The following is a 53,329-nucleotide window of genomic DNA, read 5'->3' as shown; positions in this document are numbered from 1 at the left end:
CTGTACTACCTGATTCCGCCGCTCTGCCTCGCCGCTGCCGGCTGGTGGCTCGCCCGCTCCGGGCCGGTGTCTTCGATGCGCGAGGGCGCCGTCACTGGCGGGCTGGTCCTCGCCGGGTATCTGCCCTGCGTCGCCGTCGCGACACTCCTGCTCGCGTTCTCGGCGACTGTCAACCTCGTCGTGGCGTCGGGGACTATCACCGCCCGGCCGGTGCTCTGGCGGGCGCTGGTCTTCGGCACCGGCTACGCCGTCGTCTTCGGCGGGCTGGGCGGCGTCGTGGCCGCGAAAATCAGGGCGTCGTAGGTGGCTACTCGCCGACGGCGACGGCCGTGTCGGACTGGAGCCAGGCTGTCTCGTTCGTCCGGTCGTAGATGACGACGTCCCCGTCGCCCGTCTCGATGGCCCCGTACCGCTCGTCGTCCGTCGTGTCGGTCTCAGATTTCATGTGTTCTCCGGGCCGTTCCGGCCCGATACCACACTGTTCGAGCAAATTAGTGGATAAATGTTTCGTACTAAGTCAGAAAGGGAAATGAATGGGTGGTAATTCACTCTAGGTCCTAGTATGTCGGTACGTAGGTACCCATCTATACCGAGTTCTTCTTTCGCCATCGCGTTCGGAGGCACTGCCGCCCGCACGCCGGCAGCGACCGTCCGGGACATGGCCATTTCTATGTACGAGCGCCTGGTACCACCGGGTATGACACGGAACCCTGCACCGGTAGCGCCGCCGGTCGTTCTCACCGTCGCGGGGAGCGACTCCGGCGGTGGCGCAGGCATCCAGGCCGACCTCAAGACGATGGAGGCCGGGGGTGCCTTCGGTACCAGCGTCGTCACGAGCGTCACCGCACAGAACACGACCGGGGTCGAGAGCACGCACGTCCTCCCCGTCGAGGAGATCGAGGCCCAGGCCGAGGCCGTCCTCTCGGACTTCGACGTCGCCGCCGTCAAGACGGGGATGCTCGCGACCGGCGAGGTCATCGACCTCGTCCGCGAGAAGGTCGCCGCGACCGACGCGCCCGCCGTCGTCGACCCGGTGATGGTCGCCACGTCCGGCGACCGCCTGCTCGAACCCGAGGCGGAGGCCGCCTACGAGGACCTCGTCGCCGCGTCGACGCTGGTCACGCCCAACACCGACGAGGCAGAGGTGCTGACGGACATCGAGGTGACCGACAGCGCCAGCGCACAGCAGGCCGGCGAGGCACTCGTCGAGATGGGTGCCGACGCCGCGCTCGTCAAGGGCGGACACGTCCCCGGCGACGACGTGGTGGACGTACTCGTCACCGCGGACAGCGTCGAGAGCGTCCGCCATCCGCGGGTCGACACAGAGGCAACCCACGGGTCCGGGTGTACGCTCTCCTCGGCCATCGCGACCCGACTGGCTCACGGCGACGACCTTTCGACCGCGGTCCGGACCGGAATCGACCTGCTGGCCCGCGCCGTCCGGTACAACCTCGACGTGGGCGAGGGGCCGGGGGCGGTCCACCACATGGTCGCCGTCCGGGACCGCGCGGAGCACCAGCCCACCGTCGAGCGGGTCGCCGAACTCGTCGACCAGTTCGTCACACGCGACGTCTCACCGCTGGTCCCCGACGTGGGGATGAACGTCGTCGGTGCGACCCCCTACGCCGAGGTCCCGACGGAGTGCGCCGCGGTCGAGGGCAAGATTACGCGGACGCTCGACGGCGTGGCACCCAACCGCGGCGTCCGCTTCGGCGCGTCGACGACCGTCGCGCGCACGCTGCTGGCGGCCCGCGAGTTCGACGCCGAACTCCAGTTCGCGGTCAACTGCCGGCTGGACGCCGACACCGAGGGCGCGCTCGACGCTCTCGACGGTGCCGTCGCCGAGTGCGAAGCCACCGACGGGGCCGACGCCCCGACCGAGCAGGCGATTCGCGAGGCGCTCGACGCGTCCGGCGACCGACCCGTCGCAGTCGTGGACCGCGGCGGCACGGGACGGGTCGGGACGGTTACGCTGCTCGCGGCGGACTCGGCGGCGCTCGCCGACCGGACCATCACGCTACTCGACGCGGCGAGCGAGGAGTGAGGCGAGTCCGAGCGCGGCCAGGGCCACGAGGACGCCGAAGCCGGGCCCGCCCGCCCCCGGTGTACCGTTGCTGCCGTCGGTCGTTCCGTCACCGCCGACGCTCACCGTCGTCGAGACGTTCCCGGCGGTGAACTCGTAGGTCCCCGCTTCGTCCAGCGTCGCCGTCGCGGTGACCGTCGTCGCCGCGTTGCCCGCCAGTCGCACGCGCTCGCTTTCCAGTTCGGACTCTCCCCGTCGGATGGTGACCGTCGCGGCCCCCGGGCGGGCGAACTGATTCTCGACAGTCGCGGTGAGCCGGACCGTCCCGCCCGCCTCGACCGTCGTCCGGTTCGCGGAGAGGCCGGTGACCGAGAGCGCCGCCGGTTCGCGCACCCGCACCGTCAGCGCGTCCTCGCCGGTGGAGAGCCGGTACGTGCCGGGCCCCGGGAAGGCGACGCCGACGGTCTCTGTCGCGTTCGCTCCCGCGTCGAGGTCCCCCGAGCGGGCCGCGACAGGGTCGCCCTCGCGGGTCACCAGCAGGTCGTAGGTCCCGGCCGTGCCGCCGACGTTCGCCACGCCGACGTCTGCGACGAGGCGCTCGCCCCGGACGAGTTCGACGTCGCCGACCGTCCCGTTGCGGTACGGCCCGGCGACGCGGAGACCATCGCTGCCGGACTCGGGGAAGGTGTAGCTGAACCGTGCGGGGAGTGACCCGAAGGCCCGCTGGTGTTCGCGTCCCGACCAGACCGACGGCCCCGCCGTCGTCGCCGTGTACCGCCGGGCGATGTCCCGGGCCCCGTCGCCGCCCGCAGACCCGACGAGGGCCAGGAACTCGTCCTGCGTCACCGCGTCGGCGTCGCGGTTGATGCCCTGGAACACCGACTGGAAGGTCTCCCGGCTGTCGGTCGCCAGTCGCAGTCGTCTGTCGAGGGTGCCGACGACGAGTCCGCCCTTCAGGTACTCTGCGCCGTCGTGCCAGGATGCAGGGTCAGCGAGGGTCACGTCGTCGTAGCGCCAGCTTGCGCCGCGGCCGAGGTACCGCTGGAACGCCTCGAAGTCGATTCTGTCCTGTTCGAGCGTCGCGAGCGCGGCGTAGTACTCCGCGCCGCCCTCGTAGAACCACGCCGTGGCGTCGGTGTTCCGGAAGGACTGCCGGGTGTGGACGTATTCGTGCACCCAGACGTTGTCCGGGCGGTCCACGGTCTCGTTTGCGACGACGTAGAAGTCCCGGTCCCCGGTCTGGATGCCCCGCACCGCCCAGGGGACGCTACGTGGCGCGGCAATCATCAGCACCGACTCGTCGCGGTCACCGACCCGGAGCCGGTCGGCGGCGTCGGTCACCGAGGCGAAGACGTCCGCGCGCTCCTCGTCCAGCGTCGCGGCGTCGGGGACGACCAGCCGGAAGGTCTGGCCGTGAGCGTCCCGCCGGACCGACTCGTGGGGGCCGAGAAAGACCATCGAGGAGCCGACGACGCCCGGACCGCCCGTCCCGCTGGTCCACTCCGTGGCAGGGTTCTCCGTCCCGTCTCGATAACTGTACCCGATACTCGGCGAGGGTCGCTGCCGGAACAGCGCCCACTCCCCGGCGTCGACGAAGGTGAACCGCCCGCCGGTCCCGATGGGGCCGACTCGCCGCTCGGTCCTGTTGACCGCCACCGAGAACGTCAGCGTCGGCGTCCGCGTCGACTGCTCGGCTTCGCGCCAGACGTAGGTGCCGTCTGGCTGCCGCTCGAACCCGTCGGCGACGGGCTTGCTGGCCTCGGGGAACAGCGAGGTGTTGAGCCTGACGACGTTCTCCGGGACCTCGAACCGCCACTGGACCTCGACGTGGCCTGGCCGGTCGGGAGTCAGCCGGTACTCCGTTCGAATCTCGATTGTCGGACCGTCGGATTCGACCTGTTCCGTCCCGGCGTCGATCGCTGACGACCGGTCGGCCGGCTGTGTCGCCGCGCCGACACCGACGGCGGCGAGCGTCCCGACGAGAAGCACGCAGACCAGCAGACTCCGCAGGTCCCGGCGCGTCATCTGCCCCTACTTTCGAGGGCGCGCAGATAACTGCTGGGGCCACGACGACGGCCGGGCGACGACGACGGCCGGGCCGCGCTCGTGATTCAGTCCGCGCGCTCGGGCAGTTCGGCCGCTATCTCGTCGAAGACACCGCTGACCCGGTCGCGAATCTCGGCACGAATCTCGCGGACTTCCTCCATCGGCTCCCCGTCGGGGTCGGGCAGGTCCCAGTCGCGCACGTCGGTGTCCGCGTCGAGGTCCAGCGTCGAGCAGCCCATCGTCGCCACAACGTCACACGCGTTCAGTTCCGCGGTCGATATCTCGCGGGGCGTCCGGTCCGAGAGGTCGATGTCCAGTTCGGCCATCGCCGCGACGACCACGTCGTGGACCTCGTCGGCGGGGTGGGTGCCGCCGGTGAGGATTTCCACCTCGTCTTCCAGGCCGCGCTCGGCCCGTTCCTGCTCGGCGAAGGCGGTCGACATCTGCGAGCGGCCGGCGTTCTGGACGCAGACGAAGGCGACGCGCATCAGGCCACCCCCCGCGTCTCGTCCATCGCGGTGAGCACGGCAGACGCGCGTTCGGTCGCGGCGTAGTAGCGCCACCGCCCCTCCTTCTCGCGGGTCGCCAGGCCGGCGTCGACGAGGTCCGTCAGCGCGTGGCTCACAGCGCTCTCGCTGACGTCCACCAGCGGTTCGAGTTCGCAGACGCACAGGCTCCCGTCGGCCGTGTCGAGCAGGCGGGCCAGGCGGTAGCGCGTCTCGTCGCCCAGCGTCGACAGCGCCGCCCGGTCCCGGGCCAGGCCGTCGGTGAAGGCGTCGTCGCGAAGCCGGTCGAGTTCGTCCAGTCTGTCCTGTACGTCGCTGTCGCAGCACTCCCCCAGTTCTTCGGTCAGGAGGCGCTGGAGCCGTTGGCGCGTCTCGCTCATCGACAGACGATTGAACGACTGTTCATATGTTCGTTTCGGTGGTCGGTGTGTCACGACGACACTCGCTCGCCAGTCGACTGAAAACAGGGGGACGAAACGGGAGTGTCTCTCAGAACGGGACGATTGCCGGCAGCAGCTGGTCGCCCAGGCGGGCGAGGTCGGAGAGGCCGCCGCCGAGGAACCGCTCGTCGATTTCACCGTCGCGGTTCTGGTCTTCCGGAATCCACATCTGGTTCTCGTCGCTGTCGTCACCCTCACCGAGTTCGTCGCTGCCGTTCGCCGGCGTGGGGTGCGTCGGCGGGGTGTCGTCGCCGTCGGTGGACTCGTCGTTACACGGCGAGTCGGCACCGACGACGCAGATACCCATCTGTCCGTCGGAGGAGGAGTCGTTCGTCTGTATCGCGGTCCCGCCGGCGGCGGCAGCGCCGCCGACAGCCACCAGCGACACGGCGAGGGCCATCAGGAGCGGTAATGCTTTCCGTACCATTGCACCCGTCGCTACAGGCCCCATTAAAAAGTGCCCTGTCGTGACTCAACCAGCGATTGTAGTCGACCACTTCCGCCCCGCACCCACAGCGTTTTAGCCGGGCACGCACGCAGGGGGAGGTATGACTGCCGAGGGTATCGTCGGGGAGTTCTTCGCGCTGAAGGAGGAGACCGACGCTGACGTGCTGACGATGCAGTGCGGGGACTTCTACGAGTTCTTCGGCGACGACGCGGAACTGGTCGCCGACGAACTCGACCTGAAGGTGAGCCAGAAGTCCTCCCACGGCTCCTCGTACCCGATGGCCGGCGTGCCCGTCGACGACCTTACGCCCTACGTCTCCGCGCTGGTCGAGCGGGGCTACCGCGTCGCCGTCGCCGACCAGTACGAGACCGACGACGGCCACGCCCGCGATATCACCCGCGTCGTCTCGCCGGGAACCCTGCTGGAGACGACCGACGCCGAGGCCCAGTACATGGCCGCCGTCGTCCACGACGGGGACGCCTACGGTCTCGCCTTCGCCGACGTGACGACCGGCCAGTTCCACGTCACCGAACTCGCCGGCCCGGACGCCCGCGACCGCCTGCTCTCGGACCTCTACCGCTTCGCCCCGGTCGAGATTCTGCCCGGTCCCGACGTGCGGACCGACGACGAACTGCTCGACCGCCTGCGCGAGCGGACCGACGCGATGCTGACGCTGCACACCACCGAGGCGTTCGCACCGGGCCGGGCCCGCCACCGCGTCCGCGAGCAGTTCGGCAAAGAGACGCTGGAGAGCGTCGGCATCGAGGGGAAGGAGGCTGCCGTCCGCGCCGCCGGCGCGGTGCTGTCCTACGTCGAGGAGACCGGCGCGGGCGTGCTGGCGTCGATGACCCGGCTGCAGGCCCACGGCTCCGGCAACCACGTCGAACTCGACGCGACGACGCAGCGCAATCTCGAACTCACCGAGACGATGCAGGGCGCCCGGTCGGGGTCGCTGCTGGATACCGTCGACCACACCGTCACGAGCGCGGGGTCGCGGTTGCTCCGGGAGTGGCTCCAGCGCCCCCGCCAGTCGCGGGGCGAACTGGAACGGCGCCAGTCCGCGGTGGCAGCGCTGACCGAGGCGGCGATGGCCCGCGAGGAACTCCGGGACCTGCTCGGGGGTGCGTACGACCTCGAACGGCTCGCTTCGCGGGCGGCCTCGGGTAGTGCCGACGCACGGGACCTCCGGGCGGCCGCGGAGACGATGGCGCTGCTTCCCGAGGCGGCACAGCTCGTTTCCGAGACCGACCGCCTCGCCGATTCCGCACTTGCCGACGTGCTCGACCGGCCGGACCACGACGCGGTGGCCGACCTCGCCGCCGAACTCGACGAGGCGCTCGTGGCGGACCCGCCGGGGACGGTCACGCAAGGCGGACTCATCAGCGAGGGCTACGACGATGACCTGGACGAGATAATCGGGGACCACGAGGCGGCCCTGGAGTGGCTGGAGACGCTGCCGGACCGCGAGAAGCGCCGGACCGGCATCACGCACCTCTCGGTCGACCGCAACAAGACCGACGGCTACTACATCCAGGTCGGCCAGAGCGAGACCGACGCCGTCCCCGAGGAGTACGAGCAGATAAAGACGCTGAAAAACTCCGAGCGCTACACGACGCCGGAACTCGACGAGCGCGAGCGGGACGTGTTGCGTCTGGAGGAGCGCCGCCACGACCTGGAGCGGGCACTGTTCGAGGAGTTGCGCGACCGGGTCGCTGCCCGGGCAGAACTGCTGCAGTCGGTCGGGCGCGCGCTCGCAGAGGCAGACACGCTCTCCGCGCTCGCCGCCCACGCCGTGCGCAACGACTGGACGCGGCCGGAACTCACCGACGGGCAGGACCTCGACATCGAGGCCGGCCGGCACCCGGTCGTCGAGCAGACGACCGACTTCGTGCCCAACGACCTCCGGATGGGCGGGACGGCTTCGCCGCCGGACCAGACGCGTGCCGACCGGCAGTTCCTCATCGTGACCGGCCCGAACATGAGCGGGAAGTCGACGTACATGCGCCAGGCGGCGCTCATCACGCTGCTGGCGCAGGTCGGGAGCTTCGTCCCCGCCCGCCGCGCCCGCGTCGGCCTGGTCGACGGCATCTACACGCGCGTCGGCGCGCTCGACGAGCTCGCGCAGGGCCGGTCGACGTTCATGGTCGAGATGCAGGAACTCTCGAACATCCTCCACTCCGCGACAGAGGACTCGCTGGTCATCCTCGACGAGGTGGGGCGGGGGACGGCCACCTACGACGGCATCTCCATCGCCTGGGCGGCGACGGAGTACATCGTCAACCGGATTCGGGCCAAGACGCTCTTTGCGACGCACTACCACGAACTGACGACGCTGGGCGAGGAACTCCCGAGCGTCGAGAACGTCCACGTCGCGGCCGACGAGTCCGACGGCGAGGTGACGTTCCTCCGGACCATCCGCGACGGGCCGACGGACCGCTCCTACGGCATCCACGTCGCCGACCTCGCCGGCGTCCCCGACCCGGTCGTCGACCGCTCCCGGGACGTGCTCGAACGTCTGCGGGAGGACAAGGCAATCGAGGTCCGTGGCGGCGACGGCGGGAGCGACGGCACGACGCAGGTCCGGTTCGACCTCGGCTCCGGCGAGTTCACGACGGACAGCGACGGGGGCGACGAGCGCGTCGCCACCGACGGGAGCGCGGACCCGCCGCTGGACCCGGAAACGGCGGCGGTCCTCGACGAACTCCGGGACCTCGACGTCAACGAGACGCCGCCGGTCGAACTCATGGCGACGGTCCAGGAGTGGCAGGAACAGGTCGCCGACGAGTGACCCGGGGTAGCCCCGGTCGACCCCGCGCCAAGTGCACCAGCCGACCCGGTTCGAGGCAAAATCGACCGTGACCAGTGCGAAAATACTTCCCAGTCAATACGTGTGAAACGCTGACATGCGGTTCAACCCCCCACTGCCGTTGTTCACCTCGTCCAGCATGGGGAGCAAGGAGGAGATAGAGGTTCACCGCGAGTGCCGCGACTGCGGCGAGAATCTGGGCACCGACATCGAGGAGTGCCCGCGGTGTGGTGGGACGCCCGTCGTCTACGAGTTCAGCGAGTGACAGAGAGGCTTGCTGGCCCGTACTACCGCCACGCATCTGGGTGGTGTGGTGGACGGTGGGACCGTCCCGTTCGGAGGCCGTCGGTTCGTCGCCCCCTGTCTCCAGTCGCATCGCGCGGGCCGGACGGCGGCGCTGACGCCACCACCCTGTCGCCGTCGCGGCTGCCGAACTCCAGCAACCTTTTTCCAGTACCCCCGAATCAGCCCACCTGATGGACGTGTCGACCGTCGGACTCGCGCTGCTGGCGGCCGCTGGCTGGGGTGCCGGGTCGCCACTGTCGAAACTCGGGATGGAGGCGGGCGGCGAACCGTACCAGGTGGCGCTCACCGTCGTCACCATCAGCGCCACCACGTACTGGCTCGCCGTCGTCGGCCGCGGTGCGGACGTGTTCGCGAACGCGACGTGGGTCGTCGCCCTGTTCGTGGTGACCGGGCTCGTCGCCACCGCCGTGGCGCGGGTGCTGGCCTTCGGCGGCGTCAAGCGCCTCGGCTCCAGCATCAACAGTGCCGGCATCAACACCCGCCCCGTCTGGGCGTCGGTCCTGGCCGTCGTCGTCCTCGGCGAGACGGTGACGCCGCAGATGGGGCTGGGCATCCTCGTCGTCGTCGCGGGTCTCATCACCCTGGCGTTCTCCGAGGGCGGCGACATCTCGGGGTGGGACCTCCACCAGCTCGCCTTCCCGCTCACGGCCGCCGTCGCCTTCGGTGCGGGCAGCGTCGCCCGCCGCTTCGCGTTCACCAATTCGGCCATTACCCCGCTCGAAGGGGCGGCGCTGAACGAGACGGCCGGCCTCGTCGGCCTTTTCGGGTTCCTGGTCGTCCGCAATCCGGGCGTCGACGACGTCCGGGACGCGCTCGCGGCACCCCGCCGGGCCTACGCGTACTTCGCGGGGTCGGCGCTGTTGAACGCCTTCGCGCTGCTCGCGCTCTTCGAGGCGCTGTCGCGCGGGCGCGTCGTCATCGTGGACCCCCTCTCGTCGCCGACGTCGCTGTTTGCCATCCTCTTTACGTTCATCTTCCTCCGTCGCGTCGAGCGCGTCACTCGCCGGCTCGTCCTCGGCGCGGTTCTGGTCATCATGGGGGTGGTCCTCATCACCGGCCCGGACCTGCTTCCCCTGTAGCGCTCGCGGGGACCCGTGGAGCGAACGGCCCGTTCTCGGGACGTTGACACTGCCGAGTCGCTAAAGTTTGTGCAGCTACAAGTTTAGAACGTAGCCGTGAACGACCCCGGACAGACCACCAGCCGCGAACGTGAACGCGACTCAGTTCACCTTCGGAAGCCCAACCCATGATTGAGACCCTCCGCAGCGTCTTCGACCGCACCCCGTGGTTCGTCTCCGAGCACGACCACGTCGTGGAGATGGAGTGCCCGAACCACGACCACGTCGTCGCGACGGAGTCGACCGTCCCGGAGTGGACCGACGATAAACTGGCAGCGTACCTCTGTGACCGCTGCAACCGCCAACACCTGTTCCGGTGGGGAGCGCTGACACCGGAGTACGTCGGCGACGCGTCGGGCTATCCCGGATAACGGCGAACTCCGGCCCGCAGGCCCCTCTCGCCGGGCCAGTCCAGTTACTTACCCTCGTTCGAGCCCTGGCAGGCGTCCGTCGCGCGTCTGACTGACATTCTTACCGGGCCTCGCTGTACCCGGCGTATGGACAGTCAGACCACCGGCACCACCGCGATTACCGACGAGGACCGCATCATCGGTTCCACGGGCGAGGCCGCCGACAGCCTGAAGTCCGCAATCGACCGCAGGTGGGAGCGGATGCGCGAGGACGGACACAGGTAATCTACCCGCCCGGTCCCGGGACGCCAGCGGCGACGCGGCCTCGGCGTCGTCGCCGACGCAGTCACCATGTTGTCGTTCGACAGTCGGGAGTGGCTACGGATTGTTGGCGGTTCTCTGCGGGGTTCCTGTCGCGAGTGGACAGTAGGTCCGGGTTGTGTGGCGTCTGCTGCTGGTAACCACTCCGGTCCCGACTCTCCCCCGTGCCTACCGCTGCCGTCTGCGAGATACTGGCTCTATAACAAAACAGGTCTGCTCCTTCCCGTCCGGTGGAGGAAGACTCTATGACAGACCCAATGATACGAATCGGTCACTGCAGTCCCGACGCACCGAACGTCGACATCCAGGTCGACGGCGAGACGGCGTTCGAGGACGTCGGCTTCCGCGACCTCTCGGACTACACCAGCCTCGCCCCGGGCGAGCACATGGTGCGCATCAAGCCGGCCGGGAGCACAGACACGGTCATCGAACTGAACGCCTCGCTCGACGAGGACACCCGGTATACGGCGCTGGCGACGGGGATGCTCGACGACATCGAAGCCACCGTCTTCGTGGACGACCCCGGAGACGTCCCCACTGGCAAGGCACACGTCAGGTTCATCCACGCGTCGCCGGACGCCCCGCGCGTCGGCATCAGCGTCCGGGACGGCCCGGACCTGTTCAAACGCCAGCAGTTCCGGAGCGCGAGCGACTACGAGCAGGTCGACGCCGGCAGCTACGACCTCGACGTGATTCCGACCGGCAACCGCGAGCCGGCGCTGTCGCTGGACGGCATCGAGTTCAGCGGCGGGGCCGCCTACAGCGCCATCGCCGTCGGACTGGTCGAGGACGGTTCCCTCGACGCGTTGCTGGTCGAGGACACCGTCGCGGAACTGGCGGCCGACGACTGACGAACGCGCGCGAATTTTTTTGCGTGGACATTTGAGGGTGCCCGTGCAACGGTGGGGCAATGACGAACATCCGGGAACTCGACGCGAAGACCGTCGAGCGCATCGCCGCGGGGGAGGTGGTCGAGCGGCCCGCCAGCGTCGTCAAGGAACTGGTCGAGAACAGTCTGGACGCCGACGCCGGCCGGGTGCAGGTCGCCGTCACCGCCGGCGGGACCGACGGTATCCGGGTCACCGACGACGGCATCGGCATGACCGAGGCGGAACTCCGCCGCGCCGTCGAGAAACACACGACGAGCAAGATAGCCGACATCGCCGACCTGGAGGGGGGCGTCGGCACGCTCGGGTTCCGGGGCGAGGCGCTGCACGCCATCGGGGCCGTCTCGCGGCTCACCGTCACCTCCCGGCCGCGCGACGGCGGTTCGGGGACGGAACTCACCGTCGAGGGCGGCGAGGTGACCGACGTGAGCCCCGCGGGCTGTCCGACCGGGACCACCGTCGAGGTGGAGGACCTGTTCTACAACGTCCCCGCCCGCCGGAAGTACCTCAAGCAGGAGTCGACGGAGTTCGCCCACGTCAATACCGTCGTCACGAACTACGCCCTCGCGAATCCGGACGTGGCCGTCTCGCTGTCTCACGACGGGCGGGAGACGTTCGCCACCACCGGCCAGGGCGACCGGCAGGCGACCGTGATGTCGGTCTACGGCCGCGAGGTCGCACGGTCGATGCTCCCCGTCGACACTGACGCCACCCCCGACGGTCCGCTCGACGGCGTCTCGGGGCTGGTCAGCCACCCGGAGACGAACCGCGCCTCGCGCGATTACCTCTCGACGTTCGTCAACGGCCGCTACGTCACCGCGTCGACGGTCCGAGAGGCCGTCGTCGAGGCCTACGGCTCGCAACTCGCCAGCGACCGCTACCCCTTCGCCGTCGTGGACCTCGCAGTCGACCCCGGCACCGTCGACGTGAACGTCCACCCCCGGAAACTCGACGTGCGCTTCGCCGACGACGAGGCGGTCCGCGACCAGATTCGGACGACCATCGAGGAGACGCTGCTCGCTGAGGGGTTGATTCGCTCCTCGGCACCCCGCGGGCGGTCCGCCGCCGACGAGGCGACGATTCGGCCCGGAGACGACGGGAGCGGGGACGGCGGAGGCGGGGCCGACGCTCCCAGCGATACTGCCGATGCTGACACCGCGCGGTCCGACACCGACACGCGCCGGTCCAGTCAGTCCTCGTCCTCCTCCTCCTCCTCCTCGCGCTCGTCGACTGGCGCGTCGGCCGGTCGTTCGAGTGGCACATCGGACGCCCGCGGGAGCGGTTCGACTGGAGCGGCGGCGTCGGTCGACGACGGCCGACGGAATCGACGCCAGCGCGCCGCGGGGGACGGGCGGAAGTTCGACGGGGCCCACGACCAGGCGCGCCTCGGCGACGCCGACGGCGACCCGGACGAGCGGACGTTCGACAGCCTCCCGCCGATGCGCGTGCTCGGGCAGTTCAGGGATACCTACATCGTGGCCGAGACCGGGGACGGGCTGGTGCTGGTCGACCAGCACGCCGCCGACGAGCGCATCAACTACGAGCGCCTCCGCGGGGAGTTCGAGGGCGAGACGACGACGCAGGCGCTTGCGGACCCGGTCCGGCTGGAACTGACCGCCCGCGAGGCCGAACTGTTCGAGAGCCACGGTGACGCGCTCGCACGTCTCGGGTTCCAGGCACAGCGCGTCGACGACCGGACCGTCGAGGTGCGCTCGGTCCCGTCGCTGGTCGCCGAGACGGCCGGGCCGGACATCGTGCGGGACGTGCTCGGCGAGTTCGTCGGCGGCGACGCGGCGGCCGCGGAGACGGTCGACGCCGCGGTGGACGAACTGCTCGCCGACATGGCCTGTTACCCCTCGATTACCGGCAACACGTCGCTGACGGAGGGGTCGGTGGTGGACCTGCTGGACAGGCTGGACGACTGCGAGAATCCCTACGCCTGCCCGCACGGCCGCCCGGTGGTGGTGGAACTGGACGACGAGGAACTGGAGAACCGGTTCGAGCGGGACTATCCGGGGCACGGCGGGTGAGCGGAACGAGGGGATTGGCAACGGCACTGCGGCGGCCGGGAAGCGCGTGGTCGCTATGCGACCCGCGCAACCCGGGGAAAGGCAGGCCTGCCACGAGCATCCGGCGGCGGAGCCGCCGGTTCACCGTCAGAGCTTCGATCTGACGTGCCCTCGTTCGTTCCCTGCGGTCACTCACGAGAACCCTCCGAGCGCTCTACCGAGCGCGAGGAGCCTCCACGCGAGCGAAGCGAGACGCGACCACCGGGAGCGGCTCGGAGATGTGAACGGCGGCTTTGCCGCCGTGAGCCGGCGCGAGTGCGAGACCCGACGCAACAAAAAGTGGGACGTAGCAAAAAGTGGAGACTTAAGCCCCTCCCTGCTGATTGCCAGCGTATGACAGAACTCGTGACGTTTGGCGAGACGCCCCTCCAGTTCTCGCCGCCGGGGAAAGAGCGCCTCGAAACGGCCCGCGAGACGACAGTTTACGCGGACGGCATCGAGAGCAACGCGGCCGTCGCGGCGAGTCAACTCGGGACGGCGAGCACGTGGATATCCAAACTCCCCGCGACGGCTCCCAGCCGCCGGGTCGTGGGTGAACTCGAACGCCACGGCATCGAGACGTCCATCACCTGGGCCGGCGAGGGTGAGGGCCGCCAGGGACTGGTCTTCCGGGAGGCGGGGCACCCGCCGCGAGACCCGCAGCGGTGGCACGACCGCGACGGGACTGCGGCGGCAACTGCGGAGCCCAGCGACGTGCCGATGGACGTCGTCCAGGGGGCCGACGTCGTCTTCTCGGGGCTGAGTACGGCGGGCCTGTCTCGCAACGCCGAAGCGACGGTCCAGGCGATGCTGCGGGCGGCCCATGGCAGCGGTCCGACGACGGCGGTAACCGTCGATTACCAGCCGGGACTGCGGCCGCCGGAGTCGCTGCGGGAGACGCTGCTGACGCTGCTCGAACACGTCGAGGTGCTCATCGGGGACGAGGCACACGTCAGGACGGTGTTCGACCGGTCCGGGAAGCCCCGCGAGCTGGCCAACTCGATTGCGGCCGAGTACGAACTGGATACCGTAGTCATAACGAGCAACACCAGCAGCGCGGTCGCGCTCGAAGACACGCCGGGGACGAACGTCGTTCACGAGCGCGAGGCGGCCGAACTGGAGCCGGTCGACGAGTCCGGACAGCGCGGGGCGTTCTCGGGCGGGTTCCTGGCGCGGCTCTGTGATGGCGCGGACCTCCCGGAGGCGCTGAGCTACGGGGTGGCTGCGGCGACGCTGGCCCGGACCATCCCCGGACCGTTCATGACAGCTAACCGGGCGGAAATCGAGCGGACTGTCGACGAGGCAGTCGACTCGTCCAGGTAAGGTGCCGTTAGAGATTTAAGACCGCTTCCCGAGGTGTCGCATATGTCACGGTTACTGGTATCTGTCGCGACGACAGTACTCGTCGTTGCCGCGCTCGCGCCCGGTGCAATCGGGGGCGTCGCCGCCCAGGAGGACGTCGCACTGACGGTCACCGTCGTCGACTCCGATGGTGAACGCCTCGGCGGCATTACTGTCAACGCGACGTGGGGCGACGGGATGTCGACCACGGACACGACACTCCCGAACGGCCAGGCCGGCTTTGCTGTCCCCGAGGGGGCCGACGTCCAGATTCAGATAGAGGACGACACCTACCTGCGGAACTTCCCGTACACTGTCGAGAACGTCACGGAGGAGTCTGTCGAGGTCTCGGTCGCGCGGTCGGGAACGGCGACTATCGCGGTCGAGGACGCGAACGGACCGGTCGAGAACGCGAGGGTCTGGCTCTTCCGCGGGCCTCGCTACGTCGACACCAGGCAGACGGGAGCCGACGGGATGTCGACGACGGACCCCGTCGAGCAGGGGGCATACGGGCTGCAAGTCCTGAAGGCCGGCTACGTGACCAACACCACGGACATCACCGTCGGTCCCGGGACGAACAACAAGACCGTCCAGATTCGCCGTGACAGCGTCCCGGTGGAGTTCAGAGTGACCGACGACACGTTCGCCACGCCGCGTCCCATCGAGAACGCCACTGTCAACATCCAGGGCGGTGCCTCGCTGCCGACGCTCACCAACGGGTTCGCGTCGACGAGCGTTCCGGTCAACCGGGACTACACCGTCACGGTGAGCAAGGACGGCTACGACAGCGTGACGCGGTCGCTCGAAGTCGACGAGGAGGCGGCGTCGCTGAACGTCTCCATCCGGCGGACCGAGGCAATCAGCGTCACCGCGGTCAACGACCGCGTCGTCGTCGGCGAGTCGACGTCGGTGACCGTCACCGACGAGTACGGCGAGCGGGTCTCCGGGGCCACCGTCAGCGTCAACGGGTCGACGGTCGGCGAGACCAACGCGAACGGCCAGGCAACCGTCCCCATCGAGTCGACCGGTAGCACGAGCATCACCGTGGAGACGAACGGACTCAGCGCGTCGACGGTCGTCGAGGGGGTCCAGCCGGCGCAGGAGGCCACGCCGACGGTGACCGCGACTGTGACGGCGACCGAAACGACCGCAACCCCGACGCCGGGTGAAGACGGTCCCGGGTTCGGCATCGCGGCCGCGCTGGTCGCCCTCGCCGGGACGCTGCTGCTCGCCCGTCGTCGGTAACTGAGTGCGGGAGACTTAACCGCGACCGACCGCTTTTCACTGGTATGACCGTTCTCGCCGACATCCACGACGAACACGGTGCAACGTACGTCGAGCGCGGCGGGCGCGAGGTGGTCGACCACTACGGCAAGCCAGCGCGCGTCCACCGGGCCGTCCGCAAGGGCGTCGGCTTCCTCGAATACGCCTACGGCGTCCTGACGGTCGAGGGCGACGACCGCGTCGAGTACGTGGACAACGCCGTCTCCAACCGCGTCCCGCAGACCGACGGCGAGGGCGTGTACGCACTCCTGCTGGACCCCCAGGGCCACATCGAGACGGACATGTACGTCTACAACGCCGGCGAGCGCCTCCTCGTGTTCACGCCGCCGGGCGAGGCCGAGGGCCTCGCCGCGGAGTGGCGCGAGAAGACCTTCATCCAGGACGTGGACATCGACGTCGCGACCACCGACTTCGGCGTCTTCGGCGTCCACGGTCCCAAGGCGACGGAGAAGATAGCCAGCGTCTTCAACGAGCAGACGCCCGACCAGCACCTCTCCTTTGTCCGCGGGTCGATGGGCGACGCCGGCGTGACCGTCGTCCGTACCGACGCGCCGGCCGGCGAGGAGGGCTACGAGGTTATCTGCGCCGCGGCGGCCGCCGAGGACGTGTTCGACACGCTGGAGAACCGCGGGCTCAACGCCGTCCCCTTCGGCTACCGGACCTGGGAGACGCTGACGCTGGAGGCTGGCACCCCCCTGTTCGAGTCGGAACTGGACGGCGAGATTCCCAACGTACTCGGCCTCCGCAACGCCGTCGACTTCGAGAAGGGGTGTTTCGTCGGCCAGGAAGTCGTCTCCCGCGTCGAGAACCGCGGGCAGCCGAGTTCACAGCTGGTCGGGCTCACGACGGAGGCGGTCCCAGAGCGCGGTGCGGCGGTCTTCGCCGGCGACGAGGCCGTCGGCGAGGTCACCCGTGCCGTCGAGAGTCCGGACCTTGGCGAACCCATCGCGCTCGCACTCGTCGACTTCGGGACCGGGGGCGACCTGGCCGTTCGCGTCGACGGCGAGGAGCGCCTTGCGAGTCTCGCGAAGCTGCCGTTCTCCGAGGGGTCCGACCGTTCCGAGCGGATTCCGCAGTATTAGTTCTCGTCTTCCCGTTCCACCCAGGTTTCGTGGACGGTGACCCAGGAGAGACCTGCTGGTGCCTCGGTGTCGGTGTGAAACAGCGCCGTGCTGAGCCGGCCGTTCTCCCCCTCGGGCGTCGTCTGCCACTCCTCGTACCTGGGGACGGCGTACCCGTCTCCCGCGTCGACCATCTCGACGTTCCGGATGTCGATATCGAACTCGCCGGGGTCGTAGGCGTCGTGCGTCTCCCGAACCATCTCTAGCACTGCCTCCTGGCCGATGCGGTCGCCGTCTGGACTGACCATCTCGAAGTCGGACCCGATAGCCGCGGCCATCGGTTCGAAGTCCCCGGTTTCGCCGGTGTACCACGCGACGAAGAACTCGTGGAGCCGTTCGATTTCGTCCCGGCAGTCGGCGAGCGTCAGCGTAGCCATGCGACTACCGTCGCGCCCGCAGTGCTTGAAACTGCGGCCACTGGGACCGCGCATCTGTCCGGAGATTTATGTCCGAAACCGCGACCAGACGCCGTGTGCGCTGAGTTTTGCCTGGCGGCGACGAGCCGGAGCGCGACACACCGCCGCCAGGAGCAGTCGTGTCGCCTGTTCGCCTACCGCGAGAGCATCGCCCGCAGCTGGTCCCGCGAGAACAGCGTCGTCGGCCGGTCCATGTGGACGCCAATTTCCCCTTCGAAGGCGGCCATCCCGGCACGCTGGAGCGGTCTCGGCAGCGAGTAGCCGGCGCGGACGAGCGCGCCCAGTCGGATGTCCGTCCGCAGGTCTCCGCGCCAGGCACGCTCGTAGTCGCCGAGCGTCCCGGGGTCGTCGGGGTCGATTTCGCGGGCCGCGTGGTCGGCGGCGGTCATGCCGTAGCGGATGCCACCGCCGGTGAACGGCTTGGTCTGTGCCGCGGCGTCGCCGACGAGGAACGAGCGCCGACCAGTCACGCGCTTCGGCGGGCCGATTGGGATGAGTCCCGAGCAGCGGCGGGACACGTCGGCCCCGTAGTCCGCCACCAGGTCGTCGAAGCGCGCACGGACGTCCTCGCTGTCGGCGGCCATCCCGAGGCCGTACTCGACGCCGGCCTCGCCGCGCGGGATGCGCCACGCGAAGAAACCCGGGACGGTCAGGTGCACGTCCACGAAGTCCTGGTGGTCGGCCGCTTCGTCGAACCCCAGCACCCCGTGGAGGAGTTCGTCGGGGTCTGGCAGGCCGAGTTCCCGCCGGACGCGCGAGCGCGGCCCGTCACAGCCGGCGACCATCTTCCCGCGGTGCGTCTCGACACCGTCGGGTCCGCGCACCTCGACGCTGACGTGGTCGCGGTGTTCCGCCACCCCGACGACGGTGTGTCCCTCACGCAGGTCCGCGCCAGCCTCGCGCGCGGCGTCGGCGAGCGTCCGGTCGAGACCGACGCGGTCGATGACGTTTGAGACCACCTCGTCCTTGTAGAACTCGTAGGCGCGGGAGTCCGCGCCGCCGAGGTGAAAGCGCGCGCCGTAGACCTCGTTTTGCAGCAAGTCGTCGCGGGCCCCATCGGGCGTGAAATGCCAGATATCCGTGCTCACGTGTCCCGAGCATGCCAGGGGCTCGCCGACCGTCCCCTGCTCGAAGGCGATGACGTCGTGACCCGCCGCGGCCGCACGCCGCGCAAACCGCGAGCCTGCAGGCCCCGCGCCCACGACGACGAAGTCGTGCATACCACGACGTGTCGCGCGCACGGACAAATCCGTCACGGTTAGTGCTCGGTACCTGTGGCCTTTGACCCTGCATATCAAGGGTGGGTTCAATGGTCCGTGTGGAAACCGGGGGGTTGACCCCGTCGATTCCCGAGCCAAAAAAGGAATCTTCAAAAGCACGCCCCATGGAAGTCAACACAATGATGGCTAGCATAGGCGCGTTATTCTCGTTAGAGGGGATCGCATTCGCGCTGTTCGCCATGGTGACCGTGGGGAGCAGCGTCGGCGTCGTGCTCGTCCGAGACATCTGGCACTCGGCGCTGTTGCTGGGAGTCGCACTCCTGAGCGTCGCAGTCCACTACGTGATGTTGCAGGCCGAGTTCATCGCCGCGATGCAGATTCTAGTGTACGTCGGCGGGGTCCTCATCCTCATCACGTTCGCCGTGATGCTCACCCGCGAGGACACCGAGGAGGTGGCCGCATGACGACCAGACCGCGTCCCATCGACTTCGACCGGAGTACCATCCCGGGTCTCGCCGCGTTCGCGCTGTTCGTCGTCATGGCGACGGTGTTCGTGACCGCGGAGTTCGGCGTGGCAGAGGGCTTCCCGGCGGGCGAGAGCATCGTCGCCGGCATCGGAAACGCGCTGCTCGGCATCACCGACGCCGGGCTCGTTCCCGAGAGTTTCCTCGTCGCGCTCATCCTCATCGCCATCGCGCTGGACGCGGCGCTGGACGGCGCGCTGTTGCTGGCAAAACGCGAGGGGGGTGACGAGTAGATGGCCGTCTCGGTCCAGTTCTACCTCCTGCTCTCCGCGCTGGTGTTCTGCATCGGCCTCTTCGGTATCCTCATCCGCCGGAACGCCCTGATGTTCCTGATGAGCGTCGAGTTGATGCTCAACGCGGGCAACATCAACCTCGTCGCCTTCTCCCACTACTACGGCAACCTCTCCGGCCAGGTCTTCAGCCTGTTCACGATGGCGCTGGCCGCCGCGGAGGTCGCCATCGGCATCGGCATCATCCTCGTGCTGTATCGCAACTTCGACGACATCGACGTGACCGAAGCAGCTACAATGAGGTGGTAAACAGATGGCACTACCATTTGACGCGGCACCGGCTATCGCACTGCTCCCGTTCGTCGGGTTCCTGATTGCACTGTTCCTCGGCGACAGGATGCCGAAGGGCGGCGCGCTCGCCGGTATCGCTGCGACGGCCGGCTCGCTCGTCCTCTCGCTGTGGATGGCGCTGGCCCTCTTTACCGGCTCCGAGCCGTATCACGAGACGATCTACGACTTCGTCCTCGGCGCGGAGGGCGTCGCCGGCGTCGACCTCACCTTCGGCCTGCTCATCGACCCGCTGGCCGCGCTCATGTTGGTCATCGTCTCCCTCATCTCGTTCCTCGTCCACGTCTTCTCGCTGGGGTACATGAACGACGAGGGCGAGACGGGCCTGCCCCGGTACTACGCCGGCCTCGGACTCTTTACGTTCTCCATGCTCGCCTTCGTCTACGCCGACAACCTGCTGATGGCCTTTATGTTCTTCGAGCTGGTCGGGCTGTGCTCGTACCTGCTCATCGGCTTCTGGTTCCGCGAGGACGGCCCGCCGAGCGCCGCGAAGAAGGCGTTCCTGGTCACCCGCTTCGGTGACTACTTCTTCCTCATCGGCGTCGTCGCCGTCTTCGCCACCTTCGGGACGGCCTCCTTCGCCGGCGAGCAGTCCTTCGTCACGATGGCCGAACACGCCCTGGACCCCGGGGCAACCGCCGACGTGACGACGTTCTTCGGCCTCGGGCCGCAGGCGTGGTTCACCGTCATCGGCCTGCTCGTGCTCGGCGGCGTGATGGGCAAGTCCGCCCAGTTCCCGCTGCACACGTGGCTGCCGGACGCGATGGAAGGCCCCACTCCCGTCTCGGCACTCATCCACGCGGCGACGATGGTCGCGGCCGGCGTCTACCTCGTCGCGCGCATGTACGGCTTCTACGCGCTCTCGCCGACTGCGCTGGGCATCATCGCGCTCATCGGTGGGTTCACCGCGCTGTTCGCGGCGACGATGGGCGTCGTCAAGCAGGAACTCAAGCAGGTGCTCGCGTACTCCACCATCTCCCAGTACGGGTACATGATGCTCGCGCTGGGTGGCGGTGGCTACGTCGCGGCGGTCTTCCACCTGACCACCCACGCCGTCTTCAAGGCGCTGCTGTTCCTCGGCGCCGGGTCGGTCATCATCGCCATGCACCACAACGAGAACATGTGGGACATGGGCGGCCTGAAGGACAAGATGCGGGTCACCTACCTGACCTTCCTCTCGGGGTCGCTCGCGCTGGCGGGCATTTTCCCCTTCGCCGGCTTCTGGTCGAAGGACGAGGTGCTCTACGAGACCCTCATCCACGGTCTCGGGAACACTCCGCTGTTGCTCGCCGGCTACGCGATGGGACTGCTCGCGGTCTTCTTCACCGGGTTCTACACCTTCCGGATGGTCTTCCTGACCTTCCACGGTGAGGCCCGGAGCGACGTCGCACGCGACCCCGAACCAGTGCGCTGGAACGTGAAGGCGCCACTGGCAGTGCTGGGTATCGGCGCAGCGACGGTCGGGTTCATCAACATGGTGCCGGTGCAGAAACTGACATCTATCAGTGATATTGACTTCCTCCACCAGTGGCTCGACGGGAGTCTGGAGTCGCTCAACGCCCACCACTACGCCGAGGTCCTCGAAGCGGACTTCGCGGCCGGGTACGCAGCCGCGGACCTCTCGCCGCTCGTGCCAGGACTGGTCTCGCTGGGTCTGGCCGTCGCCGGCGTCGGTGCCGCGTACACGCTCTACAGCGGTCCCTCGCCCGCACAGCACACGAAGAAACTCGGTTCGATTCGGACGCTACTCATGAACAACTACTACCAGGACGAGTATCAGGTCTGGCTGGCCAAGGGCGTGACCGTGCCGGTCGCCCGGGCAGCCGACAAGTTCGACCAGGGTATCATCGACGGCGTCGTCAACGGCATCAGTAGCGTCAGCCTGTTCTCGGGCGAGCGCTTCCGGCGCATCCAGACGGGCGTCGTCAGCAACTACGCGACGCTTCTGACCATCGGGCTCACGCTCTTGCTCATCGTCTTCGGGCTCGCAGGGGGGTGGTTCTAGATGGTGATGGTCGAACTGGTTCTGGCGACCACACTGGCCGCCGCCTTCGTGGTCTTCCTCGCCCCCGACCGCTACGCCGGTAAGCTGGCGACGGCGCTCAGCGTCGTCCCGCTGGTCGGCAGCCTCTACATGTGGACGAACTTCGAGGCGTCGGGCAACGCACTGCTGGCCGACGGCGACATCGCCTTCGAGACGGTGTTCACCTGGCTCCAGCTCGGCCAGTACGAGCTCCAGTGGCACGTCGGCCTCGACGGCGTCAGCCTCCCGCTGCTCGTGCTGACCACCGTGCTCACCACGCTCGCGCTCGTCTCGTCGTGGACGCCCATCGACGAGCGCCAGTCGCAGTTCTACGGCCTCATGCTGCTGATGGAGGCGGCGCTCATCGGCGTGTTCACGGCGCTCGATTTCTTCCTCTGGTTCGTCTTCTGGGAGGGCGTGCTCATCCCGATGTACTTCCTCATCGGTGTCTGGGGCGGCCCGCGCCGGAAGTACGCGGCCATCAAGTTCCTCGTCTACACGAACGTCGCGTCGCTGGTGATGTTCATCGGCCTGTTCGCGCTCATCTTCGGGCTCGGTGACTCGCTGACGACGCTCGGACTGCCGGAAATCGCGCAGGCCGTCCGGGGCGGCGAACTCGGCGGCTTCGCGTTCTTCGACGCGGCGGCGCTGAAGACCTTCGCCTTCCTGTTCATGTTCGCCGGGTTTGCGGTGAAGGTGCCCGTCGTTCCCTTCCACACCTGGCTGCCGGACGCCCACGTCGAGGCCCCGACGCCCGTGTCGGTCATCCTGGCCGGCGTCCTGCTGAAGATGGGGACCTACGCGCTGCTCCGGTTCAACTTCACGATGCTCGCGGACGTCGCGGCCGCGAACGCGAACCTCATCGCTGGCTTCGGCGTGCTCTCGGTCATCTACGGCGCGATGCTCGCGCTGGCACAGCGCGACCTGAAGCGCATCGTCGCCTACTCCTCCATCTCCTCGATGGGCTACGTCATCCTGGGCCTGGTCGCGTTCACGCCACACGCCTTCGGCGGCGCGACCTTCCAGATGATTTCCCACGGTCTCATCTCGGGGCTGATGTTCATGGCGGTCGGCGTCATCTACAACGCGACCCACACCCGGATGGTCGGCGACATGTCCGGCATGGCCGACCGGATGCCGTGGACGGTCGGCATCTTCCTCGCGGCCGCCTTCGGCTACATGGGCCTGCCGCTGATGAGCGGCTTTGCCGCCGAGGTGCTGGTCTTCATCGGCTCCTTCGAGTCGACGGTCATCACCGCCGCGCCCATCTACACGATGTTCGCCATGTTCGGCATCGTCGTCGTGGCCGGCTACCTGCTGTGGGCCATGCAGCGCACCCTCTTTGGTCAGTACAGCCTGGAGACGGACTACGACGTGACCGCCGCGCCGTTCCACGAGGTCGCGCCGCTGGCCATCCTGCTCCTGCTGGTCATCCTGCTCGGCGTGGCTCCCGACATCGCCTACACCATGATACAGGATGCGATTGACCCGCTGCTGGGAGGTGTCGGCGCATGACGTCGCACACCGCACTGCCCACCTGGGCCGCGCTCGCCCCGATGGGGATGTTCGTCGTCACGGCGCTCGTACTGTTCCTGTACGACGCCATCGACCCGGACAGCGAGAACAGCGCACTGCTCGCCGGCATCTCGGTCGCCGGCTCGCTCGTCTCGCTCGTTCTGACTGGCTGGTATCTCGTCGCCGGCACGGGACAGCCCCGTCGCAACGGCGCAATCACGCTGTTCGGTGACAGCCTCGTCGTGGACGGCATGAGCCTGTTCTTCACGGCGCTGACCGCCAGCGTCGTCACGCTGGTCGTGCTCGCGTCCTACGACTACGTGAAGGACGAGGCGCACCAGGCCGAGTACTACTCGCTGATGATGCTCGCCGCGTCGGGCATGGCCCTCATGTCGACGGCCAACAGCCTCGCGACGGCCTTCATCGCCCTCGAACTCGCCTCGCTGCCCTCCTACGCGCTCGTCGCGTTCCTCAAGCACAACAAGGGCAGCGTCGAGGCCGGCCTGAAGTACTTCCTCATCGGCGCGGTCTCCTCGGCCATCTTCGCCTACGGCATCTCGCTGGTGTACGCCGCCGGCGGCGCGCTCCAGTTCGACGCCGTCGCCGAGGCACTGCAGAGTCCCGAGGCCGCCGGCGTGCTCGGCCTCGGCGTCATGATGGTCATCGGCGGCTTCGCGTTCAAGACCGCCAGCGTGCCCTTCCACTTCTGGGCACCGGAGGCGTACGAGGGCGCGCCCTCGCCCATCTCCGGGTTCCTGTCGTCGGCCTCGAAGGCCGCCGGCTTCGTGCTCGCGTTCCGCGTGTTCACGGTCGCCCTCGGCGGCACTGCGGTGCTGGAGGCTGTCGACTGGGTCGTCGCCTTCCAGGTGCTCGCCGTGGTCACGATGACCGTCGGCAACTTCGCCGCGGTCAAGCAGGAGAAGGTCAAGCGGATGCTGGCGTACTCCTCGATCGGCCACGCCGGCTACGTGCTCATCGCGCTCGCCGCGCTGACCGGCGACGCCGACTCGGCGTTCGTCCTCGGGTCGGGCATGGCCCACCTGTTCGTCTACGGGTTCATGAACACCGGTGCGTTCCTGTTCATCGCGCTGACGGAGTACTGGGGCGTCGGTCGCGAGTTCGAGGACTTCAACGGCCTGGCGACGCAGGCGCCCTTCGCCTGCGCTGCGATGTCCGTCTTCCTGTTCTCGCTGGCCGGCCTCCCGCTGGGCGGCGGGTTCTTCTCGAAGTTCTACCTGCTGATGGCCTCCATCAACGGCGGCGTCGCGCTGCTTGCGGTCGCGCTGGTCGTCAACAGCGCGCTCAGCCTCTACTACTACTCCCGCGTCGTCAAGGCGATGTGGATCGAGGACCCCAACGGTGACCTCGACATCGAGAGCTACCCGGTCGGCCTCTACGCCGCCATCGCGCTGGCTGCCGTCGTGACCGTCCTCCTCGTGCCCGGCTTCGGTCCGGTCGCGGAGACGGCACAGATGGCGGCCGAGATGCTCGTCTAGAAACCACTTTTTGCTTCGCTACTTTTTGCTGCGTCGGGTGTCGCACCGCAGCTTCGCCGCGGGCGCACCGCTCCTTGCAAAAACATAGTGAAAAAGGCTCCTCACGCTCGGTAGAGCGCTCGGAGGGTTCTCGTGAGTGACCGCAGGGAACGAACGAGGGCTCGTCAGAGCTTCGCTCTGACGGTGAACCGGCGGCTCCGCCGCCGGATGCTCACGGCGGGCCTGCCCTTCCCCGAGTCGCGCGCCCTCGCGTGCGAGACGGTCGCTCCGCTCCCGTCTCGTCCGCTCGGGACGCGCTCCCGGCCACCGCGCTACTCGACTGCGTTCTCTCCTGTCTCACTTTCCTCGCTCTCGTCTCTCGGCCGACGAACGACGATGACCGGCCCGACCGACTGGGTTGCGACCTGTTCCGACGGGTCGCCGAAGAGGAAGGTCCGAATCGACGGCTCGCTCTCGCCCATCACCACGGCGTCGTGGTCCTCGGCGGCGGCCGTCGCGATGGCCCGGACCGGCGTCTCCGAGACGACGATGTCCCGGCTGATTGCAGTCGGCGGGACGCCCCGTTCGCGCAGCGCCGCGCTCGCGTCGTCGACCAGTGTCTCACCGTCGTCGCTGGCGTCCTCGGTCTCTGCGACGTGGAACAGCGTCAGGTCGATGTCGCGCCTGCCGCGCATCGCCGCCACGAACGCCGCCAGACGCGGGACGTTCACCTCGCCGCGGACCGGGACGAGCAGTCGCTGCACCGGCGGCGTCGGGTTGGGGATGAGGATGGCCCGACAGCCGGTCTCGTCGGCGATTCGGTCGAGCGTCTGCTCGGCGTCGTGGGTGAAGACCAGCCGCGACTCGGCGGCACCCCCGGCGTCGCGGAAGGCCGCCGCCAGGTCGTCCAGTTTCGCCTGCGCCTGCTCCTCGAACTGCAGGCGCGCCTGTCCGGGCGCGGTCTGCTCGGGCAGGACGTGATAGCCGAGGACCACGACCGGCAGCGTCGAGAGCAGGTCGACGACTCCCTCGGAGACGGTCTGGCCTTCGAGCACCTTCACCGGCACCAGCACCGGCCAGTCCTCGCTCATCAGACTACCCCCCGGAGTGTCACGTCCGCCGCGTAGTAGTAGTACCACACTGCCGACAGCAGCATGATGGCGAGGCCGACGACCTGCGAGAGCCGCTGCATGAATCCCAGCAGTGCGAAACTGGCGAGCGCGCCCAGAACCGGCACGAGCGGGTACGCCGGCACCCGGAAGTCCGGGTCGTACCAGGCCGGTTCGTTCCGCCGGAGCGCCACCAGCGCGACGCACATCAGGCCGTACATGATGAGGTGGAGGAAGGAGGCTACCTCGGCCAGCACCTCGACTTCCCCGAGTGCGACCAGCAGGAGGATGGGGCCGCCGGCAAGTCCCAGCGCGACGTGGGGCGTGCCGTAGCGGAGGCTGATGCGGCTGGCCCACCGCGGCAGGAGTGCGTCCTTGCTGACGGCGTAGATTGCACGCGACGTGCTCAGCACCGACGCGTTCGCGCTGGAGACCGTCGCCAGCAGGCCGCCGACGAGAATCGCAATCGCGCCCAGCGGGCCGAGGAAGCTCTCGGCGACGGCGACCATCGCCGTCTCGCCCAGCGTCGAGAGGCGTTGACTGCCGAAGGCGCTGACCGCGACGAAGATGGTCGCGACGTAGAGCACGCCGACGACCACGACCGACCCGACCATCGCCAGCGGCAGGTTCCGACTGGGCCGCTTTATCTCGCCGGCGACGGTCGCCACCTGCGCGAAGCCCAGGTAGGAGGTGAACACGAGCGCCGCGGTGGTCAGCACCGACAGCGCCCCCTGCGAGAGGAACGGTTCGCCGATCGGCTCGGCGGCACCGACGACGCCCACGGCGGAGAGGCCGCCGTAGGACAGAAAGGAGACGATGATGGCGAGCAGGATGCCGACGACGGCGTTCTGGAGGCTGGCAGCGTTCTCCGTCCCGGTGACGTTGAGGACGGTCAGGAAGGCGCCACACAGCAGCGCGAGCGGGATGACCACGTCGAACCCGCCCAGCGAGACGCCCAGGCGGTCCAGCACCGCCTGCGCGTAGAAGCCGAAGCCGACGAGATAGAAGGCGGAGGCGAAGACCAGCCCGAACCACAGCGAGAGGCCGACGACCGCGCCAAAGAGCGCCCCCATCCCGCGGGAGATGTAGTAGTACCCGCCGCCGCTGCGGGGCATCGCCGTCGCCAGTTCGGCAGTCGGCAGCGCGACCAGCAGCGCGATGACCGCCCCGATGGCGAAGGAGGCGGCGGCCGCCGGTCCCGCGTCACCGGCGGCGATACCGGGGAAGACGAAGATGCCGGCCCCTATCATCGTCCCGATGCCGATTGCGAGGCCGCCGCGCAGGCCGATGGTCCGCTCCAGTTCCGTCCCCTCCTCGACGACCGTCGCCTCGTCGCCCGTCTCAGTCCGTTCGAGGACCGGCGTCTCCCCCTCCCGGTTGGCCGCCGGCGCAACTTCCCCTGTCTCCGACGCCATACCTCACACTGTCGGCCGACTCACCCATAACGGGTTCCCCCAACCTGCATCCGTGGGGCTATCCCGGAGGTAAGTCGCACTTATACCTCCCCTGTGCGAACCCGCGGTCGTGTCGTCTGCGCTCTCGCTCGCGCCGGCCTTTCTGGGGCTCGTTGTCGGCGTCGTCCTGCTCGCCGGCATCGTCAACGGTGTCGCCGGCTTTGGCTTCGCGCTCGTCGGGACCATGCTGCTCGCGTTCGTGGTCCCGCCCGCGGTGGCGGTCGTGTTCATGATTCTCCCCATCCTCGCCGCGAACCTCACTCTCGTCCGGGAACTCGACGCCGAGAGCCTCCGGACCTGTGGCCGGCGTTTCCGTCCGCTGCTCGCCGCGGCGCTCGTCGGGACGGTCGCCGGCATGGCGATTCTCGACAGCCTCCCGGCGGCCCCGCTGAAGGCCGGACTGGGCCTGCTGACGCTTGGGTTCGTCGTGACCGCGCAGAACGCCATCATCGTGCCGGGCCTCGACCGCGCGCGAGCGGGCTGTTTCGTCGAGTCGACGCCGGCGATGGTCGGCGTCGGCGGCGTCTCGGGCCTCCTCTTCGGCGGGACCAACGTCGGCGTCCAGCTCATCGCCTACGTCCGGTCCTGTGACCTCTCGCACGGCCTGTTCGTCGGCGTCGTCGCGCTGGTCTTCCTCGGTCTCAACGCCGTCCGGGTGGGCGCGGCGGGCCTGTTCGGGCTGTATCCAGACCTGGTGACCGTCGGCCTGTCGGCCGCTGCGGCGGTCCCGGCCGTCGCCGGCGTCGCGCTCGGGCAGCGTCTCCGCGGGGCCGTCGACGCGCGGACGCGCCGGGTCGGCGTCCTCGCGTTGCTGACGCTCATCGGTGTCAGGCTGGTGCTCGGCGGGCTCGGCATCGCGTAGCGCGCCTTAGTAAGTGCCAAGTGGTGTCCGCCGGAGGGAGAGATATGAAGGCGACAGCGAAGGCGCACCCGATTCAGGGACTGGTCAAGTACCACGGGATGCGCGACGAGGAGTTGCGGCTCCCCTATCACGACTCCATCAGCGTCTGTACCGCGCCGAGTCACACGAAGACGACCGCCGAGTTCGACCCCGCGCTGGACGCCGACACCTACCGCATCGACGGCGAGGAAGTCGACGGCCGCGGTGCCGAGCGCGTCCGCGCCGTCGTCGACCACGTCCGCGACCTCGCCGGCATCGACCACCGCGTGCGCTTCGTCTCCGAGAACTCCTTCCCGACGAACATCGGCTTCGGGTCGTCGTCGTCTGGCTTCGCCGCCGCGGCGATGGCGCTGGTCGAGGCGGCCGGCCTCGACATGACGCGCCCCGAGATTTCGACGGTCGCCCGCCGCGGGTCGTCGTCGGCTGCCCGCGCGGTCACTGGCGCGTTCTCGCATCTCTACACCGGGCTCAACGACCACGACTGCCGCTCGAAACGCATCGACGTGCCCGACGACTTCGAGGACGACCTCCGCGTCGTCGCCGGGATGGTCCCCTCCTACAAGGAGACCGAGGCGGCCCACCGCGAGGCGGCAGAGAGTCACATGTTCGAGTCGCGTCTGGCACACATCCACGGCCAGATAGCGGAGATGCGCGACGCGCTCCGGGCGGCCGACTTCGACCGCGCGTTCGACCTCGCCGAGCACGACTCGCTGTCGCTGGCGGCGGCGACGATGACCGGCCCCGCAGGGTGGGTCTACTGGCAGCCGACGACACTGGAGATATTCAACGCCGTGCGCGAACTCCGCAGCGAGGAGGACGTGCCGGTGTACTTCTCGGTCGACACCGGCGCGAGCGTCTACGTCAACACCACCGCGGAGTACGTCGACCGCGTGGAGTCCGTCGTCGCCGACTGCGGCGTCGACACCCGCGTCTGGGGAGTCGGCGGCCCGGCCCGGATTCTCGACGCGGACGAGGCGCTGTTCTGACCCGGTCCCGTCCGGCGGACAGTTTTTGCCCCTGCCGGCCCAACGACGGGTATGCACGTCGCCGTTCTCGGCGCTGGCTACGCCGGTGTCAGTCTGACCCGCACGCTCGAGCGCACGCTCCCGGCCGACGCGGAGATTACGCTGGTCGACGAGCGTGAGACCCACCTCGTCCAGCACCTCGTCCACCGCGCCATCTCTCATCCCTCGCTGGAGGACGAACTGACCGTCCCCATCGCGGACCTGCTCGACGGAGCCAGCCACCGTCAGGCCCGGGTCACGGACCTCGACCCGGACGCGGGCGAGGTCGAACTGAACGACGGCAGCCTGTCCTACGACTACGGCGCGGTCTGTCTCGGGACCCAGACCGCCTTCTACGACCTCCCCGGACTCGAAGAGCACGGGGTCCCGCTCAAGCGCCTCACCCACGCGGCGCGCATCCGCGACCGCTTTCTCGACGTCTGCGAGGAGGGCGGCCGCGTCGTCGTCGGCGGTGCCGGCCTCTCGGGCATCCAGGTCGCCGGCGAACTCGCCGACCTCGCACGTGACGAGGGCTGTGCCGTCGGCTCCGACGTGGACGACGACGAGCGCCCGACCGTCGAAGTCCGTCTCGTCGAGCAACTCGACAGCGTCGCGCCCAACTTCCCCGAGCAGTTCCAGCGGGCGGTCGCCGACGAGCTTGCGAAACACGACGTCCACGTCGAGACCGGCCGCGCGGTGGCGTCGACCGACGGCGAGACGCTGACGTTCGCCGACGGCGGCGAAGTCGCCTACGACCAGCTCGTCTGGACCGGCGGTATCGCCGGCCAGGACGCCATGCACGGTGACCGGCCGCAGGTCAGGGCGGACCTCCGCGTCGGCGAGCGGACCTTCGCCGTCGGTGACGCCGCTCGCGTCGTCGACGCGAACGGGCAACCGGCCCCGGCCAGCGCACAGACGGCGGTCCGGCAGGCCGACGTCGCGGCGACGAACATCGCGAAACTGGTCGCGCACACTGACGACGGTGCGTTCACGCCGCGGATGGACCGCTACCGCTACTCGGAACTGGGGTGGCTGGTCAGCGTCGGCCACGGTGCCGTGGCACAGGTGGGGTCGAGCGTCGTCCGCGGCAGCGCGGCGAAGGCGCTGAAGACGACCGTCGGTGCCGGGTACCTCGGCTCCATCGGTGCGATAGAGAAAGCGAGCGACTACGTCTGGGAGAGCCTGGAGTGACTACTCGGCCTCGTCGAGCGCGAGGTCCGGCGTCGTCCAGATGACGAACTCGTCGTCCTCCTCGCGGTCGATGACGCCGTTGATGTAATCGTCGCTCATCGGCGGGTCGTTGACCTCGTCGTCGCTGACGGGCGACACCTGACTCACGTCGTCGACGACCCACCCGATGTGGCCCTGGTCCTCGAAGGCCTCGGCGTCGAAGACGACGACGAGGTCGCCGGCGGTCTTGTCCGGCTTGTCGATGGTGACCTTCGGGTTGAGAATCGTCGTTATCTGGCCGCGGAGGTCGACGACGCCCTCCACGAAGTCGGGCGTGTTCGGCACCCGCGTGATGGCGGTGTGCTTGACGATTTCCTCGATGTACTCGATGTCGAGGCAGTACTGCTCGTCGTCCAGGGTGAACTCCAGCACCCGCGTCTCCGGCTCCTGGGTCGTCTCCGCCGTCTCGCCGGCGATGCCGGCCGGCCCCGCTGGCGCGTCGTCGTCGGGTTCGGCGGCCGGTTCGTCCCCGTCCGCGTCGTCGACGGTCTCGGCCTGCGCCATCGTCTGCTCCATGGCGGCCTCCATCTCGTCGGCGCTCGGGAGGTCCGCCCGCGTGTCCCCGCCGGTATCCAGCGGCGCCGACACGTCGTCGCCGTCGTCGCCGTCGCTTTCGTCGGGGGCGGGTTCGGTCGTGGTCGGTTCCGCCGCCGCTGTGCCGCCGTCGGCCGAGGTGGGCTCCGTCGCGGCGATGGCCTCCTCGGCGTCGGCGTCCGACCCGGCACCGTTCGTCGGTGCGCCGGGTTCCTGGTCGTTCGATTCCTCGACGGCGTCGTCGCCGTCCTCGTCCCGTTGGCCCTCGCGCATCCGTCGGATGCGCTTGGCTCGTTCCATGCGTTCGTTCTCGCTCATGCTGTCACCTCAGTGTAGCCGAACTGCCTGTCGAGTTCGTCCGCCATCTCCAGGAAGACGTCCTCCATGTCGACGCTGTCCTCGTACTCGAAGAGGGACGTCCCGGCCGAGAACGCCCGTTGCAGCGCCACGCGCTTGCGAACTTCCCAGACGGGGAAGCCGTCGAAGACCTCGTTGAGCCACTGGAGCATCGTCCGGTCCTCGCCGGTGTTCTCGACGCGGTTCGCGACGACGCCGACCGTGTTGACGGAGATGCCCACCTGCCCCTCCAGCGCGGCTATCTGGTCGATGAGCAACTCGATGGCCCGCTCGGAGGTCGCCTCGGTCAGCGCCGGGACGATGACGTTGCGCGCCGCGAAGATGCCGGTATCGGTCAGTTTCCCGTAGAAAGGCGGGGAGTCGACGATGACGTAGTCGTACTCCCGCTCGACGGCCGCGAGCGTCTGCTCCAGTGCGTCCAGCGCGTGCGTGCCGGTCACGGCCGCCGGGTCGACGTGTATCGCCAGTTCGCCGAGAGCCTCCGCCGCTCCGGAAAGCGAGGGGTCGGATTTGCTGCGCGCGACGAGGTCAGCGATAGTCAGCTCGTGCTCCGCCTGCAGCAGGTCGATGCTCGACGGGAGCACGTCCATCTCCGGGTGTTCGACGACGAGGTCGTTCACGACCTCCCGGCGGCTGTGGTCGGTCAGCGCGTCGAACAGCGTGGGCGGGCCGCTGTCGTACTCCTCGACCAGTCCCAGCCCTTCGGTCGCGTTGCCCTGCGGGTCGAGGTCGACGAAGAGCACGTCACGGCCGCGCTCGTTGAGCGCGCCGGCGACGTTGATAGCGATGGTCGTCTTGCCAGTCCCTCCCTTCGCATTCGTCACACAGATGCGGCTTGCACCGCTGTCGTCGCGTTCCATCGGCACCTGCTTTGCCGTCGGTGGCCTGCGGTAATAAAAATACGTTCCCGATTATCACGAACAACAAAACCGACGTAGAGCGGCTACTATCCGTGTGCAAACGGTGTCTGACGTGTGTCTGACCGACTACAACCTTTAACAGAGAGTAGGAGCAACAGTCACACAAGAATGAGTATCAATCCGCGCGACTACGACCTCGACGAACTCCGGAAGATGGCCCGGGAGCGTGGGGGCAAGACCAACGGGGGCGGCGACGCCGAGGAGCCCGACATCGGGCTGGGCTCGCTCGGGGGCAGCGACGAGGACGTCCCCGCGAGCGGGTCGTTCCGCGAGGGGCTGTACCGGGAACTGCTCCCGCTGGAGGCCGGCTCCGGCGAGACGACCAAGCCGTACCTGTCCAGCCTCCCCGAGAACTACGCGGCCGAGAACATGATATTCGAGTGGTTGGAGTTTCTCCTCCTGCACGCCGGCTACCAGGGCGCGACGGAGGCGCTCGACTACTACGAGTCCATCGGGTGGGTGACCGAGGAGGCCGAAGCGGCCCTGAACGACTACCTGCTGGGCATCGACGGCCAGGCGGCCAACGAGGGCAACAGCCTGGACGTCGACGACCACATGCTGAGTCTGGTCTACGTCGCGAAACTGGCCTCCATGCACTGATTTCTCGCTTCGATTACCCGTTTCGGTTCTTATATACCGGGTGCGTGTCAACACGTGGGATATGAGTAGCGATGTCGAGACCGAGACGGAGGAAGTCTCGGGCAGCGGCGACACCGGCGGCAGTGACGACGCCGTGCCGGTGGGCGTGAAGCTCGGAAGCACCCGAACGGTCATCGCCTTCCCCACCGAGGATGGCGACGGACTGACGACAATCCGGACGCTCACCTGTCTCGCGAGTTACGACGACCCACTGACAGGGGAGACGAAGTACCTCTACGGCGAGGAGGCCGCCCGGGAGTACCCCGACCGCGTCCAGTTCATGCTCCGCTCGGGCCTGCCCGAGGACGAGGACCGGGCCGAACTCACCGAGCAGTTCTTCACTTCCGTCATCGAGTCCCACGACATTCCCGCGGACAGCGCCGTCGTCTATGCGATTCCGACCATCGACAACCCCGCCGGACTGGAGAACCTCCAGAACGTCATCGAGAGCAGCCCCATCGGGTCGGCGCTGATGGAGAGCTACCCCGAGTCGCTGTGTGGCTCGATTCCGGCCTTCGGCGACGACCTGGAGGCCATCGAGCAGATCTTCGTCGCCGTCAACATGGGCTCGACCAACCTCGAAGCCTCGGCCTACCGCCGCGGCGAGCAGATTTCGCCGTTCACCACAGGGGCCGTGACGGGCAACGAGGTCGACCGGGTCATCGCCAACTACGTCGAGGAGGAGACCCAGGGCCGCGTGAACATCGACATCACGACCGCCCGCGAGTACAAGGAGGAACACGCCGACTTCGACGAGTTCGAACCGTTCACGGACATCATCCAACAGCCCGGCGGCGGCTCACACGAGTTCACCATCGAGCGCTCGGTGATGGACGCCTGCAACGAGTATCTGGACGACGTGGTCGACGAGTTCGCCAACACGTTCCTCTCGCAACTGGCCAACGACCACATGAAGATTTACCAGCTCGCGCTGGACCGTCCCATCGTCCTGACGGGCGGGATGGCCTGCATCCCCGGCGTCGTCGAGGAGTTCGAACAGCGCGTCTCCGAGGCGCTGGGGCGGGAGGTCGAGGCCGTCGCCGCCGAGCGACCGGACCTCTCGGCGACTATCGGCGCACAGCGCATCGCCGCCCGTCTCGCGGAGTAGCTACCCTTCGCCGGTCGCCCAGCAGCGCCACCACCGGAGTATCTGCCGGGTCTCGCCGTCCAGTCCCTCGACGTTCGGACCGAGGGGCTCGGACCGTACGTTCTCGCGACTCCGGCTCTGTCCCCCGGCACTCGCGTTACCGAGCTCCGTCGGCAACCGAATCTGTAACTGGGGCATCGTCTACGTAATCCGTCAGTTCTGTTGTAAACCCCCGTCAGACAGCCGTCAGTCACCAGTCCTGCGCAGCTGATACGCGCCGATTGTCCGTCGCCGTTTTGTCTCCACGACTGGACGGTCGATTACCAGTTTCCGGATATCGACCCTAATCATTAATACTCCAACCGGCGTAGTGTGTCATATGACTGACTGTCCTCGATGTGGTGCCCGGATGAGTCACAACGACGAGACGACGAAGCTGACAGAGTACGTCTGTCCGAACTGCCACAACACGCGCATCGTCTGGAAGTCGGGCTACCGCGTCACCGCGTAGTCCCCGACCCGCCCGCTCCGTTTTCGGATTCGTTTTCCACCTTTTTGGCGTGGTATAACATACCACACAAAATCGGTGGTAGAACCATAATGATTAATAATCTCCGTGTGGTAGAGGAGAGTGGAATGACACAGTGTACCCGGTGCGGCACGCGCATGAACTACAACGACGAGACGACGAAGCTGACAGAGTACGCCTGTCCGCGCTGCCACAACACCGAAATCATCCAGAAGGAGTCGTTCCGCGTCACCGCGTAGGTGAGATAATGTACGGACACAGCCCCAAACTCGGCCACGCTGTATCGCCCGCACCGGTACACCTCGTATAACGACCTTTTCCAGGCGCGCACTCACCCGATAGCCGTTGCTCCGTCACTCGGGGCAGCACGCCGCAAAACGAGCAGCGTCGCGTCAGTCAGACGCCCGGAGGCCGACGCGGTCGATGTGGTAGCACTCGCCGTCGTAGCGGATGAAGTCGCTGTCGAACCGCGTCCCGGTGACCGTCTCGCCGTCGACGAGCTGCCGGACCGCTTCCTGTTCGTCCTCGTCGAGGTCGTCGTACTCGTGTACCGGTACTGCTTCGGGAACCGTGTCTACGTCCTTCGCGATGAGGTAGGTCGCCATTGGTTCTGTCGAGTCCTGCGTACTGGATGGACTTTAAATTTCTGCGGGTAACAATCATGAATTATGTTAAATCATGTGGAAACTCGCGGGTGCTATTTCCACGCGTGTTCACCCCTGCGAATCGGCGTCCAAACCCCTTAGCCGGTCCCGTCCCAAGGCGGGGTATGAGCGACGACCGGAACGTCCTCGGCACCGAACTCGAACCCTGCAGTACCGACCCGACGACGGGGTACCTCCGCGACGGCTGCTGCCGGCACGTTCCCGGCGACGCCGGCCGCCACGAACTCTGTGCCGTCGTCACCGAGGAGTTCCTCCAGTTCAGCAAAGCGCGCGGCAACGACCTCGTGACCCCGCGCCCGGAACTGGACTTCCCCGGCCTGGAATCGGGCGACCGCTGGTGTCTCTGTCTCGACCGCTGGCTGGAGGCCGAGGCACAGGGCGTCGCCCCGCCGGTGGTGCTGGAGGCGACCGCCGAGGAGGCGCTGGAGCGAATCGAGCTGTCGACGCTCGAAGCCCACGCTCACGACGCCTGACTACTCTAGCTGGTGGTAGTCCAGCTGGTAGTCGGCGTCGAGCGCCCGCTGGACGGCCGGGCTCGGCGTCCCGACGGCGTGGGTCGTCAGGTGCATCGCGCCGATGCTGTCGTGCGTGACGCGGATGTTCTGCTGCCAGGAGGCGTCGCGGTCCGGGTAGTCCGTCCGGTAGTGCGCGCCGCGTGACTCGGTCCGCTCGCGGGCGCTGCGGAGGATACTCTCGGCGACGACCAGCGCGAACCCCAGGTCGAGCGCGAACTCGAAGCTGTCGCTCGTGCGGTCGCCGACCGCGAGGTCGCTGGCGCGCCCGGCCACTCGCTCCAGTGCGTCCAGCCCGGCCTCGATACCCGCACCGTCGCGGCGAATCCCCGCAGCGTCCCAGAGGAGGTCCCGGAGGTCGTCGAGCAGGTCTTCGGGGTCGTGACTGCCGTCGGCGTCGGTGAGCCGCGCGAGGTCGGCGAAGTGCTGGGTGGCGCGGCTGTGGAGCAGGCCCTCGTCGCCGCGGTGCCCGCGCGTCTCGCCGCGTCGCGCGGCGACGGCGTTGCCCGTTATCGCCCCGAACGCGATGGTCTCCGCCAGCGAGTTCCCGCCGAGGCGGTTCGCGCCGTGGACGCCGGCCATCGTCTCGCCGATGGCGTAGAGGCCCTCGACGTCGGTCTGGCCGCTGTCGTCGACGACGACGCCCCCCATCCCGTAGTGGGCGGTCGGTGCGACCACGACCGGTTCCTCGGCCATGTCGACGCCCAGGTCGGCGAATCGTTCGTCCATCCGGGGCAGACGCTCCTCGATGAACGCGCGCTCGCGGTGGGAGATGTCCAGGTAGACGCCGCCGTCGTCCGTCCCGCGGCCGGCCTCGACTTCGCTGGCGATGGCGCGGGCGACCACGTCGCGGGCGGCGAGTTCCATCTGGTCGGGCGCGTACCGCCGCATGAACCGCTCCCCGTCGGCGTTGAACAGCCGCCCACCTTCGCCGCGGACGGCCTCGGTGACGAGTCGGCCGTCCCACTCCTCGCCGTAGCGGCCACCGACCATCCCCGTCGGGTGGAACTGGACGAATTCCATGTCCTGCAGGGTCGCGCCGGCCAGCGCGGCGAGCGCGGGGCCGTCGCCGGTGTTCTCGTCGTCGCGCGAGGAGTGTCGCCTGTAGAGGCTCGTGTAGCCGCCGGCGGCGAGAATCACGACGTCGGCGTCGAACAGCACGAACTCGCCGGTGTCCGTGTCGTAGCCCGCCGCGCCGAGGATGCGGCCGTCCCCGGTCAGCAGTTTGCTGACGAAGACGTTCTCGCGGTAGGGGATGTCAAGTTCTCGCGCGCGTGCGACGAGGGTGTCGAGCAGCGATTCGCCGGTGTGGTCCCCGGCGAAGGCCGTCCGGCGGAACGACTGGGCACCGAAGTACCGCTGGTCGATGTCGCCGTCGTCGGTCCGGGAGAAGGCCATCCCCCAGTCGTCGAGTTCGCGCAGGAGCGCGGGCATCGCGCGGGCGACGGCCTCCACCTTCCCGGGGTCGTTGACGAAGTGTCCCTCTTTCAGGGTGTCCGCGGCGTGAATCGTCCAGTCGTCCTCGGGGTCCCGCGTGCCGAGTGCGCCGTTGATGCCGCCGCGTGCCCACGTCGTGTGGGCGTCGCCGTGGCCCCGCTTGCCGATGACGAGTACGTCCTCGGGGTCGACGCCGGACTCGACCATCTCGATGGCCGCGCGAGCGCCGGCGGCACCCGCGCCGACGACCAGCGTTTCGACCTCGATTGTCTCGTAATCGAGTGACTGCGGGGACTCAGCGTCGGCTCTTCGGGGCGAATTGTCCATACAATATAGAGGGGCCGAACGGACTTGAACCTCTCGCACGTGTGTGGCGGCTGTATTGGGTCCTGAGCGCTTCTGGAGCCAAATTTAATCGATTTCACTTCTGTAAATTACTGTCTCGGCCCGATTCCGCGGTGCCGGGCTGCGGTCACAGCGGCCGGTCGACGGTGGTCCCCGAAGGCTGGTCCGCGCCGGGGTCGAAGCGACGGCGGAGGCTCGGGAGGACGGTCCCGTCGAGCGAGGGCCGGCCGGCACCGGTCACCAGCAGGACGGAGGTGAGGCCGAAGAGCGTGACGTGTGCCAGCACGGGGTCGTCCGGCAGGCCGAAAAGCGTCGACGTGAGGATGAGGAAGCCGAGGGCGGCGGTCCCGCGGGTGAACGCACCCAGAATGAGCGCGACGCCGACGAGCGCTTCCGTGAGACCGGCCCCGACGACCCACAGCTCCGGCTGGACGGGGACGACGGCCGTCAGGTCGTATCTGTCGACGACGGCGAGTGCCTGCTGGGGTTCGAGGAGCTTCTGGACGACGCCGAGATAGAGGAAGTTCAGGCCGAGGAACACCCGGACTGGCACCGGCGCGACTGCCGGCCCGAGTCCGAGACGGCCGAGCACCTCGCCCGGGGTGGTCACTCCGCGGAACCGGCTGGCGATGGTGCCGTCGGTGACGACCAGGCGGCGCAGGAGTACGTCGGCGCTCGGCTGGCCGGGCCCGACGAGCAGGATGCCGACGAAGCCGGCGACGTACTCGCTGGCGAGCAGCATCGGCGCGCCGGCGGTCACGAGGGCGTACACGTACGTGAGCAGGCCGATTGCGGCGACGACCCGCGTCGCGAGCCCGAACAGCAGCAGGAACCCGATGCCGACCTGCAGCAGGCGCGCGTCGGCGGGGACGCTCGGCGTGAACAGGTAGCCGGCGAACCCGGCACCCACCAGCGGCAGGCCGACCGAGAGCCGCAGCATCCAGGGGAGGTACGGCCGGTAGGAGCGCAGGGTCGCCCGCGCGACGTCGATGTCCGGAACGGCGCTGGCAAAGCGGACATAGGCCGCGACGACGGCGACGAGGGCGAGAAAGCCACCGGCGAGCAGCAGCACGCTCTCCGGGGTGGTCAGGACGGCGCGAAACAGGTCGGCCGGCGACCCCGGCGGCCCGGGGTCGGTGACGTAGTCGACGTGTGCGCTCGCCCGGCCGCTGGCGACGGCGACGAGTGCCAGGAGGGCACCAGCGGTGGCAGCGGTGGCGCTTCGTATCATGCCGCTCTAGTGGGGCCGCGCGAGCCTAAGGCTGTCTGGTGATGCACTTTGTGAGGCCGCGAAGCGAACGGTTTTGCCCGTGGCGTCCGTTCACCCGGCCATGTATCTCGCCGACGAGGCGTGGCCCGACCTCGGGTCCTACTTCGCGGAGGAGTCGCTCGCTATCGTCCCGCTCGGTTCGACCGAACAGCACGGTCCCCACCTGCCGGAGGGTACCGACCACATGATTGCCGAGGCGCTGGCCCGCGCGGCCGCCGACCGCACGGGCTACCTCTGTACGCCCACCGTCAACGTCGGCGTCAGTCCCCACCACCGGCAGTTCCACGGCACGATGTGGGTCGACGCGCCCGTCTTCCGTGACTACGTCGAGAGCTTCTCGGAGAACCTCGCCTACCACGGCATCGACCGCATCGTCTACGTCAACGCCCACGGCGGCAACGTCGAACACCTCCGGGAGGTGGGCCGGCGGCTCCACGAGTCGGAGACGGCCTACGCCATCGAGTGGATGTGGGACGAATCCATCCCGAACCTCGTGGACGACCTCTTCGAGTCGAACGGCCCCCACGGCGGCCCGAAGGAGACGGCGATGATACAGCACATCGCCAGCGACCTGGTCCACGAGGACCGCCTGGAGTGGGCCCGCGACGAGGGTCTGGTCGACTGGCAGAGCCACGCCGGCGCGCGGCGACACGGCGCGCGCACCTTCTTCGACGCCATCGACAACACCGACAACGGCGTGCTGGGCGACCAGACCGACGCCACGCCGGAGAAAGGTCAACAGCTCTTCGAGGCTGCCAGCGACCAGCTCGTACAGCTCTGTGACTGGCTGGCCGAACAGCCCATCGAGCACCTCATGCCCGCCCCGCACGTCGAGTGAGCGCGCTCAGGCCGGCGGTGCCAGTGCCGTGACGTCGTAGCTGACGCCGGTCAGGTCCTCGGAGACGTCCCAGAGCCGTGCGGCGACGTCCTCGTCGCGGGAGGCCGCGCTGGACTCCTGGCGCTCGGGGTGGCCGCGCATGTTCTGGAAGCCGCCGGGACCGTAGTACGCGCCGCCTTCGACGTCCGGTGCAGTGGCCGCGTACAGGAGCGGCAGCGCGCCCTGGGCCGCGGACTGTGCAACGACGGCGTTGGCGACTTTCATCATCCCGTAGCGGACCCGCGACCCCATCTCCTCGGGGCCGCGGTACTGGAGGTTCGTGGCGGCCCAGCCGGGGTGGCAGGCGACGCTTTTCGTGTCGGTGACGCCCGCGGCGTCGAGTTTCCGCTGGAGTTCGTACGCGAACAGGAGGTTCGCCAGTTTGCTCTGGCCGTAGGCCTCCCACTTGCTGTAGGACTGTTCGCGCATCAGGTCGTCGAAGTCGATGCTCCCGGCGGTGTGTGCGCCGCTGGAGTGGGTGACGACGCGGGTCTCGCCGGGCGTCTCCACCAGGAGGTCAAGCAGGTGCCCCGTCAGCGCGAAGTGGCCGAGGTGGTTCACGCCCAGTTGCATCTCGAAGCCGTCCTCGGTCTCCTTGCGGGGAATCGCCATCACGCCGGCGTTGTTACAGAGGACGTGCAGTTCGTCGAAGTCCTCGCGGACGCCCTCGGCGAAGGACTCGATAGAGGACAGCGAGGCGAGGTCACAGCGCCGGACGTGGAGGCTCCCGCCGGTGCCGTCGGGGAGTTCGTCGCGGACGTCGTAGGCGGCCGTGAGGCCGCGGTCTATGCTCCGGCAGGCCATCACGACGCGTGCGCCCTTCCGGGTCAGTGCCTTCGTCGCCTCGTAGCCGAGGCCGCTGTTCGCGCCGGTCACGACGAACGTCTTCTCGCCGCAGTCGGGGATGTCGGCGGCAGTCCATTGACTCATAGCTGGACAGAGGCGGCGGTGTCATACAAAGACCGCACCTAACAGAGTACCCCCGCGGCGGGTCGGGGCGGTCAGGACCGTTCGACGACGCTCGTGCGCTGGGTCACCGGGTCGACGTAGACGACCAGGGAGTGGTCGTCGGTCTCGGCCTCGATGACCCAGACGCTCAACTGTCGGTCGACGCCCGTCACGGCGGCCTCGTAGCCGTCGTCGACGAGCGCCTTCGTCGCCAGGTCCTCCGCGTGGTCGGCGTTCTCGACGGTCACGTCCGTCTCCGGGAGGCGGACCGTCATCACGGGACAGTCGGAGTGGCGAACCAGCCGTTCGGCGACGCTGCCGATGATGCGGCGCTGGACGCCCGAGCGGCCGTGGGTGCCGGCGACGACGAGGTCGGCGTCGATTTCCGTGGCGTAGTCGAGGATGGTGTCGGCCGGGTCGCCCTCGCGGAGTTCGGTCACCGCGTCGACGCCGTGGGCCTCCGCGATTGACTGTACCTTCCTGACGGCACGTTCGCCTTCCCGCTCCAGCGCGTCGTGGTTCCCGCCTTCCAGAATCGAGAGGAGGTCGTCGCTGACGACGTAGAGGCTGTGAATCTCGGCCCCGTACTGCTCGGCCAGGTCGATGGCCTGGAGCGCGACGTGTGCGCTGCCGTCGCTCCCGTCGGTCGGCACCAGAATGCGCTCGTACATGTCCGCCACTTCGTCCACGGGCAATAAAAAGGGGGCCGCTTTCCGCGGCGCGGATGTCGCGGCAGGCTTACGGTTCCCCCGGTCGTACCGCGCAACATGACGACAGCAGACGACCCCGAGTCGGTCCGTCCGACACACCTCTCCGGCGAAGCGGATTTAGACGCCTTCGTCGACAACTACGACCACGCCCTCGTCGAGTTCTACACCGAGGGCTGTTCTATCTGTGCCAGCATGGAACCGGTCCTCGGGAACGTCGCGCGGGCGACCGACGTCGCTGTCGCGCTCGTCAACCCCCGCGACGACCCGCCGCTCGTCGAGCGGTTCAACGTTCAGAGCGTTCCCCTGCTCGTGGCCTTCGTCGACGGCGAACCGGTCGGACGCCGCGCGGAGGGGTTCGTCGGCGGCGAGGACCTCGTCGAGTGGCTGGAGTCTGTCATCGCCTAATCGAGCGATTCCGCCGGCGTCGGCGTCTCGCCCGGCACGCCACCGCTCGGGAGGCGGCCCGCCCGGTAGAGGCCAAAGAGGGCGGTGACGACGCCCCCAACCACCAGCGCGAGTACCCGGAAAGTGGCGTCGTAGCTCGTCCCCCCGGCGACGACAGTCCCGATAGTCCCGGAGCCGAGCGCCTGGACGACCATCATCGACGCCGAGAACAGCGCGTAGGCGCTCGCGCGGTGCTGGTCGGGCAGCGACGAGAGCATGTAGGTGTCGATGGCGGGGAACAGCGAGTGGATGACGTAGCCCAGGACGAGACTGACCGCGGCGACCGCCAGGATGCCCTCGACGGCCGTCAGCGCCAGTACGCAGGCCACGAACGAGCCGACGATGCCCAGCAGTAGCGGGACGTTCGGGAGCCGGTCGGCGAGGCGGCCGGTGAGGAAGAAAGCCGGCACGCCCGCGGCGAACATCGCCGACAGCAACAGCCGTCCGGTCCCCGGGTCGATGTTCTTCGCCACCTCCAGGTAGTCGCCGTAGAGGTTGAACAGGCCGTTCCAGAGGAACCCGGCCGCACCGATGATGGCGATGCCGGTGAGGATGATGGGCCACTGCGCCCGGCCGGCCGCCAGGATGCTCCGGTCGGCGGTTCCCGCGTCAGGGAGCGTCGTCCGGCGGGCCGCCCAGACCAGCGCCAGCGTCGCGGCGGCCGCCGCGGCGGCGACGACGTAGAACATCAGCCGCCAGTCGCCGACCAGCAAAACGGCGCTGACGGCAAGCGGCGCGGCGACCGCCGCGACCTGGCTGGACATCCCGTGGATTCCGATGGCGCTGCCGACCCGGTCGGGGAACAGTTCGCTGACCAGCGGGTTCGCCGCGATGAAGTAGCTCCCGCTGGCCAGCCCCATCAGGAACGCGCCCACGGCCAGGTGCGCCACCGACCCGGCGACCGCAGTGAACAGGGAACTGGCGACGAGGGACGCGCCAGTCGCCGCGACGACGTGATGTCGGGGTACCCGCGTCAGGAGGTAGCCGGTCGGCAGCCGCGGTGCCGCGCTCCCGAGCCACGCGGCGCTCGTGACGACGCCCAGCGAGGCCGCCGAGACCTCGAACTCCGCGGCGGCCGGCTGGACCAGCGGCGCGAACAGCACGCGAGCGAGGTTCACCAGGAAGACCATCGCACACAGCGAGCCGAACAGGTCCCGACGAGACACGGCTGTGACGTGGCCCTCCGGCCCTTTGAACCAATCGAAGCGGTCCCGCCCGTCTCGCCGTCGCTTCCCAGGCGGTCGGTAAGCCCTCCCTACTGCCGCCCTTCCGGGACCGCCCAGGGTCGCCCGCCCGCTGCCGTGGCTCCGGCGCGTCTGGCCTACCAGTTTTGGTGCTGGCGTCCCTCGCAACGGGCGTGACATTCAGCATCTGCGTCCGCGAGGAGTACGAGGACGAGGACGGCCGGGCCCAGACCCGCTACGGCGTCGCCGTGACGACCAGGCTGGCCGCTGTCGGGACGCTCTGCCCGTTCGCGAACGAGCACGGCGCGGTCGCGACGCAGTCCTTTGTCAACGTCGAACTCGGCGAGCGCGGCGTTGAGTACCTCGCCGACGGACTCGCCGTCGAAGACGCCCTCTCTGCGCTGCTCAACGCCGACGAGGAGGCCCCGATGCGACAGCTCCACGGCGTCGACGCCGAGGGCACGTTCGCCTTCTCCGGCGACGAGTGCAAGGACTGGTACGGCCACCGCGAGGCGGAGACGTTCACCGTCGCCGGCAACCTCCTCACCGGCGAGTCGGTCGTCGACGCCACCGCCGAGGCCTACGCCGACAGCGGACGCGACGCCCCGCTGGCCGCTCGCCTCATCGACGCGCTGGCGGCCGGTCACGCCGAGGGCGGCGACAAGCGCGAGGAACTGCGCGTCCAGTCCGCCGCGCTGAAGGTCACCACCACGGAGGACCGCGAGGCCGACCCGTTCTACGACGACCTGCGCGTCGACGCCACCGAGACGCCCATCGCGGACCTCCGGGAGACATACGAGCTGGCCGTCGAGAGCTTCGAGGCGGCACAGGCAGACGAGGAGGGCGACGAGGAGGAGTAGCCTGGTCTGGACGGACGTCTGCTGGGTCTGTCGTGGTCCCGAGACGTTTTCGACTGTCCTGAGGGCCGTCCAACGAGCGCTTCTGCAGCGAGAGCGACTGTCGAACGACACGTTCACCTGTCAGGTGTGTTCCGTCGGTGGAATCCCGGTCTCTGTGACTCTACTTATCACTCCTGTGGACACTGTGCGGGTGCCCAGGTACACCGGTTTGAACGGTTCTGAACCGTTCTCGCGAACGTTCGGCACGGACTGCATACTGATACTGTCTACGAGCCAAGATAGTGGTAGCCTCCGACGGCACCGATTGCGTCACTCTGGCGCGGGCCTTTCTCTGCGTTCTGAGACGCGGGCCTGCGTCCACGGAGCGACTGCCAGCGGCAGCCTGGCGTTCGGGGCACACCAACCATGACTCACACCACAGACACCACCGAGACAGCGAACTATCCAGTCAGCCGCCGGTCCGTCCTCCGCTCGACGGCCGCACTCGGTACGTTCAGCCTCGTCGGCGGGACGTACGGCTTCGCCAACGTCGCCCGTGCCGACGAGCACACCGACGGCCGCATCGAGACCTGCGGCGGCGACCTCGACATCGTACTCGCGCTGGACTACTCCGGGTCCATCGGGTCGGCCCTCTGGGACGACATCGAGACCGGCGCGAAGTCGTTCATCGACGTCCTCAACGACGACAACCAGCTCGGCGTCGTCACCTTCGGCGATACCGCCAAGGCCTACGACTTCGGCACCGGCGACTACCTCCTCCTCGCCCAGGACGGCGGGACCGACAACCGCCCGACGCTGAAATCCGTCGTCCCGACCGTGGCTCCCCCGAACGAGAACGGGACCCACATGGCGGCCGCGCTGGACTTCGCCGACGACATCCTCGACGGCCAGGGACGCGACGGCAAGGAGGTCATCATCCTCCTGACCGACGGCAGCCCGAACTACCAGAACGGGACCGTCGGCGACGCGGCCGCCCCGCCGGAAGACGAAGCCGACGGCACGGTCGGGAACGTCTCCGGCTACGTCCCGACGGATACCGTCGATTTCGACCCCGAGGGCGACGGCGCGAACACCTACACGTACTCGGGTGGCTCCACCGGAACTGACGCGACTATCACCCAGTCCGAGTTAGACGAGACGGAGGGCGTCGCGACCGACGCCAAGAGCGACGGGACTCGCATCATCGCCGTCGGTATCGGCGGCGGCGTCAACGACGCCTTCCTGAAGCAGGTGGCGTCCTCCGAGGACGACTACGTCCAGACCGACGCCGAGTCCATCGGCGCGACGCTGCAGGGCATCCTGAGCGAGGTCTGCGACGAGTGTGCCGAGTGTGACGTCGAGGGCCGTCTGGCGAAGTACGAGTTCGACTGCGTCGAGACGGTCGACGACGAGTGCGTCGCGTACGACTTCGTCCTCGAAGCCGGTGACAGCTCGCTGGTCAGCTACGCTGCCGACTCCTTCACCAGTAAGGACGGCGAGATGTACGAGCCCATGAGCGCCACCTTCGGCACGGAGTACTGCACGCTCTACGCCGTTGTCAAGGCCGGCCGCGACACCACGGTCCAGGCAGTCACCGCCGCGGACGGGATGGTCACCGTCACCGCGCCCGACAAGTTCGCCCTCAGCTTCGTCGAGTTCTACTGCGACGAGGAGGCGGCCACGGCGGCCGCAGGGGCCTTCCCCGGCGGCAAGGGCGGCCGCGGTCGTCGCTAGCCCCGACATTTTACGCGTAGCTGTCTGACTTTCGCGATTCGACTTCTAACCTCCCGTCTACAGACTGACAGCCTCTGCTAGATGGCACCGGGACGATTCCTTCAGAAATGGGCAGTGAGCGGATGGACCGGGGCGTCCTCGCGACCGCCGTGAGCGAGGGCTCGGGGAGTTTGCTCTCCCGGCGGATTTGAACCGAGTGAAGACGTGCTCGCTCGCTTCGATCACTGCGCCGACTTCCCGGGTTCAAATCCGCCGAGCCCATCCGCTCCTCACGTTCGTTCGTCGCAGGATGGGTCGGGGCGGATTTGAACCGCCGACTTCCTCCGTGTGAAGGAGGTATCATAACCGGACTAGATCACCGACCCGCGAGAAGCGCTACCCCCGCGCCGGACTTAAGAATTTTCTTGTGAGCCTGTCGGACTCACGGGTCGAATCGCCACTCGGACTCCGACTCCTCGGTCTCTGTCGTTCGGTAGTGGACGACGATTGCACCGATGCCGATAGCCGACGTCAGTTCGATTGCGCCCATCGCGAGAAAGAACTGCTCGAAACTCAATCCTAGCGCCGTCCCGACGGATACCGGCACGAAAAACACGGCCCCCGCAATCACCGCCAGCAGTCCGGTCGCAGCCCACGCATGCTTGGGAAGCCGCTCTGTTAACTTCGGCATATTGGTCCGACTAAGCTACATGGGTGTATAAAAAGGTTTCCACTCCTTTCGACGAGTCCCGGTATGGAAAGCTTTCTCATTTGGTGGAAAGGACGGTAAGCTCTGCTTTCCCGAACGGACGGTCACCCTGAACTGGCCCGGCGCACCGTCTGGAGCCTCTCCCTGGCGGTGCCGATAGCTTTCTTCGCCTCGCCCTCGGCGCGCTCTTGCAGGTCCGCGAGCTCGGCCCGCAGCTCGTCGCGGCGCTCGGGGTCCGGTTCTCCCTCCTTCCCGGTCAGCTTCCTGACGCGCGCTTCGAGGGGTTCCAGTTCCTCGGCGATGCCCCGCTTCGCCGTCTCGCCGGCCCGCTTCAGGTAGTATCTCGTGTCTTCGAAGTGTCTGTTCATATCTGACCATTACGCGGCAACAAATATAGACCTTGTGGGGAGGTACCTCGGGGCACTCCGGTGGGCCCCGGCCCGCCTCTCCGTGACACAAACTGTATGGCGCGGGGCTCAGTAGGAAGGGGCATGTTCACGCGGATTTCCGTGCCGACGCCCTTCCAGATAGGACGGGTCAACGCGTACGTCGCCGGCCGCACGGTCGTCGACCCCGGGCCCGAGAGCGAGGAGGCCTGGTCGGCGTTGCTGGATGGTCTGGAGGCGAGGAATCTCGTGCCGGGCGACGTCGAGCAGGTGCTCGTGACCCACCCGCATCCCGACCACTTCGGGCTCGCGTCGCGGCTGCGGGAGGCGGGTGCGCGCGTCCTCGCCAGCGAGACGGGCGCGGCCATCATGGCCGACTTCGGCGGCCGGCTGGAGTACGAACAGCGGTTCTTCCGCGAGTTCTTCGAGCGGTGTGGGCTCTCCGCCGAGACCGCCCGGACTGTCACCGACCTGCCGACCGCGTTCCTGCCGTACGCGCCCGACGTGGAGACGGACCGCGCGCTGACGGCCGGCGACAACGTCACCGTCCGCGAGACGACGCTGGGCGTCGACGCCGTGGAGGGCCACGCCCCCGGCGAACTCGTCTTCGACTTCGAGGTCGACGGTCAGCACCGCGCCGTCGTCGGGGACAACGTTCTCGCGCACATCACGCCGAACCCCCTGCTCCAGCCGCCGGCCGAGTCCGGCCGACCGCGGCCGCGCGTCCTCCCGCGGTACAACGACTCGCTCGGGCGCTTTCGCGAGGCCGGCCACGACCAGTTGCTGCCGGGCCACGGTGACCGCATCGACGACCCCGCCGGTCGTATCGACGAGATACTCACGGCCCACGAGAAGCGCACCGGACGGGTGTTCGAACTGGTCGAGGGGCCGACCGTCCCGGCCGACGTGATGCAGGGGCTGTTCGACGACCTGCCGGTCACCGAGCAGTTCTCCGGGCTGAGCGAGGCGGTCGGACACCTGGACGTCCTCGAAGCGCGCGGGAAAGTCAGACAGCGCGAGTCCGGCGACGTCGTGGTCTACGAGCGCGCCGGCGACTAGAGGAGGGCGAAACTGGGCAGGTACAGCAGCAGACAGAGGACCGCGCCGCGCCGGTCAACGCCGCGTTGCCAGTACATGAGCGCCAGCACGACGACAGAGACGGCCAGCATGTAGACCAGCGAGGGCCGGATTGCGTCGATGTTCGCCACCGTCACGTCGAAGAAGACGGCGCCGATGCCCAGCGAGAAGACGGGGTCGGTGATGTTGCTGCCGAGCAGCGACCCGATGGAGATACCGCTGCGTCCCTCGTAGGCCGCGATGCCCGCGACGACGATCTCCGGCATCGTCGTCCCGAGCCCGGTCAACAGGCCGACGAGGTACTGCGGCAACCCGATGATGCGCGCGATGGCGACGCCGTTGGTGACCATCAACTGCCCGCCGACGACGACGAGGACGAGCCCACCCGCAATCCACGGCAGCGTCTCGCGGGGCGTGCGCGGCTCCTCGATGACCTCCTCGGTTATCTCCTCCCCGCCCTCGTTCGTGTACAGCGTGTAGATGAACTGGACGTACGCGAGCATCATCAGCAGGCCCTCGGAGCGGCCGATGAAGCCGTCTTCGAGCACGAGCAGCATGATTATCATCGCCAGCAGCATCGCCGTCCCGTAGACGAGGACGCTGCGCCGCTCGGCGACGACAGGGGCGATGAAGGCGACGATAGCGATTGCCAGCGTAATCTGGGCGGTCTCCGACCCGACGATGTTGCCGACGACGATATCACCGGCCCCGTAATAGGCGGCGTAGATGGACGTGACCATCTCGGGGACGGACGTGCCGATGGAGATGACCGTGACGCCGATGAAAAACGGCGAGACGCCGTAGTACAGCGCGAGGTCGCCCGCCGAGGTGACCGCCCGGTCGGCACCGACGACGAGTCCGGCGAGTCCGAGCAGGAACAGGGCGACCTCGACGAGCATCTACCGGGTTGTCCATGCCCTGCGAGTAAAGTAGTTCCCCGGTGCCGGGGAGTAGCCGCCGCGTACTCCGTCAGTACGTGGGGCTCTCCTCGCGGACGCCCTCGCGCTTGTTTACCACCCGGGCGACGGTAAAGAGCGCGTCAGACAGGCGGTTCAGGTAGACGATGGCCGCGTCGTTGACCGACGGCTCCTCCGAGGCGAAGGCGACGGCGCGCCGCTCCGCCCGGCGACAGACCGCCCGCGCGTGGTGGAGTTTCGCGCCCGGCTCGGACCCGCTGGGCAGCAGGAACGACTCCAGCGGGTCCAGTTCCTCCTGCCACTCGTCTATCCAGTCCTCGACGGCGTCGACGTGTTCGTCGCGGACGACCGGGTCGTCCTCGTCCGGGTCGGGGTTCGCGAAGTCGGCCTGGACGATGTGGAGGTGGTTCTGGACCTGCCGGAGTTTCTCGTCGATGTCGTCGTAGCCGGTCGGGCGCACCACGCCGACCAGCGCGTTGACCTCGTCGACGGTGCCGTAGGCCTCGATGCGCCCGCTGGCCTTCGAGACGCGGTCCATGTTGCGCAGGTCGGTCATTCCCTCGTCGCCCCGTCCGGTGTAGATTTTCATACCCGCTACTCGGGGCGATAGCCTCTTATAACCCGTCGTGGGACCTGCGACGGGACTGGTCCGACACGCCCCGGGGTGGCTCAGAGTGACGTGGCCGGGTGTGGTGACCGCCGGACAGGGGAGTTGTGGGGTGGTTTCAGTCGCCCGTGCGTGCACTCGACCGCGACCGGCTCTCGGTCTGCTGGACGTCGGTGAACAGGGAGTACGTCATGATGGCGAAGCCGACGGCGGTGCAGACGCTCTGGATGGTGACGCTCAGTCCGAGCGAGAGCCCGACGAACTGGTGGAGCGCGCCGCCGACGAGCGCGCCTGCGGTCAGTAATCCGATGCCAACGGTCAGCGCCTGGAGCGCGCTCGACCCGGTTCGCCGGTACGCCCGGAGGGCGAGAAACGTCAGCGCACCCCCGAACGCGACGGTCGCCGTCTTCGCGGCGACGAGGACCACAGCCGTTTCCTGACTCATAACTAGCTTCGACTACTACGCTCGCCTACATATAAGCCGCCGCGCGTTTCTACGCGATGAGAATCATTCCGTGACGTACAGCGAGTAGACGATGACGGCGAAGCCGGCGGTGATGAGGACGCTCTCGACCAGGAGGCCGACCCGCAGTTCCATCTGCAACAGCTGGTCGATGATGCCCGCGAGCAGCGTGCCCAGCGTGACGACGGCGAAGCCGATGGAGAGATAACGCAGCGACTGCGCGCGGGTTCGACTGTACGCCCGGTAGGAGAGATAGGTGATGATTCCCCCCAGGATGAGCGTCAGCGTCTTCATCACCACGATAGCCGTCGGGACTGTGATTGCGTGAGGACTCATGTTTCCTTGCGCACCTCCGACCAGAGGTCGGCCAGCCGTTCGTCGGCGGTCCGTGGCTGCCGGGTGACCTCCACCTCGAACTCGCGGCTGTCGGCGAGTCCGATGACGACCTCCTCGAAGGCGACCGAGTACTGGCTGGCGTGCTGGCCGTCCGGTCGTATCTCGGTCCCCTCTTCGAGCAGCGAGGCCTCGGTCAGCAGGTCGAGCTTCCGGTACGTCGTCGAGAGCGGCACGTCGGCCCGGTTGGAGATTTCGTCGGCCGTCATCGGCTCGTCGAGGGCCCGTACGATAGCCCGGCAGTCCGGGTCGTCCAGCGCGTCGAGCACATCCTGCAGGTCGGGGATGTCCTCGTCGGCGAACGGGTCACGGACCATCTCTGCCGGGTCTTTCCACGGGACGGTAATAACGGCTCCGACACGGCTCCCGACGCAGGACTGCTCCACCACGGGTTCGGCCGGGTCTCAGGACGGTGGCCGGCTCTCGCCCATCCGGCGGCGGGCGAGCAACAGGAAGACGACGGGCGACAGCAGCCCCATCACCAGCATCGCCAGCAGCGTCCCGAGGGCGAGCTGGTTGGCCGCGGTCCCGGACCCGGAGCCGCCGTTCCCCTCACCGCCCTCGCCACCGCTGCCACCGTCGCCGCCCGTCTCCGGGGCGCTGACGTCGCCCTCGGCGGTGTCGCCGACGGCCACGACCCCCCGCATGCCGACCTCCCCGTGGGGCTCGCAGAAGTACTTGACCGCGCCCGCCTCCTCGAAGGTCTGCTCGAAGGTGGTGCCGGCCTCGCTGACGGGGTCGCCGCTGCGGAAGGATTCGTCGTCGGCGACCACGTTGTGGTTGCCGCCCGCGCCGGTCCACTCCCAGGTCACGGTCGTCCCGGGGTCGACCTGCACCGCCGGCGGGTTGAAGGCGAGTCCGTTGCCCGCACCGACCTCGATGGTCACCTCGCTCTGCCCGGTCAGGTCCACGGTGGTCCCGTCGTACAGGTTCGCGTCGCTGAGGTAGCCGTCGTAGGGCGCGTCCTGTGCGACTGCCGTCCCGGTCGCTGCCGCCGCTGCCGTCGCGCCCGCGCTCGCCTTCAGGAGCGCGCGGCGCGAACAGGTCGTCTGCGTGGGCTCGCTCATACAACACAGTCCCTTCGTCAGTGCTGATAAAACCGTGTATTCGCGTCGCACCCGCCGGTTGCTCTCGGTCCGGGCAGCGCGTGGCCGTCGTCCCGCGCCGCGCCGGACGGGACCGGGGCGCTTTTCTCACTCCCTGTGTTACGCCAGCGTGTGCTGTCGGTCGAGCTTCACACGCACTCGTCGCTGTCCTACGACGGCCGGGACCCCGTCGACAGCCTGCTGGAACGGGCCGCGGCCGTCGGGCTCGACGGCCTCGCAGTGACTGACCACGACGAAATCGAGGCCAGCCTCGACGCCGCGGCCCGCGCCGCCGACTACGGCCTCGTCGGTATCCCCGGCATGGAGGTGACCTGCGACGCCGGCCACGTCCTCGCACTCGGCGTCGAGGAACTGGTCCCCGCGGGCCTGTCCTTCCACGACACGCTCGACCGCATCCACGACGCCGGCGGCATCGCGGTGGTCCCCCACCCCTTCCAGGAGTCCCGCAGCGGCGTCCTCGCGAACATCTCCCGGGGGGACCTCACCGCCGCCGACGCCATCGAGGTGTACAACTCGCGGCTGTTGACCGGTCGTGCGAACCGCCAGGCCGAGCGCTTCGCCGACGAGGCGGGCATGCCCAAGACCGCCGGCAGCGACGCCCACATCAGCGAGATGGTCGGGCGCGCAATCACCAACGTCGACGCGGCGGAGCCGACGGTCGAGGCCATCCTGGCGGCCATCGTCGACGGCCGGACGACCGTCGAGGGCCGGCGCACGCCCTGGCACATCAGCTTCCGCCAGGCCGCCGGCGGGGTGAAACGCCGCGTCGCCGCCCGCTTTCGCAGCCTCATCGAATGAGGGCCGACGTCGCCGGTGCGGACCCGTCCCTCGTCCGTGCCGCCATCGAGACGGGTGACCCGCTGCCCGGGAGCGCTGGCTTCGCCGGCAAAGTCGACGGCCGGCTCGTCCGCGACGTACTGGGGCGACAACCGCTGTTCTCCGAGCGCGACGACGCGACGACGTGGAGTCACAACCCCGCGGACCTGGCCGACCCCGTCGCCGTCCCCGCGGGTCACGTCCGCACCGCCGCGGGCGACGAGCGCGTCTGGACGCTCCCCGACCCAGACCCGGTTTCCGACCCCGACGAGGCGGTCGCTGCCGTCCGGTCGGCGGTCGACGAGTCGCTGTCGGGGGTGGCGACAGACGGCCTGGCCGTCGCCTTCTCCGGCGGCGTCGACTCCGCGCTCCTGGCTGCCCGGCTGGACGCGCCGCTGTACGCCGTCGGGTTCCCGGACAGTCACGACCTGGACGCCGCCCGCTCGGGCGCGGCCGCGCTCGGGTGCGACGTGCGCACGGTGGAACTCGACCACGCCGCCCTCGAAGCGGCGGTGCCGGACCTCGTCGCCGCCATCGGTCGCACCGACGCGATGGCGGTCCAGATTGCGCTGCCGCTGTTTCTGGTCGCCGAGCGGGTGGCTGCCGACGGCTTCGACCGACTGGCGGTCGGCCAGGGCGCGGACGAACTGTTCGGCGGGTACGCGAAAGTCGCCCGCGCACCCGACGACCCCCGCGTCGACGCCGACACCGTCCGCGGCGCGCGCCGGGAGGTGATGGGGACGCTCCCCGACCAGCTACAGCGGGACGTGCTCGCGCTGCGGGCTGCGGGGGTCGAGCCCGTCGCGCCGCTGTTGCACGACCGGGTGGTCGAGGAGGCGCTCGCCCTGCCCGGCGACCTACTGGTGACCGACCGCGGCGAGCGCAAGTGGGCGCTGCGGCTGGCCGCTCGCGAGTGGCTCCCCGACCGGCTGGCCTTCCGCGAGAAGAAGGCGGTCCAGTACGGCAGCCTCGTCTCGCGCGAACTGGACCGGCTGGCGCGGCAGGCGGGGTTCAAACGCCGGATGGACGACCACGTGACCCAGTTCGTCGAGTCGCTGGTCGAGTGACCGGCCGGGACATCGCTGGAGGCCGCCGGGACTCGGGAACCGAGCGACGCTACGGTGAAAACCGTTTATTGCTCGACGCCGTACTGGTATCTCAATGGAGTCCCCGTTCGACGTGCTCTGCATCGACCGCGACGCGGACGACGAGACGGTCGAGCGCGCCTATCGCGAGCGCGTCAAGGAGGCCCACCCGGACCAGGGCGGGTCGGTCGAGGAGTTCCGCCGGGTGCGGGCGGCCTACGAACGCATCATCGCGGGCGAGGAACCGGAGGAGCCAGCCGCGGTGG

Annotated in this window: 59 protein-coding genes and 1 tRNA gene (2 of these 60 running past the window's edge); 33 read left to right on the top strand and 27 right to left on the bottom strand. The window is 68.5% G+C overall.

Features of this window, described 5'->3' with window-relative positions; genetic code table 11:
• Positions 1-303, top strand: the 3' end of a protein-coding gene (locus WDJ57_RS06205) for a hypothetical protein (RefSeq protein WP_338904844.1). Its footprint begins 465 nt before the window's first position; only the last 303 of its 768 coding nucleotides appear in the window; the start codon falls outside the window, past its left edge; the stop codon is at positions 301-303.
• Positions 304-307: 4 nt separating this feature from the next.
• Here the strand turns inward: WDJ57_RS06205 and WDJ57_RS06200 are convergent, their stop codons facing one another.
• The gene (locus WDJ57_RS06200; RefSeq protein WP_338904842.1) at positions 308-445 is read right to left on the bottom strand and encodes a DUF7331 family protein; all 138 of its coding nucleotides are present in this window, start codon (positions 443-445) and stop codon (positions 308-310) included.
• A 252-nt stretch (positions 446-697) separates the two neighbouring features.
• On the opposite strand from WDJ57_RS06200, the gene thiD reads away from it, so the two are divergent.
• Positions 698-2,044 (top strand): bifunctional hydroxymethylpyrimidine kinase/phosphomethylpyrimidine kinase, encoded by a 1,347-nt coding sequence (thiD, locus tag WDJ57_RS06195; protein WP_338904840.1) that lies wholly within the window; start codon positions 698-700, stop codon positions 2,042-2,044.
• Here thiD and WDJ57_RS06190 read toward each other — a convergent pair.
• The 4 genes from WDJ57_RS06190 to WDJ57_RS06175 form a co-directional block, all read right to left on the bottom strand.
• On the bottom strand, positions 2,018-4,048 hold the full coding sequence (locus WDJ57_RS06190; protein WP_338904838.1) for a PGF-CTERM sorting domain-containing protein: 2,031 nt from the start codon (positions 4,046-4,048) through the stop codon (positions 2,018-2,020). The genes thiD and WDJ57_RS06190 overlap by 27 nt on opposite strands.
• A gap of 86 nt (positions 4,049-4,134) precedes the next feature.
• Positions 4,135-4,557, bottom strand: coding sequence for a low molecular weight phosphatase family protein (locus WDJ57_RS06185; protein ID WP_338904836.1), 423 nt, complete (start codon positions 4,555-4,557; stop codon positions 4,135-4,137).
• Entirely contained in the window at positions 4,557-4,955 is a 399-nt protein-coding gene (locus tag WDJ57_RS06180; protein ID WP_338904835.1) for an ArsR/SmtB family transcription factor, read from the bottom strand. The genes WDJ57_RS06185 and WDJ57_RS06180 overlap by 1 nt, the downstream gene beginning before the upstream one ends.
• 109 nt (positions 4,956-5,064) lie before the next feature.
• Positions 5,065-5,442 carry a hypothetical protein gene (locus WDJ57_RS06175; RefSeq protein ID WP_338904833.1) on the bottom strand — a complete coding sequence of 126 codons (378 nt, stop codon included), beginning with the start codon at positions 5,440-5,442 and terminating at the stop codon, positions 5,065-5,067.
• Between the two features lie 121 nt (positions 5,443-5,563).
• On the opposite strand from WDJ57_RS06175, the gene mutS reads away from it, so the two are divergent.
• The 10 genes from mutS (at position 5,564) to WDJ57_RS06125 (ending at position 17,006) form a co-directional block, all read left to right on the top strand.
• Entirely contained in the window at positions 5,564-8,251 is a 2,688-nt protein-coding gene (gene mutS, locus WDJ57_RS06170; RefSeq protein WP_338904831.1) for a DNA mismatch repair protein MutS, read from the top strand.
• A 115-nt stretch (positions 8,252-8,366) separates the two neighbouring features.
• Positions 8,367-8,534 (top strand): hypothetical protein, encoded by a 168-nt coding sequence (locus tag WDJ57_RS06165; RefSeq protein ID WP_338904829.1) that lies wholly within the window; start codon positions 8,367-8,369, stop codon positions 8,532-8,534.
• 211 nt (positions 8,535-8,745) lie between these two features.
• Entirely contained in the window at positions 8,746-9,654 is a 909-nt protein-coding gene (locus WDJ57_RS06160) for an EamA family transporter (protein ID WP_338904827.1), read from the top strand.
• A 167-nt stretch (positions 9,655-9,821) separates the two neighbouring features.
• Positions 9,822-10,064: a hypothetical protein gene (locus tag WDJ57_RS06155; RefSeq protein ID WP_338904826.1), complete on the top strand. Its 243-nt coding sequence runs from the start codon at positions 9,822-9,824 to the stop codon at positions 10,062-10,064.
• A gap of 126 nt (positions 10,065-10,190) precedes the next feature.
• Positions 10,191-10,328, top strand: coding sequence for a hypothetical protein (locus WDJ57_RS06150; RefSeq protein ID WP_338904824.1), 138 nt, complete (start codon positions 10,191-10,193; stop codon positions 10,326-10,328).
• Between the two features lie 281 nt (positions 10,329-10,609).
• Complete coding sequence (locus WDJ57_RS06145) at positions 10,610-11,215, top strand: DUF4397 domain-containing protein (RefSeq protein ID WP_338904822.1); 606 nt, start codon at positions 10,610-10,612, stop codon at positions 11,213-11,215.
• 59 nt (positions 11,216-11,274) lie between these two features.
• Positions 11,275-13,281: a DNA mismatch repair endonuclease MutL gene (gene mutL / locus WDJ57_RS06140; protein ID WP_338904820.1), complete on the top strand. Its 2,007-nt coding sequence runs from the start codon at positions 11,275-11,277 to the stop codon at positions 13,279-13,281.
• 372 nt (positions 13,282-13,653) lie between these two features.
• Positions 13,654-14,622 (top strand): PfkB family carbohydrate kinase, encoded by a 969-nt coding sequence (locus tag WDJ57_RS06135; protein ID WP_338904819.1) that lies wholly within the window; start codon positions 13,654-13,656, stop codon positions 14,620-14,622.
• A gap of 42 nt (positions 14,623-14,664) precedes the next feature.
• A complete protein-coding gene (locus tag WDJ57_RS06130; RefSeq protein WP_338904818.1) occupies positions 14,665-15,885 on the top strand; it encodes a PGF-CTERM sorting domain-containing protein in 1,221 nt (406 codons plus the stop codon).
• Between the two features lie 44 nt (positions 15,886-15,929).
• Positions 15,930-17,006 (top strand): aminomethyltransferase family protein, encoded by a 1,077-nt coding sequence (locus WDJ57_RS06125; protein WP_338904816.1) that lies wholly within the window; start codon positions 15,930-15,932, stop codon positions 17,004-17,006.
• On the opposite strand, the gene WDJ57_RS06120 is transcribed toward WDJ57_RS06125, so the two are convergent.
• Positions 17,003-17,422 (bottom strand): hypothetical protein, encoded by a 420-nt coding sequence (locus tag WDJ57_RS06120; protein WP_338904814.1) that lies wholly within the window; start codon positions 17,420-17,422, stop codon positions 17,003-17,005. The genes WDJ57_RS06125 and WDJ57_RS06120 overlap by 4 nt on opposite strands.
• A 173-nt stretch (positions 17,423-17,595) precedes the next feature.
• Positions 17,596-18,681: a geranylgeranyl reductase family protein gene (locus WDJ57_RS06115; protein ID WP_338904812.1), complete on the bottom strand. Its 1,086-nt coding sequence runs from the start codon at positions 18,679-18,681 to the stop codon at positions 17,596-17,598.
• Between the two features lie 182 nt (positions 18,682-18,863).
• Between WDJ57_RS06115 and WDJ57_RS06110 the strand changes: the two genes are divergently transcribed.
• From WDJ57_RS06110 to WDJ57_RS06085, 6 genes are read left to right on the top strand one after another with little or no spacing between them, the layout of a single operon-like run.
• A complete protein-coding gene (locus tag WDJ57_RS06110) occupies positions 18,864-19,145 on the top strand; it encodes an NADH-quinone oxidoreductase subunit J (RefSeq protein WP_338906258.1) in 282 nt (93 codons plus the stop codon).
• Positions 19,142-19,438 (top strand): hypothetical protein, encoded by a 297-nt coding sequence (locus WDJ57_RS06105; protein ID WP_338904810.1) that lies wholly within the window; start codon positions 19,142-19,144, stop codon positions 19,436-19,438. The genes WDJ57_RS06110 and WDJ57_RS06105 overlap by 4 nt, the downstream gene beginning before the upstream one ends.
• Positions 19,439-19,744, top strand: a complete 306-nt coding sequence (gene nuoK, locus WDJ57_RS06100; protein WP_338904808.1) for an NADH-quinone oxidoreductase subunit NuoK — start codon at positions 19,439-19,441, stop codon at positions 19,742-19,744.
• 4 nt (positions 19,745-19,748) lie between these two features.
• On the top strand, positions 19,749-21,788 hold the full coding sequence (gene nuoL / locus WDJ57_RS06095; RefSeq protein WP_338904806.1) for an NADH-quinone oxidoreductase subunit L: 2,040 nt from the start codon (positions 19,749-19,751) through the stop codon (positions 21,786-21,788).
• On the top strand, positions 21,789-23,321 hold the full coding sequence (locus tag WDJ57_RS06090; protein ID WP_338904805.1) for a complex I subunit 4 family protein: 1,533 nt from the start codon (positions 21,789-21,791) through the stop codon (positions 23,319-23,321).
• Entirely contained in the window at positions 23,318-24,817 is a 1,500-nt protein-coding gene (locus tag WDJ57_RS06085; RefSeq protein WP_338904804.1) for an NADH-quinone oxidoreductase subunit N, read from the top strand. The genes WDJ57_RS06090 and WDJ57_RS06085 overlap by 4 nt, the downstream gene beginning before the upstream one ends.
• 311 nt (positions 24,818-25,128) lie before the next feature.
• Here WDJ57_RS06085 and WDJ57_RS06080 read toward each other — a convergent pair whose 3' ends face one another.
• Complete coding sequence (locus tag WDJ57_RS06080) at positions 25,129-25,887, bottom strand: universal stress protein (RefSeq protein WP_338904803.1); 759 nt, start codon at positions 25,885-25,887, stop codon at positions 25,129-25,131.
• Positions 25,887-27,320, bottom strand: coding sequence for an APC family permease (locus WDJ57_RS06075; RefSeq protein ID WP_338904801.1), 1,434 nt, complete (start codon positions 27,318-27,320; stop codon positions 25,887-25,889). The genes WDJ57_RS06080 and WDJ57_RS06075 overlap by 1 nt, the downstream gene beginning before the upstream one ends.
• 109 nt (positions 27,321-27,429) lie before the next feature.
• Here WDJ57_RS06075 and WDJ57_RS06070 point away from each other — a divergent pair, with 109 nt between their 5' ends.
• From WDJ57_RS06070 to WDJ57_RS06060, 3 genes are read left to right on the top strand one after another with little or no spacing between them, the layout of a single operon-like run.
• Complete coding sequence (locus tag WDJ57_RS06070; protein ID WP_338904800.1) at positions 27,430-28,221, top strand: TSUP family transporter; 792 nt, start codon at positions 27,430-27,432, stop codon at positions 28,219-28,221.
• A 44-nt stretch (positions 28,222-28,265) separates the two neighbouring features.
• Positions 28,266-29,246: a phosphomevalonate decarboxylase MvaD gene (gene mvaD / locus WDJ57_RS06065; protein WP_338904798.1), complete on the top strand. Its 981-nt coding sequence runs from the start codon at positions 28,266-28,268 to the stop codon at positions 29,244-29,246.
• A 51-nt stretch (positions 29,247-29,297) separates the two neighbouring features.
• The gene (locus WDJ57_RS06060) at positions 29,298-30,455 is read left to right on the top strand and encodes an NAD(P)/FAD-dependent oxidoreductase (RefSeq protein ID WP_338904796.1); all 1,158 of its coding nucleotides are present in this window, start codon (positions 29,298-29,300) and stop codon (positions 30,453-30,455) included.
• Here WDJ57_RS06060 and WDJ57_RS06055 read toward each other — a convergent pair whose 3' ends face one another.
• Together WDJ57_RS06055 and WDJ57_RS06050 are read right to left on the bottom strand one after the other, a co-directional pair.
• On the bottom strand, positions 30,456-31,346 hold the full coding sequence (locus WDJ57_RS06055) for a chemotaxis protein CheW (protein WP_338904795.1): 891 nt from the start codon (positions 31,344-31,346) through the stop codon (positions 30,456-30,458).
• Positions 31,343-32,245, bottom strand: a complete 903-nt coding sequence (locus WDJ57_RS06050) for a ParA family protein (RefSeq protein ID WP_338904794.1) — start codon at positions 32,243-32,245, stop codon at positions 31,343-31,345. Before WDJ57_RS06050 ends, WDJ57_RS06055 begins: the two co-directional genes overlap by 4 nt.
• A 168-nt stretch (positions 32,246-32,413) precedes the next feature.
• Between WDJ57_RS06050 and WDJ57_RS06045 the strand changes: the two genes are divergently transcribed.
• Together WDJ57_RS06045 and WDJ57_RS06040 are read left to right on the top strand one after the other, a co-directional pair.
• Positions 32,414-32,905: a FlaD/FlaE family flagellar protein gene (locus WDJ57_RS06045; RefSeq protein WP_338904792.1), complete on the top strand. Its 492-nt coding sequence runs from the start codon at positions 32,414-32,416 to the stop codon at positions 32,903-32,905.
• 61 nt (positions 32,906-32,966) lie between these two features.
• The gene (locus WDJ57_RS06040; protein ID WP_338904790.1) at positions 32,967-34,052 is read left to right on the top strand and encodes a hypothetical protein; all 1,086 of its coding nucleotides are present in this window, start codon (positions 32,967-32,969) and stop codon (positions 34,050-34,052) included.
• Here the strand turns inward: WDJ57_RS06040 and WDJ57_RS06035 are convergent, their stop codons facing one another.
• Entirely contained in the window at positions 34,053-34,229 is a 177-nt protein-coding gene (locus WDJ57_RS06035; RefSeq protein WP_338904788.1) for a hypothetical protein, read from the bottom strand.
• A gap of 438 nt (positions 34,230-34,667) precedes the next feature.
• On the opposite strand from WDJ57_RS06035, the gene WDJ57_RS06030 reads away from it, so the two are divergent.
• On the top strand, positions 34,668-34,799 hold the full coding sequence (locus WDJ57_RS06030; protein WP_338904786.1) for a hypothetical protein: 132 nt from the start codon (positions 34,668-34,670) through the stop codon (positions 34,797-34,799).
• Positions 34,800-34,952: 153 nt separating this feature from the next.
• On the opposite strand, the gene WDJ57_RS06025 is transcribed toward WDJ57_RS06030, so the two are convergent.
• The gene (locus WDJ57_RS06025) at positions 34,953-35,165 is read right to left on the bottom strand and encodes a hypothetical protein (RefSeq protein ID WP_338904784.1); all 213 of its coding nucleotides are present in this window, start codon (positions 35,163-35,165) and stop codon (positions 34,953-34,955) included.
• A 164-nt stretch (positions 35,166-35,329) separates the two neighbouring features.
• Here WDJ57_RS06025 and WDJ57_RS06020 point away from each other — a divergent pair, with 164 nt between their 5' ends.
• Positions 35,330-35,698, top strand: a complete 369-nt coding sequence (locus tag WDJ57_RS06020) for a DUF2237 family protein (RefSeq protein WP_338904783.1) — start codon at positions 35,330-35,332, stop codon at positions 35,696-35,698.
• On the opposite strand, the gene WDJ57_RS06015 is transcribed toward WDJ57_RS06020, so the two are convergent.
• A complete protein-coding gene (locus WDJ57_RS06015; RefSeq protein ID WP_338904782.1) occupies positions 35,699-37,501 on the bottom strand; it encodes an L-aspartate oxidase in 1,803 nt (600 codons plus the stop codon).
• Positions 37,502-37,646: 145 nt separating this feature from the next.
• Positions 37,647-38,750 carry a DoxX family protein gene (locus WDJ57_RS06010; protein WP_338904780.1) on the bottom strand — a complete coding sequence of 368 codons (1,104 nt, stop codon included), beginning with the start codon at positions 38,748-38,750 and terminating at the stop codon, positions 37,647-37,649.
• A gap of 100 nt (positions 38,751-38,850) precedes the next feature.
• Between WDJ57_RS06010 and WDJ57_RS06005 the strand changes: the two genes are divergently transcribed.
• Positions 38,851-39,627, top strand: a complete 777-nt coding sequence (locus WDJ57_RS06005) for a creatininase family protein (RefSeq protein ID WP_338904778.1) — start codon at positions 38,851-38,853, stop codon at positions 39,625-39,627.
• Between the two features lie 6 nt (positions 39,628-39,633).
• On the opposite strand, the gene WDJ57_RS06000 is transcribed toward WDJ57_RS06005, so the two are convergent.
• Both WDJ57_RS06000 and WDJ57_RS05995 read right to left on the bottom strand, forming a co-directional pair.
• The gene (locus tag WDJ57_RS06000) at positions 39,634-40,596 is read right to left on the bottom strand and encodes an oxidoreductase (protein WP_338904776.1); all 963 of its coding nucleotides are present in this window, start codon (positions 40,594-40,596) and stop codon (positions 39,634-39,636) included.
• A 71-nt stretch (positions 40,597-40,667) separates the two neighbouring features.
• Positions 40,668-41,285, bottom strand: a complete 618-nt coding sequence (locus WDJ57_RS05995; RefSeq protein ID WP_338904774.1) for a universal stress protein — start codon at positions 41,283-41,285, stop codon at positions 40,668-40,670.
• A 96-nt stretch (positions 41,286-41,381) separates the two neighbouring features.
• Between WDJ57_RS05995 and WDJ57_RS05990 the strand changes: the two genes are divergently transcribed.
• On the top strand, positions 41,382-41,729 hold the full coding sequence (locus tag WDJ57_RS05990) for a thioredoxin family protein (protein WP_338904772.1): 348 nt from the start codon (positions 41,382-41,384) through the stop codon (positions 41,727-41,729).
• On the opposite strand, the gene WDJ57_RS05985 is transcribed toward WDJ57_RS05990, so the two are convergent.
• Positions 41,726-42,934, bottom strand: a complete 1,209-nt coding sequence (locus WDJ57_RS05985) for an MFS transporter (protein ID WP_338904771.1) — start codon at positions 42,932-42,934, stop codon at positions 41,726-41,728. The two genes, WDJ57_RS05990 and WDJ57_RS05985, sit on opposite strands and share 4 nt — an antisense overlap.
• 191 nt (positions 42,935-43,125) lie before the next feature.
• On the opposite strand from WDJ57_RS05985, the gene WDJ57_RS05980 reads away from it, so the two are divergent.
• Together WDJ57_RS05980 and WDJ57_RS05975 are read left to right on the top strand one after the other, a co-directional pair.
• Positions 43,126-43,812, top strand: a complete 687-nt coding sequence (locus WDJ57_RS05980; RefSeq protein ID WP_338904769.1) for a DUF1028 domain-containing protein — start codon at positions 43,126-43,128, stop codon at positions 43,810-43,812.
• A gap of 405 nt (positions 43,813-44,217) precedes the next feature.
• A complete protein-coding gene (locus WDJ57_RS05975) occupies positions 44,218-45,525 on the top strand; it encodes a vWA domain-containing protein (RefSeq protein ID WP_338904767.1) in 1,308 nt (435 codons plus the stop codon).
• A gap of 290 nt (positions 45,526-45,815) precedes the next feature.
• On the opposite strand, the gene WDJ57_RS05970 is transcribed toward WDJ57_RS05975, so the two are convergent.
• From WDJ57_RS05970 to WDJ57_RS05960, 3 genes are all read right to left on the bottom strand, one after another.
• Positions 45,816-45,890, bottom strand: a tRNA-Val gene (locus WDJ57_RS05970).
• 56 nt (positions 45,891-45,946) lie between these two features.
• Positions 45,947-46,195: a hypothetical protein gene (locus WDJ57_RS05965; protein WP_338904765.1), complete on the bottom strand. Its 249-nt coding sequence runs from the start codon at positions 46,193-46,195 to the stop codon at positions 45,947-45,949.
• Between the two features lie 122 nt (positions 46,196-46,317).
• The gene (locus WDJ57_RS05960) at positions 46,318-46,581 is read right to left on the bottom strand and encodes a DUF7553 family protein (RefSeq protein ID WP_338904764.1); all 264 of its coding nucleotides are present in this window, start codon (positions 46,579-46,581) and stop codon (positions 46,318-46,320) included.
• 123 nt (positions 46,582-46,704) lie between these two features.
• Here WDJ57_RS05960 and WDJ57_RS05955 point away from each other — a divergent pair, with 123 nt between their 5' ends.
• The gene (locus WDJ57_RS05955) at positions 46,705-47,658 is read left to right on the top strand and encodes an MBL fold metallo-hydrolase (RefSeq protein ID WP_338904762.1); all 954 of its coding nucleotides are present in this window, start codon (positions 46,705-46,707) and stop codon (positions 47,656-47,658) included.
• Here the strand turns inward: WDJ57_RS05955 and WDJ57_RS05950 are convergent.
• The 6 genes from WDJ57_RS05950 to WDJ57_RS05925 form a co-directional block, all read right to left on the bottom strand.
• A complete protein-coding gene (locus WDJ57_RS05950) occupies positions 47,655-48,575 on the bottom strand; it encodes a sodium:calcium antiporter (protein ID WP_338904760.1) in 921 nt (306 codons plus the stop codon). The two genes, WDJ57_RS05955 and WDJ57_RS05950, sit on opposite strands and share 4 nt — an antisense overlap.
• Before the next feature lie 70 nt (positions 48,576-48,645).
• Positions 48,646-49,182, bottom strand: a complete 537-nt coding sequence (locus WDJ57_RS05945; protein ID WP_338904759.1) for a cob(I)yrinic acid a,c-diamide adenosyltransferase — start codon at positions 49,180-49,182, stop codon at positions 48,646-48,648.
• A gap of 136 nt (positions 49,183-49,318) precedes the next feature.
• Positions 49,319-49,645 carry a DUF7521 family protein gene (locus WDJ57_RS05940; protein WP_338904758.1) on the bottom strand — a complete coding sequence of 109 codons (327 nt, stop codon included), beginning with the start codon at positions 49,643-49,645 and terminating at the stop codon, positions 49,319-49,321.
• Positions 49,646-49,708: 63 nt separating this feature from the next.
• Positions 49,709-49,999: a DUF7521 family protein gene (locus WDJ57_RS05935; protein WP_338904757.1), complete on the bottom strand. Its 291-nt coding sequence runs from the start codon at positions 49,997-49,999 to the stop codon at positions 49,709-49,711.
• Complete coding sequence (locus tag WDJ57_RS05930) at positions 49,996-50,373, bottom strand: helix-turn-helix domain-containing protein (protein WP_338904755.1); 378 nt, start codon at positions 50,371-50,373, stop codon at positions 49,996-49,998. Before WDJ57_RS05930 ends, WDJ57_RS05935 begins: the two co-directional genes overlap by 4 nt.
• An 87-nt stretch (positions 50,374-50,460) precedes the next feature.
• On the bottom strand, positions 50,461-51,123 hold the full coding sequence (locus WDJ57_RS05925) for a halocyanin domain-containing protein (protein WP_338904753.1): 663 nt from the start codon (positions 51,121-51,123) through the stop codon (positions 50,461-50,463).
• A 150-nt stretch (positions 51,124-51,273) separates the two neighbouring features.
• Between WDJ57_RS05925 and WDJ57_RS05920 the strand changes: the two genes are divergently transcribed.
• The 3 genes from WDJ57_RS05920 to fer form a co-directional block, all read left to right on the top strand.
• Positions 51,274-51,960: a PHP domain-containing protein gene (locus tag WDJ57_RS05920; protein WP_338904752.1), complete on the top strand. Its 687-nt coding sequence runs from the start codon at positions 51,274-51,276 to the stop codon at positions 51,958-51,960.
• The gene (locus WDJ57_RS05915; RefSeq protein WP_338904751.1) at positions 51,957-53,045 is read left to right on the top strand and encodes an asparagine synthase C-terminal domain-containing protein; all 1,089 of its coding nucleotides are present in this window, start codon (positions 51,957-51,959) and stop codon (positions 53,043-53,045) included. Before WDJ57_RS05920 ends, WDJ57_RS05915 begins: the two co-directional genes overlap by 4 nt.
• Positions 53,046-53,139: 94 nt before the next feature.
• Positions 53,140-53,329 carry the 5' end (the start) of a ferredoxin Fer gene (gene fer / locus WDJ57_RS05910; protein WP_338904749.1) on the top strand. Its footprint extends 452 nt past the window's final position, so the window shows 190 of its 642 coding nt (coding positions 1-190); its start codon is at positions 53,140-53,142; the stop codon falls past the right edge of the window.

Source organism: Salinibaculum sp. SYNS191 (assembly GCF_037338445.1).
Taxonomy (GTDB): Archaea; Halobacteriota; Halobacteria; order Halobacteriales; family Haloarculaceae; genus Salinibaculum; species Salinibaculum marinum.
Note: the sequence above shows the minus strand (reverse complement) of the source record. Positions and strands in the feature narration are given on the sequence as shown.

What these genes read in the sequence shown, in the direction of transcription:
- WDJ57_RS06200 (WP_338904842.1), bottom strand. Translation starts at nt 445, where the DNA reads ATGAAATCTGAGACCGACACGACGGACGACGAGCGGTACGGGGCCATC.
- thiD (WP_338904840.1), top strand. Translation starts at nt 698, where the DNA reads ATGACACGGAACCCTGCACCGGTAGCGCCGCCGGTCGTTCTCACCGTC.
- WDJ57_RS06190 (WP_338904838.1), bottom strand. Translation starts at nt 4,048, where the DNA reads ATGACGCGCCGGGACCTGCGGAGTCTGCTGGTCTGCGTGCTTCTCGTC.
- WDJ57_RS06185 (WP_338904836.1), bottom strand. Translation starts at nt 4,557, where the DNA reads ATGCGCGTCGCCTTCGTCTGCGTCCAGAACGCCGGCCGCTCGCAGATG.
- WDJ57_RS06180 (WP_338904835.1), bottom strand. Translation starts at nt 4,955, where the DNA reads ATGAGCGAGACGCGCCAACGGCTCCAGCGCCTCCTGACCGAAGAACTG.
- WDJ57_RS06175 (WP_338904833.1), bottom strand. Translation starts at nt 5,442, where the DNA reads ATGGTACGGAAAGCATTACCGCTCCTGATGGCCCTCGCCGTGTCGCTG.
- mutS (WP_338904831.1), top strand. Translation starts at nt 5,564, where the DNA reads ATGACTGCCGAGGGTATCGTCGGGGAGTTCTTCGCGCTGAAGGAGGAG.
- WDJ57_RS06165 (WP_338904829.1), top strand. Translation starts at nt 8,367, where the DNA reads ATGCGGTTCAACCCCCCACTGCCGTTGTTCACCTCGTCCAGCATGGGG.
- WDJ57_RS06160 (WP_338904827.1), top strand. Translation starts at nt 8,746, where the DNA reads ATGGACGTGTCGACCGTCGGACTCGCGCTGCTGGCGGCCGCTGGCTGG.
- WDJ57_RS06155 (WP_338904826.1), top strand. Translation starts at nt 9,822, where the DNA reads ATGATTGAGACCCTCCGCAGCGTCTTCGACCGCACCCCGTGGTTCGTC.
- WDJ57_RS06150 (WP_338904824.1), top strand. Translation starts at nt 10,191, where the DNA reads ATGGACAGTCAGACCACCGGCACCACCGCGATTACCGACGAGGACCGC.
- WDJ57_RS06145 (WP_338904822.1), top strand. Translation starts at nt 10,610, where the DNA reads ATGACAGACCCAATGATACGAATCGGTCACTGCAGTCCCGACGCACCG.
- mutL (WP_338904820.1), top strand. Translation starts at nt 11,275, where the DNA reads ATGACGAACATCCGGGAACTCGACGCGAAGACCGTCGAGCGCATCGCC.
- WDJ57_RS06135 (WP_338904819.1), top strand. Translation starts at nt 13,654, where the DNA reads ATGACAGAACTCGTGACGTTTGGCGAGACGCCCCTCCAGTTCTCGCCG.
- WDJ57_RS06130 (WP_338904818.1), top strand. Translation starts at nt 14,665, where the DNA reads ATGTCACGGTTACTGGTATCTGTCGCGACGACAGTACTCGTCGTTGCC.
- WDJ57_RS06125 (WP_338904816.1), top strand. Translation starts at nt 15,930, where the DNA reads ATGACCGTTCTCGCCGACATCCACGACGAACACGGTGCAACGTACGTC.
- WDJ57_RS06120 (WP_338904814.1), bottom strand. Translation starts at nt 17,422, where the DNA reads ATGGCTACGCTGACGCTCGCCGACTGCCGGGACGAAATCGAACGGCTC.
- WDJ57_RS06115 (WP_338904812.1), bottom strand. Translation starts at nt 18,681, where the DNA reads ATGCACGACTTCGTCGTCGTGGGCGCGGGGCCTGCAGGCTCGCGGTTT.
- WDJ57_RS06110 (WP_338906258.1), top strand. Translation starts at nt 18,864, where the DNA reads ATGGCTAGCATAGGCGCGTTATTCTCGTTAGAGGGGATCGCATTCGCG.
- WDJ57_RS06105 (WP_338904810.1), top strand. Translation starts at nt 19,142, where the DNA reads ATGACGACCAGACCGCGTCCCATCGACTTCGACCGGAGTACCATCCCG.
- nuoK (WP_338904808.1), top strand. Translation starts at nt 19,439, where the DNA reads ATGGCCGTCTCGGTCCAGTTCTACCTCCTGCTCTCCGCGCTGGTGTTC.
- nuoL (WP_338904806.1), top strand. Translation starts at nt 19,749, where the DNA reads ATGGCACTACCATTTGACGCGGCACCGGCTATCGCACTGCTCCCGTTC.
- WDJ57_RS06090 (WP_338904805.1), top strand. Translation starts at nt 21,789, where the DNA reads ATGGTGATGGTCGAACTGGTTCTGGCGACCACACTGGCCGCCGCCTTC.
- WDJ57_RS06085 (WP_338904804.1), top strand. Translation starts at nt 23,318, where the DNA reads ATGACGTCGCACACCGCACTGCCCACCTGGGCCGCGCTCGCCCCGATG.
- WDJ57_RS06080 (WP_338904803.1), bottom strand. Translation starts at nt 25,887, where the DNA reads ATGAGCGAGGACTGGCCGGTGCTGGTGCCGGTGAAGGTGCTCGAAGGC.
- WDJ57_RS06075 (WP_338904801.1), bottom strand. Translation starts at nt 27,320, where the DNA reads ATGGCGTCGGAGACAGGGGAAGTTGCGCCGGCGGCCAACCGGGAGGGG.
- mvaD (WP_338904798.1), top strand. Translation starts at nt 28,266, where the DNA reads ATGAAGGCGACAGCGAAGGCGCACCCGATTCAGGGACTGGTCAAGTAC.
- WDJ57_RS06060 (WP_338904796.1), top strand. Translation starts at nt 29,298, where the DNA reads ATGCACGTCGCCGTTCTCGGCGCTGGCTACGCCGGTGTCAGTCTGACC.
- WDJ57_RS06055 (WP_338904795.1), bottom strand. Translation starts at nt 31,346, where the DNA reads ATGAGCGAGAACGAACGCATGGAACGAGCCAAGCGCATCCGACGGATG.
- WDJ57_RS06050 (WP_338904794.1), bottom strand. Translation starts at nt 32,245, where the DNA reads ATGGAACGCGACGACAGCGGTGCAAGCCGCATCTGTGTGACGAATGCG.
- WDJ57_RS06045 (WP_338904792.1), top strand. Translation starts at nt 32,414, where the DNA reads ATGAGTATCAATCCGCGCGACTACGACCTCGACGAACTCCGGAAGATG.
- WDJ57_RS06040 (WP_338904790.1), top strand. Translation starts at nt 32,967, where the DNA reads ATGAGTAGCGATGTCGAGACCGAGACGGAGGAAGTCTCGGGCAGCGGC.
- WDJ57_RS06035 (WP_338904788.1), bottom strand. Translation starts at nt 34,229, where the DNA reads ATGCCCCAGTTACAGATTCGGTTGCCGACGGAGCTCGGTAACGCGAGT.
- WDJ57_RS06030 (WP_338904786.1), top strand. Translation starts at nt 34,668, where the DNA reads ATGACACAGTGTACCCGGTGCGGCACGCGCATGAACTACAACGACGAG.
- WDJ57_RS06025 (WP_338904784.1), bottom strand. Translation starts at nt 35,165, where the DNA reads ATGGCGACCTACCTCATCGCGAAGGACGTAGACACGGTTCCCGAAGCA.
- WDJ57_RS06020 (WP_338904783.1), top strand. Translation starts at nt 35,330, where the DNA reads ATGAGCGACGACCGGAACGTCCTCGGCACCGAACTCGAACCCTGCAGT.
- WDJ57_RS06015 (WP_338904782.1), bottom strand. Translation starts at nt 37,501, where the DNA reads ATGGACAATTCGCCCCGAAGAGCCGACGCTGAGTCCCCGCAGTCACTC.
- WDJ57_RS06010 (WP_338904780.1), bottom strand. Translation starts at nt 38,750, where the DNA reads ATGATACGAAGCGCCACCGCTGCCACCGCTGGTGCCCTCCTGGCACTC.
- WDJ57_RS06005 (WP_338904778.1), top strand. Translation starts at nt 38,851, where the DNA reads ATGTATCTCGCCGACGAGGCGTGGCCCGACCTCGGGTCCTACTTCGCG.
- WDJ57_RS06000 (WP_338904776.1), bottom strand. Translation starts at nt 40,596, where the DNA reads ATGAGTCAATGGACTGCCGCCGACATCCCCGACTGCGGCGAGAAGACG.
- WDJ57_RS05995 (WP_338904774.1), bottom strand. Translation starts at nt 41,285, where the DNA reads ATGTACGAGCGCATTCTGGTGCCGACCGACGGGAGCGACGGCAGCGCA.
- WDJ57_RS05990 (WP_338904772.1), top strand. Translation starts at nt 41,382, where the DNA reads ATGACGACAGCAGACGACCCCGAGTCGGTCCGTCCGACACACCTCTCC.
- WDJ57_RS05975 (WP_338904767.1), top strand. Translation starts at nt 44,218, where the DNA reads ATGACTCACACCACAGACACCACCGAGACAGCGAACTATCCAGTCAGC.
- WDJ57_RS05965 (WP_338904765.1), bottom strand. Translation starts at nt 46,195, where the DNA reads ATGCCGAAGTTAACAGAGCGGCTTCCCAAGCATGCGTGGGCTGCGACC.
- WDJ57_RS05960 (WP_338904764.1), bottom strand. Translation starts at nt 46,581, where the DNA reads ATGAACAGACACTTCGAAGACACGAGATACTACCTGAAGCGGGCCGGC.
- WDJ57_RS05955 (WP_338904762.1), top strand. Translation starts at nt 46,705, where the DNA reads ATGTTCACGCGGATTTCCGTGCCGACGCCCTTCCAGATAGGACGGGTC.
- WDJ57_RS05950 (WP_338904760.1), bottom strand. Translation starts at nt 48,575, where the DNA reads ATGCTCGTCGAGGTCGCCCTGTTCCTGCTCGGACTCGCCGGACTCGTC.
- WDJ57_RS05945 (WP_338904759.1), bottom strand. Translation starts at nt 49,182, where the DNA reads ATGAAAATCTACACCGGACGGGGCGACGAGGGAATGACCGACCTGCGC.
- WDJ57_RS05940 (WP_338904758.1), bottom strand. Translation starts at nt 49,645, where the DNA reads ATGAGTCAGGAAACGGCTGTGGTCCTCGTCGCCGCGAAGACGGCGACC.
- WDJ57_RS05935 (WP_338904757.1), bottom strand. Translation starts at nt 49,999, where the DNA reads ATGAGTCCTCACGCAATCACAGTCCCGACGGCTATCGTGGTGATGAAG.
- WDJ57_RS05930 (WP_338904755.1), bottom strand. Translation starts at nt 50,373, where the DNA reads ATGGTCCGTGACCCGTTCGCCGACGAGGACATCCCCGACCTGCAGGAT.
- WDJ57_RS05925 (WP_338904753.1), bottom strand. Translation starts at nt 51,123, where the DNA reads ATGAGCGAGCCCACGCAGACGACCTGTTCGCGCCGCGCGCTCCTGAAG.
- WDJ57_RS05915 (WP_338904751.1), top strand. Translation starts at nt 51,957, where the DNA reads ATGAGGGCCGACGTCGCCGGTGCGGACCCGTCCCTCGTCCGTGCCGCC.